At 28.3% G+C, this 57671-nt stretch carries 54 protein-coding genes and 3 pseudogenes (1 of these 57 running past the window's edge); 6 read left to right on the top strand and 51 right to left on the bottom strand.

Annotation, left to right across the window (positions count from 1 at the left end):
- A protein-coding gene (locus tag KQI30_RS08985; protein WP_253287450.1) for a hypothetical protein crosses the window boundary here: on the bottom strand, positions 1 to 38 show its start. It extends 160 nt beyond the left edge of the window; 38 of the gene's 198 nt are visible here — the first part of the coding sequence; it begins with the start codon at positions 36 to 38; the stop codon falls past the left edge of the window.
- A gap of 668 nt (positions 39 to 706) precedes the next feature.
- Here KQI30_RS08985 and KQI30_RS17675 point away from each other — a divergent pair.
- Positions 707 to 962: pseudogene (locus tag KQI30_RS17675) on the top strand (transposase); the annotation flags it as partial.
- A gap of 307 nt (positions 963 to 1269) precedes the next feature.
- Here the strand turns inward: KQI30_RS17675 and KQI30_RS08980 are convergent.
- The 10 genes from KQI30_RS08980 to KQI30_RS08935 all read right to left on the bottom strand — a co-directional run bounded on the left by KQI30_RS08980 (position 1270) and on the right by KQI30_RS08935 (position 16274).
- Positions 1270 to 2085, bottom strand: coding sequence for an acetyl-CoA carboxylase carboxyltransferase subunit alpha (locus KQI30_RS08980; RefSeq protein WP_437177727.1), 816 nt, complete (start codon positions 2083 to 2085; stop codon positions 1270 to 1272).
- Complete coding sequence (accD, locus tag KQI30_RS08975; RefSeq protein ID WP_437177729.1) at positions 2069 to 2896, bottom strand: acetyl-CoA carboxylase, carboxyltransferase subunit beta; 828 nt, start codon at positions 2894 to 2896, stop codon at positions 2069 to 2071. Before accD ends, KQI30_RS08980 begins: the two co-directional genes overlap by 17 nt.
- Positions 2874 to 4247, bottom strand: coding sequence for an acetyl-CoA carboxylase biotin carboxylase subunit (accC, locus tag KQI30_RS08970; RefSeq protein ID WP_216462964.1), 1374 nt, complete (start codon positions 4245 to 4247; stop codon positions 2874 to 2876). The genes accD and accC overlap by 23 nt, the downstream gene beginning before the upstream one ends.
- Before the next feature lie 12 nt (positions 4248 to 4259).
- Positions 4260 to 4697: an acetyl-CoA carboxylase biotin carboxyl carrier protein gene (locus KQI30_RS08965; RefSeq protein WP_216462963.1), complete on the bottom strand. Its 438-nt coding sequence runs from the start codon at positions 4695 to 4697 to the stop codon at positions 4260 to 4262.
- A gap of 31 nt (positions 4698 to 4728) precedes the next feature.
- Positions 4729 to 5235: a hypothetical protein gene (locus KQI30_RS08960; protein WP_216462962.1), complete on the bottom strand. Its 507-nt coding sequence runs from the start codon at positions 5233 to 5235 to the stop codon at positions 4729 to 4731.
- 2 nt (positions 5236 to 5237) lie between these two features.
- Positions 5238 to 5972 carry a 4'-phosphopantetheinyl transferase family protein gene (locus KQI30_RS08955; RefSeq protein ID WP_216462961.1) on the bottom strand — a complete coding sequence of 245 codons (735 nt, stop codon included), beginning with the start codon at positions 5970 to 5972 and terminating at the stop codon, positions 5238 to 5240.
- Positions 5947 to 10584: an SDR family NAD(P)-dependent oxidoreductase gene (locus KQI30_RS08950; RefSeq protein ID WP_216462960.1), complete on the bottom strand. Its 4638-nt coding sequence runs from the start codon at positions 10582 to 10584 to the stop codon at positions 5947 to 5949. The genes KQI30_RS08955 and KQI30_RS08950 overlap by 26 nt, the downstream gene beginning before the upstream one ends.
- Before the next feature lie 10 nt (positions 10585 to 10594).
- Positions 10595 to 11806 (bottom strand): aminotransferase class I/II-fold pyridoxal phosphate-dependent enzyme, encoded by a 1212-nt coding sequence (locus KQI30_RS08945; RefSeq protein ID WP_216462959.1) that lies wholly within the window; start codon positions 11804 to 11806, stop codon positions 10595 to 10597.
- A gap of 13 nt (positions 11807 to 11819) precedes the next feature.
- On the bottom strand, positions 11820 to 14573 hold the full coding sequence (locus KQI30_RS08940; protein ID WP_216462958.1) for a beta-ketoacyl synthase N-terminal-like domain-containing protein: 2754 nt from the start codon (positions 14571 to 14573) through the stop codon (positions 11820 to 11822).
- A 939-nt stretch (positions 14574 to 15512) separates the two neighbouring features.
- Positions 15513 to 16274 (bottom strand): EFR1 family ferrodoxin, encoded by a 762-nt coding sequence (locus tag KQI30_RS08935; protein WP_216462957.1) that lies wholly within the window; start codon positions 16272 to 16274, stop codon positions 15513 to 15515.
- Positions 16275 to 16642: 368 nt separating this feature from the next.
- Here KQI30_RS08935 and KQI30_RS08930 point away from each other — a divergent pair, with 368 nt between their 5' ends.
- The gene (locus KQI30_RS08930; protein ID WP_253287449.1) at positions 16643 to 17374 is read left to right on the top strand and encodes an ABC transporter ATP-binding protein; all 732 of its coding nucleotides are present in this window, start codon (positions 16643 to 16645) and stop codon (positions 17372 to 17374) included.
- A 2-nt stretch (positions 17375 to 17376) separates the two neighbouring features.
- Positions 17377 to 19665, top strand: a complete 2289-nt coding sequence (locus KQI30_RS08925; RefSeq protein WP_216462956.1) for an FtsX-like permease family protein — start codon at positions 17377 to 17379, stop codon at positions 19663 to 19665.
- A gap of 257 nt (positions 19666 to 19922) precedes the next feature.
- Here the strand turns inward: KQI30_RS08925 and KQI30_RS08920 are convergent, their stop codons facing one another.
- The 38 genes and pseudogenes from KQI30_RS08920 to KQI30_RS08735 form a co-directional block, all read right to left on the bottom strand.
- Entirely contained in the window at positions 19923 to 21239 is a 1317-nt protein-coding gene (locus KQI30_RS08920) for a sensor histidine kinase (protein WP_216462955.1), read from the bottom strand.
- Positions 21232 to 21612 (bottom strand): winged helix-turn-helix domain-containing protein, encoded by a 381-nt coding sequence (locus KQI30_RS08915; protein ID WP_216462954.1) that lies wholly within the window; start codon positions 21610 to 21612, stop codon positions 21232 to 21234. Before KQI30_RS08915 ends, KQI30_RS08920 begins: the two co-directional genes overlap by 8 nt.
- Positions 21613 to 21668: 56 nt before the next feature.
- On the bottom strand, positions 21669 to 24020 hold the full coding sequence (locus KQI30_RS08910) for an ABC transporter ATP-binding protein/permease (protein WP_216462953.1): 2352 nt from the start codon (positions 24018 to 24020) through the stop codon (positions 21669 to 21671).
- 194 nt (positions 24021 to 24214) lie between these two features.
- Entirely contained in the window at positions 24215 to 24820 is a 606-nt protein-coding gene (gene fic, locus KQI30_RS08905; protein ID WP_216462952.1) for a protein adenylyltransferase Fic, read from the bottom strand.
- A gap of 186 nt (positions 24821 to 25006) precedes the next feature.
- Positions 25007 to 25822 carry an SDR family NAD(P)-dependent oxidoreductase gene (locus tag KQI30_RS08900; RefSeq protein ID WP_216462951.1) on the bottom strand — a complete coding sequence of 272 codons (816 nt, stop codon included), beginning with the start codon at positions 25820 to 25822 and terminating at the stop codon, positions 25007 to 25009.
- A 104-nt stretch (positions 25823 to 25926) separates the two neighbouring features.
- Positions 25927 to 26565 (bottom strand): CatB-related O-acetyltransferase, encoded by a 639-nt coding sequence (locus tag KQI30_RS08895; RefSeq protein ID WP_216462950.1) that lies wholly within the window; start codon positions 26563 to 26565, stop codon positions 25927 to 25929.
- Positions 26566 to 26769: 204 nt separating this feature from the next.
- Positions 26770 to 28113, bottom strand: a complete 1344-nt coding sequence (locus KQI30_RS08890) for an MATE family efflux transporter (protein WP_216462949.1) — start codon at positions 28111 to 28113, stop codon at positions 26770 to 26772.
- 9 nt (positions 28114 to 28122) lie between these two features.
- Complete coding sequence (locus KQI30_RS08885; protein WP_216462948.1) at positions 28123 to 28908, bottom strand: ABC transporter ATP-binding protein; 786 nt, start codon at positions 28906 to 28908, stop codon at positions 28123 to 28125.
- Between the two features lie 14 nt (positions 28909 to 28922).
- Positions 28923 to 29936, bottom strand: a complete 1014-nt coding sequence (locus KQI30_RS08880) for a FecCD family ABC transporter permease (RefSeq protein ID WP_216462947.1) — start codon at positions 29934 to 29936, stop codon at positions 28923 to 28925.
- Positions 29937 to 30950, bottom strand: a complete 1014-nt coding sequence (locus KQI30_RS08875; protein WP_216462946.1) for a FecCD family ABC transporter permease — start codon at positions 30948 to 30950, stop codon at positions 29937 to 29939.
- Between the two features lie 87 nt (positions 30951 to 31037).
- Entirely contained in the window at positions 31038 to 31982 is a 945-nt protein-coding gene (locus tag KQI30_RS08870; protein WP_216462945.1) for an iron-hydroxamate ABC transporter substrate-binding protein, read from the bottom strand.
- A gap of 239 nt (positions 31983 to 32221) precedes the next feature.
- A complete protein-coding gene (locus tag KQI30_RS08865) occupies positions 32222 to 32464 on the bottom strand; it encodes a hypothetical protein (protein ID WP_216462944.1) in 243 nt (80 codons plus the stop codon).
- Between the two features lie 222 nt (positions 32465 to 32686).
- A complete protein-coding gene (locus KQI30_RS08860) occupies positions 32687 to 33604 on the bottom strand; it encodes an exonuclease domain-containing protein (RefSeq protein ID WP_216462943.1) in 918 nt (305 codons plus the stop codon).
- Between the two features lie 209 nt (positions 33605 to 33813).
- The gene (locus KQI30_RS08855) at positions 33814 to 34395 is read right to left on the bottom strand and encodes a DUF1062 domain-containing protein (protein WP_216462942.1); all 582 of its coding nucleotides are present in this window, start codon (positions 34393 to 34395) and stop codon (positions 33814 to 33816) included.
- 260 nt (positions 34396 to 34655) lie between these two features.
- Positions 34656 to 35729: an FUSC family protein gene (locus KQI30_RS08850; protein WP_216462941.1), complete on the bottom strand. Its 1074-nt coding sequence runs from the start codon at positions 35727 to 35729 to the stop codon at positions 34656 to 34658.
- 27 nt (positions 35730 to 35756) lie between these two features.
- The gene (locus tag KQI30_RS08845) at positions 35757 to 36206 is read right to left on the bottom strand and encodes a MarR family winged helix-turn-helix transcriptional regulator (RefSeq protein WP_216462940.1); all 450 of its coding nucleotides are present in this window, start codon (positions 36204 to 36206) and stop codon (positions 35757 to 35759) included.
- Positions 36207 to 36385: 179 nt separating this feature from the next.
- Complete coding sequence (locus KQI30_RS08840) at positions 36386 to 36673, bottom strand: CD3324 family protein (RefSeq protein WP_044040213.1); 288 nt, start codon at positions 36671 to 36673, stop codon at positions 36386 to 36388.
- A gap of 186 nt (positions 36674 to 36859) precedes the next feature.
- Positions 36860 to 37747: a sensor histidine kinase gene (locus KQI30_RS08835; protein WP_216462939.1), complete on the bottom strand. Its 888-nt coding sequence runs from the start codon at positions 37745 to 37747 to the stop codon at positions 36860 to 36862.
- A 23-nt stretch (positions 37748 to 37770) separates the two neighbouring features.
- A complete protein-coding gene (locus tag KQI30_RS08830) occupies positions 37771 to 38568 on the bottom strand; it encodes a hypothetical protein (RefSeq protein WP_216462938.1) in 798 nt (265 codons plus the stop codon).
- Positions 38561 to 39484, bottom strand: a complete 924-nt coding sequence (locus tag KQI30_RS08825) for an ABC transporter ATP-binding protein (RefSeq protein ID WP_216462937.1) — start codon at positions 39482 to 39484, stop codon at positions 38561 to 38563. Before KQI30_RS08825 ends, KQI30_RS08830 begins: the two co-directional genes overlap by 8 nt.
- 102 nt (positions 39485 to 39586) lie before the next feature.
- On the bottom strand, positions 39587 to 40264 hold the full coding sequence (locus KQI30_RS08820) for a response regulator transcription factor (protein ID WP_216462936.1): 678 nt from the start codon (positions 40262 to 40264) through the stop codon (positions 39587 to 39589).
- A 164-nt stretch (positions 40265 to 40428) separates the two neighbouring features.
- A complete protein-coding gene (locus KQI30_RS08815) occupies positions 40429 to 41904 on the bottom strand; it encodes a protein adenylyltransferase SelO (RefSeq protein ID WP_216462935.1) in 1476 nt (491 codons plus the stop codon).
- Between the two features lie 81 nt (positions 41905 to 41985).
- Positions 41986 to 42318: a GNAT family N-acetyltransferase gene (locus KQI30_RS08810; RefSeq protein ID WP_437177728.1), complete on the bottom strand. Its 333-nt coding sequence runs from the start codon at positions 42316 to 42318 to the stop codon at positions 41986 to 41988.
- Positions 42319 to 42597: 279 nt separating this feature from the next.
- A complete protein-coding gene (locus tag KQI30_RS08805; protein WP_216462934.1) occupies positions 42598 to 43923 on the bottom strand; it encodes a S41 family peptidase in 1326 nt (441 codons plus the stop codon).
- A gap of 130 nt (positions 43924 to 44053) precedes the next feature.
- Positions 44054 to 44239: pseudogene (locus KQI30_RS08800) on the bottom strand (DUF5680 domain-containing protein); the annotation flags it as partial.
- A 124-nt stretch (positions 44240 to 44363) separates the two neighbouring features.
- On the bottom strand, positions 44364 to 45305 hold the full coding sequence (locus KQI30_RS08795; protein WP_216462933.1) for a sugar kinase: 942 nt from the start codon (positions 45303 to 45305) through the stop codon (positions 44364 to 44366).
- Positions 45298 to 46323 carry an SPFH domain-containing protein gene (locus tag KQI30_RS08790; RefSeq protein WP_216462932.1) on the bottom strand — a complete coding sequence of 342 codons (1026 nt, stop codon included), beginning with the start codon at positions 46321 to 46323 and terminating at the stop codon, positions 45298 to 45300. Before KQI30_RS08790 ends, KQI30_RS08795 begins: the two co-directional genes overlap by 8 nt.
- Positions 46324 to 46557: 234 nt before the next feature.
- Positions 46558 to 46785: a histidine phosphatase family protein gene (locus KQI30_RS17545; protein ID WP_367397840.1), complete on the bottom strand. Its 228-nt coding sequence runs from the start codon at positions 46783 to 46785 to the stop codon at positions 46558 to 46560.
- A gap of 38 nt (positions 46786 to 46823) precedes the next feature.
- Positions 46824 to 47504, bottom strand: coding sequence for a PAQR family membrane homeostasis protein TrhA (trhA, locus tag KQI30_RS08780; protein WP_216462930.1), 681 nt, complete (start codon positions 47502 to 47504; stop codon positions 46824 to 46826).
- 56 nt (positions 47505 to 47560) lie between these two features.
- Positions 47561 to 48055, bottom strand: a complete 495-nt coding sequence (locus tag KQI30_RS08775) for an NUDIX hydrolase (RefSeq protein WP_216462929.1) — start codon at positions 48053 to 48055, stop codon at positions 47561 to 47563.
- 54 nt (positions 48056 to 48109) lie between these two features.
- Positions 48110 to 48370 (bottom strand): TfoX/Sxy family protein, encoded by a 261-nt coding sequence (locus tag KQI30_RS08770; RefSeq protein ID WP_216462928.1) that lies wholly within the window; start codon positions 48368 to 48370, stop codon positions 48110 to 48112.
- Between the two features lie 454 nt (positions 48371 to 48824).
- The gene (locus tag KQI30_RS08765) at positions 48825 to 49610 is read right to left on the bottom strand and encodes a Fic family protein (protein ID WP_216462927.1); all 786 of its coding nucleotides are present in this window, start codon (positions 49608 to 49610) and stop codon (positions 48825 to 48827) included.
- A gap of 463 nt (positions 49611 to 50073) precedes the next feature.
- Positions 50074 to 50262 (bottom strand): hypothetical protein, encoded by a 189-nt coding sequence (locus tag KQI30_RS08760; RefSeq protein ID WP_216462926.1) that lies wholly within the window; start codon positions 50260 to 50262, stop codon positions 50074 to 50076.
- 52 nt (positions 50263 to 50314) lie between these two features.
- The gene (locus KQI30_RS08755) at positions 50315 to 50818 is read right to left on the bottom strand and encodes an HAD domain-containing protein (RefSeq protein WP_216462925.1); all 504 of its coding nucleotides are present in this window, start codon (positions 50816 to 50818) and stop codon (positions 50315 to 50317) included.
- Between the two features lie 157 nt (positions 50819 to 50975).
- The gene (locus tag KQI30_RS08750; protein WP_216462924.1) at positions 50976 to 51812 is read right to left on the bottom strand and encodes a carbon-nitrogen hydrolase family protein; all 837 of its coding nucleotides are present in this window, start codon (positions 51810 to 51812) and stop codon (positions 50976 to 50978) included.
- 204 nt (positions 51813 to 52016) lie between these two features.
- On the bottom strand, positions 52017 to 52328 hold the full coding sequence (locus tag KQI30_RS08745) for a GNAT family N-acetyltransferase (protein ID WP_216462923.1): 312 nt from the start codon (positions 52326 to 52328) through the stop codon (positions 52017 to 52019).
- 138 nt (positions 52329 to 52466) lie between these two features.
- Positions 52467 to 52832 carry a hypothetical protein gene (locus tag KQI30_RS08740; protein ID WP_216462922.1) on the bottom strand — a complete coding sequence of 122 codons (366 nt, stop codon included), beginning with the start codon at positions 52830 to 52832 and terminating at the stop codon, positions 52467 to 52469.
- Between the two features lie 180 nt (positions 52833 to 53012).
- A complete protein-coding gene (locus tag KQI30_RS08735; RefSeq protein ID WP_253287447.1) occupies positions 53013 to 53201 on the bottom strand; it encodes a helix-turn-helix domain-containing protein in 189 nt (62 codons plus the stop codon).
- A 46-nt stretch (positions 53202 to 53247) separates the two neighbouring features.
- On the opposite strand from KQI30_RS08735, the pseudogene KQI30_RS08730 reads away from it, so the two are divergent.
- Positions 53248 to 53865 (top strand): annotated as a pseudogene (locus KQI30_RS08730) (DMT family transporter); the annotation flags it as partial.
- Between the two features lie 80 nt (positions 53866 to 53945).
- On the opposite strand, the gene KQI30_RS08725 reads toward KQI30_RS08730, so the two are convergent.
- Positions 53946 to 54476, bottom strand: coding sequence for a hypothetical protein (locus tag KQI30_RS08725; protein ID WP_216462919.1), 531 nt, complete (start codon positions 54474 to 54476; stop codon positions 53946 to 53948).
- 284 nt (positions 54477 to 54760) lie between these two features.
- Between KQI30_RS08725 and KQI30_RS08720 the strand changes: the two genes are divergently transcribed.
- Entirely contained in the window at positions 54761 to 55615 is an 855-nt protein-coding gene (locus tag KQI30_RS08720) for a hypothetical protein (protein ID WP_216462918.1), read from the top strand.
- Between the two features lie 572 nt (positions 55616 to 56187).
- On the opposite strand, the gene KQI30_RS08715 is transcribed toward KQI30_RS08720, so the two are convergent.
- A complete protein-coding gene (locus tag KQI30_RS08715; protein WP_216462917.1) occupies positions 56188 to 56763 on the bottom strand; it encodes a hypothetical protein in 576 nt (191 codons plus the stop codon).
- Positions 56764 to 57143: 380 nt separating this feature from the next.
- On the opposite strand from KQI30_RS08715, the gene KQI30_RS08710 reads away from it, so the two are divergent.
- Complete coding sequence (locus KQI30_RS08710) at positions 57144 to 57560, top strand: hypothetical protein (protein ID WP_216462916.1); 417 nt, start codon at positions 57144 to 57146, stop codon at positions 57558 to 57560.
- Positions 57561 to 57671 lie beyond the last annotated feature (111 nt).

The following is a 57671-nucleotide window of genomic DNA, read 5'->3' as shown; positions in this document are numbered from 1 at the left end:
TCATGTAGTGATCTTTCTCTTTCCCAATATATTTTCATTGCTTCTTCATCACTATTTAAATATTCAATTTTTTACTCGGCTTTTTTATTGCTGAATCCAAACTAATCAACTCGACTAATGTAGTTCCAGATATATCTTTCTCAAAAAATGTACTTATACCATATCTATAAGCATATACTCTTTTTTAATATCTTCCCATAAATGAAATGAGTATTGATAACTTTCTGTTCCTAAAAATTCAAAGTCTAAGATATTAAAATATCCTCATCTCCTTTTTTACCAAGTACTTTTTTGAATATGAAATCATTTAATGGTCTAACTCTTCTCATCTATATTTTATCTCTATGCTTTTCTCTTTAGTTAAATTATTCTCCTATCTCACTTCTATTATTATAAATGATAAGATAAGACTAGTTCTTTCCAAACATAATTCTTTTTATTTGCTTGATTTTATTTATATCTCCTTCTGCTAATCCATTATTATAGTCATATTTTATTATATTTTTTACAACAACTAAGTCTCTTTATATTCCTCCTACAAAGCTATTTATTTCTTTTACTTCTAAACTTAAAGCTTTTTCTATCTAAATATCTAAGTATCGAAATATTTTCTTTTTTTATTTTTTTAAATATCACGAAATTCATGAACTAAATTAAGAATATTTTTTGCAGTTCTTCTATCTAAGGATATTTTATTAAATCTTGTAGGATTGTATATCCGCAAGAATATAATACATTAAAATATGTAGCTGATAAAGATATAAAGGCTGCTGCAGCAGATTTAAAAACTATTTATCATTCACCTTCAGAAGAAGCTGCTCATACTCGAATGTTAGAGGTTGCTTAAAAATAGAAACCACATTATCCTAATGCGATGAAAAGTTGGTCTACAAATTTGGACGTAATAAGTCCTATATTTAAATTTATTTGAAGCTACAAAGAAGTGAAATTTACCATTATAAAGTTGGGGTAAGGTTTATGGAGAGCTATCAATAATGTACGAAGGCAAATTACCGGAATAAACCTATGGGTTTTACAATTAAAAAAAATTACACCCGTTTAAGGGTGTTCTTGACATGCATATTTTTATTTATTATATTGTAATCAAGGTATAAGCACCAAATCATGGTACTTATACATCTAAAATAATTATCATAGAAAGCTATTTACAGAGTTTTCTTAACACACTCAAAAATTATGCTACTATTTTCCACATCTACTTACCAAGGCAGTTCAATATATATTAAATTACTTTCCACTCAATAATTTTTACCATATATTTCCAATCTCTCTGAACTTTTTATATCTTTCCTCAAGAATTTCATCTATATTATGCTTCATTAATTCCATTAATTCTTTTAAAATAGCATTTTTTATAATCATAGCAGCTTCATCTTTATTAGTATGAGCTCCTCCATAAGGTTCACTAATAACTTCATCTATTACTTGTAATTCCTTTAAATCTGCTGCTGTTAATCTCATTTTATCTGCTGCTTCTTCAGCTCTTTTAGGATCTTTCCACAGTATACTTGCAAATCCTTCTGGAGATAAAATTGAATATATTGCATTTTCAAGCATTAAAACTTTATCTGCAACACCTAATCCTAAAGCTCCACCACTTCCACCTTCTCCAACAAAAACTGAAACTATGGGAACTCTCATTCTACTCATTTCTAATAAGTTATTTGCAATTGCCATACCTTCACCATTTTCTTCAGCTTCTACACCGCAATATGCCCCTGGAGTATCTACAAGACAAATGATAGGCATTCTATGACTTTCTGCAAATTTCATAACTCTTAATGCTTTTTTATATCCTTCTGGCTTTGCCATTCCAAAATTTCTCATTATATTTTCCTTAAGATTTTCACCTTTACTTATACCTATTATAACTACAGATATTCCTTCAATTTTACACATACCTGTAATAACAGCTTTATCATCCTCTAAATTTCTATCACCATTCAAACTTACAAATTTATCACATATAGCTTTTATATAATAGTTGGAGCTTGGTCTGTTAGCATTACGTGCTATTTTAACAATTTCCCAAGCTTTATTTATCTCTTTAACAACCTGATTCATAATGCATTCCCTCATTTATATCTAAAATATTAAATAAAAATTCTTTAAGTTCTTTTCTATTAACAATGTGATCTATCTGTCCTCTTTCCAATAAAAACTCTGCTGTCTGAAGATTCTTTGGAAGCTCTTCTTTTATAGTATTTTCTATAACCTTTTTTCCTGCAAAACCTATTAATGCTCCTGGTTCACTTATTATTATGTCACCCTGCATTGCAAAACTTGCTGTAACACCACCTGTAGTTGGATCTGTTAACACACTTATATATAAACCTCCCTTTTCTTTGTAACGTCCTATTGCTGCTGATATTTTTGCCATCTGCATTAAAGACAATATTCCTTCCTGCATTCTTGCTCCTCCAGAAGCAGTAAATAAGATTAGCGGTAATTTATTATACGATGCATATTCTACTAATCTTGTAATTCTTTCTCCTACAGCTGTCCCCATACTTCCCATTATAAAATTACTATCCATAACTCCTAATGCTACACTTATTCCATTAATACTTCCTACACCAACTGTTACAACTTCATCACTTGAAGATTTTATTTTAGCTACTCTAATTTTTTCATCGTAACCAACAAAATTTAGGACGTTTTTTGTTTTTATTTCTTTAAACATTTCCTTAAAAGTATCTTTATCTATTATTTCTCTTATTCTTTCCTTAGCTGATATTCTCATGTGATAATTACACTTTTCACATATATAAAAATTATTTTTTAAACTTTCAGTATATAATATGCTTGAACATTCCTTACACTTTGTCCACATACCTTTCTTAATTTGAACTCTATTTAATGAATCCATCTTTATTCACCAACTCATCTTCTAAATAATCTGTACAATAACTTCCTTCTAAAAAAGCCTCTTTACTAAAAATCCACTTATGAAAATCAATATTTGTTTTTATTCCTTCTATTTTAATTTCATCCAAAGCTCTTTTTGTTCTCTCTATAGTTTCTTCTCTGCTATTTCCATGAACTATTAACTTCAAAATCATCGAATCATAGTACATAGGAATCGTGTAACCATTATAAACATTTGTATCAATTCTTATACCAATTCCACCAGGAAAAATTATATTATCAATTTTACCAGGGCATGGTCTAAAATCGTTGAAAGCATCTTCAGCATTAATTCTACATTCTATTGAATGTCCACTTAGTATAACATTCTCCTGCTTAATCTCTAACTTTTCACCATCAGCTATTTTAATCTGCTCCTTAAGAATGTCTATGTTACTTATATCTTCTGATATTGAATGCTCAACTTGAATTCTGGTATTCATCTCTAAGAAATAATAGTTATAATCTTTATCTAAAAGAAATTCTATAGTTCCTACACTTCTATATCCTATCTTTTTAATAGCTTCAACAACAGTATTGCCAATCTTATTTCTCAATTCCTCTGTAATAACTGTAGAAGGTGATTCTTCTAATATCTTTTGATTATTTCTTTGCATGGAACAATCTCTTTCTGGCAGATAAATTACATCTCCGTAATTGTCTGCTATAATTTGAAATTCTATATGTTTCGCTTTTTCTACAAACTTTTCAATATAAACTTCCTCACTTTGGAAACATTTCTTAGCCTCGAGTTTGCATATATAATATTGTTTTTTTAATTCTTCATCACTACTCACTACTCTTATACCTTTACCACCACCGCCTAAAGCAGCTTTTATAATTACTGGATATCCTATTTTATTAGCTACTGATAATGCTCTTTCTACATTTAATACTCCACCATCAGATCCTGGTATTACCGGTACTCCTGCATTTTTCATTATTTCTTTAGCCCTAATTTTATCTCCCATTGCTCCAACCATATAACTAGAAGGTCCAATATATATTATATTACAATCTTCACATATTTTAGCAAACTCTGCATTTTCAGATAAAAAGCCATAACCTGGATGAACAGCTTGTACATCCATAATCTCACAAGCACTTATAATATTCGGTATGTTAAGATAACTATCTTTAGCATAAGCTTCTCCTATACATATAGATTCATCAGCTAATTTTATATGAAGAGAATCCTTATCAGCTTCTGAATATACAGCTACAGTTTTTATCCCCAGCTCCTTGCATGCCCTTATAATCCTAACAGCAATCTCCCCTCTATTTGCTATTAAAACTTTTTTTATATTTTTAGTTTTCATAGAATATTTCACCTACTTTATTTTTATTTTTACAAGAGGCTGACCATATCCTACATTAGCTTTATCTTCACAGCACACTTCAACTACTTCTCCATCAACCTCACTAGACACTTCACTCATAATCTTCATGGCCTCAATTATTCCAATGGTATCACCTTTTTTGATATCATCACCTTCTTTTACAAAAACTTCTTCATCTTGATTAGATGATCTATAGAAAACTCCAACCATAGGTGCTTTGATAACTTTTATATTATCATTTTCCTCTATATCTTTAAAAAGATCTTCCTTATTGTTATCATCTGAATACTGAATCTTATTGCATGATGAATTACTTTCATATTCTGGTTTTTCTAACTCTAAATATACATCATCAATTTTAACTTTTATTTTAGAAAAAGGAGTTTCTCCTATAATACTTAACAATTCGTTTAAATCGTCTATACTCATAACATCACGCCTTTCATTTTTTTTATTGCTATTATGCATTTTCATTAAATATACTTAAAACAATTCCTATTAAAACAAATATATTTGAATATATAACTGCTTTAATTGGTACATGTATAAATGCAAATATCCAGATATCTATAAAAAACACTGAACACCATATTTTTGTCTGAAATATAGTTTTACTTATGTCTCCCTCTTCAAAATCTTTTTTAATATAATAACTCATAAATGGTCTTTTTCTTAAAATACTAATAATACTCATAATAAATAGCCATCCATATCCTAAATATCCATCCCCAACTATAAACATATCTGTCTTAACTATATAATTTGCGAGAATTGTAATAATAAAATATGCTATACTAAAAAGATCCATAAAGCTATAATTCTGATTACTTCTTTCCATACCAATTAGTATTAGCTCTAAAACTAATGCAATTACTCCTCCATAAGGTAATAAGTTAGCACTAATTATCCAATAAACTACCCAAGGTATATAAGAAATAGTCAGATATATCATATTTTTAGTCTTCATTATTACACCTTCCATAACCTACATATGGAAATATAATTATCATTTTTTACTGAATAACTTAATTCCATATTCCTTCCGTATATTAATTTTTCAATAATATCTTCTTTTTTGAATACTATAAGTAACTTCCTCTCTTCTTCTTTATCCATTAATATTTTTATAAAATTCATACCAAAGCTTAATCCAAAATCTAGAGCTTTTCCTATTGCCTCTTTTATTGTCCATAATAATACCCATATATTTTCATATTCAGTCTCATATGTTTTCCAAAACTCTATTTCTTCTTTACTAAAAGCATATCTAATAAATGATTTATCTAATTTCAAACTACATTTTTCTATATCTACCCCAACTTTATCTTTATGGCTAAATACTGCAACAGCATACATATTATTGTGTGCTATAGATATATCATTATTTATCCTTACATTATTTATAAACAATTTTGGTTTTTCTCTATCTTTAATTTTTATTAATTCAATATCTTTTAATTGCCCTTTATAGCCTGTATGTTCAATAACTAAGCTTTTAGCTGCTAATCTTCCTAAATACATTTCTTCTTGTCTTTTCTTACTCCTAAATAACCTATCGTAATAAATTTTTTCCTTAGCAGATAGATGTGTTGCCATTTTCTCCTTAACACTTACTTTAGAAGCTTGAAGGAGTAATAACGAAACTCCCTCAAACTTCATCTTTTCACTGATAGAAATTTTATTTAAGAATGTTGTGATTACCATTTTCTTTACTTATCCTAGTTAAGATCATTTCTTCTATATCGAATATAATTTCTCCATTCCTTGATATTGCTTGTGCTGAATAAACTAAATCTGGGTCATTAACTTCTATCAACTTACAGTATACATATATTTCTTCATTCTTTATAAAGTCTCTGTACTTAACGGCCTTGGTTATTTTTCTAGGAACTATTGTATATCCATTCTTTTGATAATCATTTAAAAGCATAAACCTTCCTATATTATCAATAGTAACTGGTGAAATTATAGATTCTACAAAATCCACATATGAAAAATATTGCTCATCTTCTGGAACTTGTATTACTCCAACCATTTCTTCATCATTTAACATTCCAGCATAAGTTATGCATCTAAAAGTTTTTCCAAATACTATATAATCTGCAGCCTTTTCATAATATAAATCAATATCCATCTCTTTACTCTTATCTATTAATTCTGGTAAATCTAAATTAGTCTTAATTATATTTTTCTTTGCTTTTTCATATGTGATTCTTCCATGAGAATGAACTCTGTCTTTTTGCAACACAATTCCATTATTATTAATAAAGTCAGATAAAATCTTAACCTCCATAATCTTTCTATCTTCATTCTTTTCTATAAATTCACCTTGTAATTTTAATACTAATTTATTTGTATCAAAATATTTTATAAACTTATCAAAGTTATAATTAGATATTTCAGTTGTATAGTATACTTTCTCATTTTTATCTATCCTTTGCAATAACTTTCCTAATTCACAAACTGCCTCAATGTGCATAACTCCAGCAAATACGCTGTTTCCTTCAACTAAGTGGTCTCTTAAATGTATATCACTTTCTTTGCTTAATTTCTTTGTAGCTACAATACTCTTTCCTACTTTATATTCATTAACTACATCTAACATTGGAAACATTGTTCTATCTGTAACTTCTCCATTTTCTCCAATATATCTAGAAATCTTTTTTAAATCTTCATCTAACAAATCTAATTGACCTAATGGCATATTAGCTTTACCTATTTGACCAAAGAATAAGATTTCAGGATAATTTAATCCGAAAGCTAATTCATTTAAGAATCGTGTAACTCCTTCTTTTACATTTATATATTCTAAGCCCCTTACTTTCTTTTGTACCTTTTTAACTTGAGGATCTGATGCCATACCTACTTCATCCCAAGCTGTCCATCCTAGAACTCCACATTTTATTCTTGGATTATCTTTATTAATCATAGATGAAAGTTTAACAATTATATCTGCGCCTGCTGAATAATCAACTTGTCCATCCATACCAAATCTTCCTGAAATAGATCCCATACTTATGAAGAATCTTAATTTATCGCTTTTAAACTTGTTATACATATTATAGAATCCATCAGCTTTTACTCTTAATACCTTTAACGCGAATTCTTCATTTTTATGAGTTACTTTACCAAAGGAAGGAAGACCAGCTCCATTTATTATACCTGTAACATCTCCAAAGTTTTTCTTTATATATTCAGCAAGCCTATTAGTATCTTCATCACTGCAAATATCGCATTTAACGTAATTAATATCATAATCTGTTTTATTTAGCTTTTGAATATTTGTATATAACTTTTTAGCATCTAAAAGCTTGTTATACTTTTCAATAGCCTCAAAAGGTGTCTTTACTTTTTTTTCGTTCACCAACTTTCTTATGAATTTAGGTTTATAATCTTCCATTTCTTCATCATTAAAATTTAACCATTCTTCATCACCCTTTGGTAAATCTGTTCTTCCAGTTATAATTATTTTTGGATTATATAAAGTAGCTAAGCCCTTTACACATTCAAAAATAATTCCTCTTCCTCCACCAGAAACTAATACAATATCCTTCTTATCTAATTCAAATTGTTTTATACATTCTCTTCCTTCTATTTCTTTCGGAATTACGCATATAGTCTTTCTTATATTATTACAGTATCCTATTTCAATTAATTCTTCTCTAACCTTGTAATCTTTATATAAAGTTTCTGCAACCTTTTCTGTGTGTTGAACATCTGTAAAGTCACAGATTTTACAGATAAGCGGTCTAAGTTCTTTTTCTAATCCCTTTATGTATCCATCTACTACAGCTCCTATAGGATTATTTAGAAATTCTCTTTCAACTCCAAAGATACCTCCAATATTTGTTGCAGCATAATATGCACTTTCTTTTGGATTTTCTTCAAAGTATTCATAAGCATATTTTGACGTATAGAACATTACATTATACACTTGTCTAACTTCTTTATCATATATATCATAACTTGTCTCGTAGAAGTTAAACGATTTTCTTATTCCATTAAGATTTATAACAACATCTACTCTTCCTAACTTTCCTATAGCTACATTTATACTTTCCTTTAAAACTTTTACGTCATCAAAGTTTGTAGCTACAGATTTCACACCGTCATATTTTTCATTTCCTAAGATACAGACTTGAGCATCATCCTTTTTTAATAAGTTAACTAATTTTCTAGTTATAGTCTGATCTAATCTATCTTCAACTAATAATACTTTCTTGCCTTGAAATTTAAATTCTTCTGCATTAACGGGATATTCCTTTTCAACTGAAATACCTATGTATCTCGTAGATATCGCCTCACTATCTAATTCAAATATTTTATCCAGCTCTTTAACTTCATTTCTCTGTTCTACAACATTTTCTGTTCCCATTACCTTACATGTATAATCCACTATTTTATCTATAGTATTAAATTCTTTTACATTTGCATTTTCATCTATTTCATAATTAAAGTGTTCTCTTACTACTGCAAATATTTCTCCTTGTTTTACTGAATCTATTCCTAAGTCCGCCTCCAAATCTAAGTTTGACTCAAGCATTTCTTCTGGATAGCCCGTTTTCTCTGCTACTATAGCTTTTATTTCTTTTTCTACAGCTGCCTTATCTATTTCTACAAATTTTTCTGCTGCAACTTCTAGAGCTACAGTCCCCATTGCTTTGCATGTGTAATCTACTATCTTATCTATAGTATTAAATTCTTTTACATTTGCATTTTCATCTATTTCATAATTAAAGTGTTCTCTTACTACTGCAAATATTTCTCCTTGTTTTACTGAATCTATTCCTAAGTCCGCCTCCAAATCTAAGTTTGACTCAAGCATTTCTTCTGGATAACCTGTTTTCTCTGCTACTATAGCTTTTATTTCTTTTTCTACAGCTGGCTTATCTGTACTACTAACATCTACTGCCTTTACAAGTTCCTTTTTACTTACTTTTTTAATAACTGTATCATCTTTTTCAACTTTTCTACTTATAACTATACCATTACCAGATACTAAATCTATAATTTCTTTTAAAGAACTCTCCTTATCAATAGCACTCTTATCTAAATTGAATTTCTTAACTATTTTCTTCACTATATTATTAAAAACTTCTTCATTTAATGCTAAATCCATATACAATGGCTTATCTGTAACATTTATAAGATTTAAAGGATACGCAGTTTGAGACACTATAATCTTCTTAATATCACTTTCAATTTTACCTTTAAAAACATCATTATTAACTAATGTTATATTATTTACATCCATATATGCCTTTAATCTCTTTATACATAAATTATCATTTTTTGCTTTTAAATTACTTTCAATTGAATAAAACTTATTACCTTTTAGTATCTTTTTAACTAATCTTGTAAGTATGTTCTTGCATCCAACTTCTACATATATATTTACATTCAATTCCTCATACATGTTTTTTATTATGTCGTGGAAACTAAAAGGAGTAACTAATTGACTTGCTAAAGTTCTAGCGAAGTCTTCTTTTGTAAAATCCTCTTCTGTGTATAATCTTTTCTTGATTGTAGAATAGATTTTTGTCTTAGGTACTCTATAATTGATGTTCTTAATTTTTTCATAATAATACTCAACTGCATCAGTTAATATATTACTATGGAATGCATGTGAGACCTTTAAAACATTATGAACCACATTATCTTTCTTACATATTTCTTCTATTTCCTTTATGTCTTCATTACTTCCTGATAATACAACTTGGTCTTGAGAATTATCTAAGGCTAAAATACATTTTCCCTTTGACTTCTCTAATAAGCTTTTTATAACTTCATCATCTTTTCCAGCTGAAATGCTTATCATTTTACCTCTCTTTTCTTCTGGCATTCTTTCTAGAGATTCTGCTCTGTAATATACAATTCTTAATCCTTCTGAGAAAGATATAACATCTCCAGCAACTAAAGTCGAAATTTCTCCCAAGCTATGTCCACACAAATAATCTGGCTTCATGCCTAAGCTTTCAAGAAGCTTATATACTGCATAATTCGCTGTATATATAGATGTCTGCATTATCTTAGCTCTCTTTAAATTTTTTTCTACCGATGCCTCTTCTTCCTCGTTATTAAATATGATATTTGTTGTTAACTTTTCTCCACATAATTCCGTTAATACTTTATCAGCTTCATTAAAAATATTCTTAACTATCTCTTCCTTTTCAATTAAGTCTTTCATCATATTAGGATACTGTGAACCATGCCCCGGAAATAAGAATGCACTATTTCCTTTTTTAAAATTTTCACCTATAAAAACATCTTGTTTTGATAGTAATTCAATTATTTCTTTTTTTTCAATACTTTGCATAACAATCCCCCTAAATTACTCCAAATCTTCTTCCTACTTCTCCCATGATATCTAATGCTCTATCTATTTCTTCTGAACTTAAAGAAGCAGTAATAGTTGTTCTTAATCTACTCTTGTTCATTGGAACTGAAGGGAAAATAGCTGTTGCTATATATACTCCTCGATTTAATAATTCCTTTGTCATATGCATATTTGTATTATCATCACCTATATAAATTGGAATTATAGGTGAAATACTATTCATAGTGTTAAATCCTAATTCCTTTAAGCCCTTTCTGAATCTAATAGTATTATCCCAAAGTTTCTCTCTTCTCCAAGTTTCCTTTTCCATTATTTCAAAAGACTTCAATACTCCTGCTACTACTGCTGGTGGTAGGCTTGCGTTAAAAATATATTGATGTGCTTGATGTTTTAAATAATCTATAGTATCTTTGTCAGAAGCTATACAGCCTCCAACCCCTGCTAAAGACTTACTAAAAGTAGCCATCTTTATAGCAACTTTATCTTCTAATTTAAAATGTTCAGATGTTCCTCTTCCTGTTTCTCCAAAGAAACCTATTGAGTGAGCTTCATCAACCATAACTGCTGCATCATATTTTTCTGCAAGCTCTACTATTTCATCTAAGCAAGCTATGTCTCCATCCATTGAATACACACCATCTACAACAATTAGTTTTCTTTGGAATTCTTGAGACTTTTGTAATATATATTCAAGCTTTTCCATGTTATTATGACTAAAAATTTTTACCTTCGCATTAGACATAGCAATTCCATCTACTATACTCATATGATTTAATTGATCTGTAATTATTACAGAATCAGAATCATTGCATAGGGTAGATAAAGCTGATACATTAGCAAGATACCCTGCACTAACGATCATTGCTGATTCAGTTCTAAAATACTCAGCTATTTTTTCTTCTAATTGTTTATGCAATACAGTAGTTCCATTATGTAATCTTGCTCCACAAGTTCCTGTTCCATATTTATCAACAGCCTTTTTAATAGCCTTTATAATTTCTGGATGAGTTGATAGGCCCAAATAATTATTTGAAGTTAACATAATAACATCTTTTCCATCATATTTTGATGTTCCAGCTTGTGGTCCATCAAAAGCAGGTTCAAATACATATAAATCTTGAGCTTTTCCTTGTCTAATTCTTGGTAAAACCTTATCATATTCATTCTTAAACCCGTTAGGCATTTTTGCAGTTTTTAACATATTATTCTTCCTTTCACTTAACTAATAAGTTTTTAATATTTCTAATTTTATTTTCTAATTGATCTTCACTGTCATATACAATTTCAATTCTATAAGCACATTTCTTAAAGCCTGGATCTATAGAAACTTCCTTAAATTCTAATTTACTTATTAAGCTTTCAATAGAATCTGCACCTACTTTAAAGCAGTTATCATTTTCTGCTTTATCAGCAGCTTCCCTTATAACTTCAGCATCTGAAGCTTGTACATCTATTTGATAGCTCGTATTATTTATAGATTTAGAATTTATTTGTATATACTCTTTATTGTTTGAATTTATTTCAACACATGCTTTTAATAACTGAAATGCTCCCTGACCACCATAGTAGAACATATTATTTCCATCTTCATTCAAAGAATTTTCTGATATTTTATATATATTATCTCTCTCAGCACTTTTCTTTGGATTAAATTCAATTCCAGTAATTCTTCCATAAACACGCTCATTTTCTTTTACATCTTCAGTTCTCTTTATCAAAAATACTGCTGCACCTTCTGCTGGAATACTATTTGAATCTATATTTAAATTCTTAAGTATTTCAATAAATTCGGGGCTCATATTTCCATTAACTCCCCCAACTAGCACTGTATCATTTTCTTTAAGCTGTAAACTCATAATTCCTTGCTCTAATGCTTGTTCAAAAGATACGTTACCAGAATCATATACAGCATTTGAGCTTGTTAAATCAAAGAAGTTTGATATTCTACCTGCAATTATGTTATCCATGTAACCTGGTAAAACATCTTCAGCTACCTTCGGAATGCATTCTCTAACTTTGCTAGTTATATAATTTAATATTGACTCTCTAGTAACCTTATCAAGATTCTTAAATTCATCTAAGTTATTTAAGATATCTAAATATTCTCTATGCCTTATTCTTAAATCAGTATTTATTGAAGTTTCTAGCCCCAGCATATTTCCTATATACACTCCAGTCTTATCTCCAATAATCTTTTCAAGTCCGTAACTTGAAATAGCCTCTTGGCTTGCTACTAATGCTAATAACTGAGCTCTATCAATTTCTTTTAAAATTACTGGTGGTATTTTAAATTTAATACATGGGAATTTAAAGTCTTCAATAAATGAAGCTTTTAGGTCCTTATTTGCATTGTAAATATCATCTACTTCTTGTGGATATCTATCTAGTGGATATCTATTTAAATATTTAAATTTATTCTTAGTATTTTTGCTCCATTCTTCATAATTAGTTGCATTATTATCTATACATCCTACTCCAACTATAGATACATCAATTTCCTTATTTTCTAGAGTTTCATTATATGAATCTAATAATTTTTTATGATATTCTGGAATATATTCTTCCACTAAAACATTTGCATTTATTCCACCAAATCCAAAGGCATTAACTAATGCTACCTTAGGTGTATTTTCTTCCTTTTCCCAAGGTTTTAATTCTTTATTTACACAAAACTCAACACCACCCATCTCAAACTCATCAGCAAATCTTTCAAAGTAATTTGTAGGAGGTAATACTTTTCTATTAAAACTTTCTATAACCTTAATAATATTTGCCATTCCTGCTGCTGAGAAACAGTGTCCAACTTGAGATTTTATTGATCCAATTATAATCTTTTTATCTCTTCTTTCACTTTCATCAAATAGCATTTTTAAACTATTTAACTCAACAATATCTCCAACTCTTGTTCCTGTTGCATGGGTTTCAACATAATCTACATATAGAGGATCAACGCCTGCATTTTCTAGAGATTTTTTCATTGCTTTATATTGTCCCTCTGAACTTGGAGCATAGATAGATTTTCCTTTTCCATCACTCGCTACGCCTGTACCTCTTAATACACCAAAGATTGTGTTATTATCTTTAATTGCATCAGATAAAGTTTTAATAATTATTGTTCCTGCACCTTCTCCTGGAACTAATCCACTTCCTTTAACATCTAGCGGAAAAGAACCCTTTTCTGATAATCCTCCAATCTTAGCAAAAGCAACATTTCCTGTAACGATCATGTTTCCTAATACACCTGAAACTATACATATCTTTGCTTTCTTTTGGTGAATAATCTTAACAGCATTGTCTACAGCAAGCAAACTACCAGAGCAGGCACCATCTACTATAAATCTTCTCCCTTTAATATTTAAAATTTCAGCAACACCATTACATAAATTGCTATGAAATCTCTTATTTTTAATTTCTGTTGTTCCATTATTAAATTTCTCTATAGTCTCTTCTTCTAAAGATTTTTTAATACTTTCCTTTTGTTCTTTTGTTAAAGCAGCAAATTCACTGCTTTCTTCCAAATATTTTTCTATCTGTTTTTCCCTATTAATTAGACATTCATTTGATACAGAATAGTCTCCAAGCATGTTTCCTACAACCATTGATACATCATCTGAATCTAATTCACCAATAGATATATTCCCTTTATTAACAGCTTGTATTACTGTATCCAACAGCATTAATTGAGACTTATTCAAACCTTCAATAATATCTTTTTTAGCTTGAAATTCTTTTTTGTTTTTGGGAAATTTATAATCTTTTATATATGCACCTAACTTACAATATGTTTTATCTTCTGAATACTTATCTTCATCATAATATAAATCTTTTTTCCAATAAGATTCTGGCATTTCTTGTACGCCTGGTTTTCCAGACACAATATTCTCCCAAAACTTCTCAGTATCATAGCTATCTGGCGGAAATACACATCCATATCCAACTATGGCTATTGGTTCAAATTTGCATTTCATCAACATTCATCTCCTTTTTTATTTTGATTAATTTAACATTTTTAAAAATGTTAATATCTACAGTTAATGTCAATATATGTAGATATTTTTACTATTTGCAATGATTTAACTTTCTTTATATTACAAATACACGTATATATTACCTCTTTTGGTATCTATGTCAATATTTTTATTATCTGCCTTATTATTAGTTTTTTTGATTAAAACACTAATAATATCAGCTTAAATATGAAATTTTATAAATGATAAGATAATAATGTTCAGATTAGATAATATTTTTATATATAATACAAGATAATTTTCAATAGAGCATTAATGGTGATGAAAATGATATATGAAAAAACTATTAATAAAATAAGAAAAGCTAAAAAATCAAAAATAGCTACCTATTATGAAATCATATCAAACCTGTTTTCAGCAAAAACGAATCAAATTTTCTATTATAGAACTCATCTTTATAGATATTTTGTAAGAAAAAAAGGGGGGAAATTTCTCAAAAACGATTATAATATAAGTCTAGAACTGAAGCTAAGTAACACTAACCATTTTTGATTAAATGAAGTTTACATTTTTAATAGTTATTGTTCAAAGACCAAGTTCAGTCCTTCGTCTTTGAACTCTCTTTACGGAGACCTTAAAGCCTCGTTTCTCAAGTATATGATGAATCCTATAATCACCATAATCCTATTATTTTATCTAATTTAAAGAGTATTTTTTATTTATAAAAAACATAATCTCTGTGTTGAAGAAAAAATTAATTATATACAATACTATCTTGATGGTAATGATAGTATTAGCAATATTGTTTAGCAATAAAATTACTTTTTTTACACATAAAAAAATACTCCCTCTCATGCTAGACATTTTTATTATTTTATATGACTAGCATAAGGGGGAGCATATCACTAATAAAACAGCCCCATCTTTTAATAAACTATTTTAACACTTATCATAACTATATTGCTGAACTACTTCATTACCTATAAGTGTAATAGCTCTTTGTGGACACTGTGAAATACATCTATAACACATTGTACATTTATTTTTAGATTCAACACTTTTATTATTCATTATCAAATTACTTGTAGGACATAAAGTAGTACATTTACCACAACTCATACATTTATCTGTATTAATCTTAATCTTATTTGAATAATTTTTAGTCCTAGAATAAAACCATAAACGCTGCCCAAATAATCCTGCAATGTGGCTGAAGGCTGAAAGTCCCTCTTGAGTGGGATGGCCATTAATATATGCCTTAACACTTTCTTTAATTTTAATATCTGCCTTATAAATAATATCTCTGTTTTCTTCCTTGCTTTTTTTTAAAGTATTAACATCACATACATTATCGGGCATCCTTACTTGAAGACCACCTATAACCTTTGCTCCTACTTTTTTAAAAAGTCTAGCAGTACAACCAGTACCATCTCCACTAAAAAGTCCCATTGTAGATATTATAAAAATATTTTTTCCCTTTAAAATATCTTTATTTTTTCTAATAAAATCTCTTACGAATATTGGAGCATTGCTAAATTGAGTAGGATATCCAAAAACAATTGTATCTTTTTCATTACGAATATAGTTTTTTGTATCTTTAGATTCAAGTGGAAGTGAAGTCGATTCATTATTAATTAATTTAACAAACGTGCTTACACAATGCTTTGTATTGCCAGTACCACTAAAATAAACCCCAATCATTTTTATTCCTCCATTTGCATTTTTTAATATAATGTAGCATATTTTTCTTGAAATTTCAAGTAAGTTCTACTATAATAAAGATTTTATAAAAATGAATTTTAACTAAATTATCATAAAATTAAAAATCAGTTAAAATTTATAATTATTTTTTTATTGACATATATTGTAATAAATATATATAATATGTATATATGTTTATTTTTATATATTACGGTGTAATCTATATGTTTTTAATTGTTGAATGTTTTTCCAACATATATTAGAATTCAATTCTAATATTTGTTAGTTTGTGTATATAACATTTACATATTGAACAAAATGATTAAAAAATAAACATTAAAACAAATGTCTTTAGGAAAGGAATAAAAATGAAAAGACAAAATATAAAACTTAACAAAAATATTATTATACAGGCTAAAAACATCTCAAAATTGTATGGTGAAGGTGAAGTTCGTACACAAATACTTAACAAAATTTCTGTAGAGTTTCAAAAAGGACAGATTCATACAATCTTTGGTCCATCAGGAAGTGGAAAGAGTACTTTACTTTATATCCTCGGTGGATTAGATGATGCAAACGAAGGAAAAATAATATATGGAAACAAAGATATTCTTAAATTATCTAATAAGGAATTATGTAAATTTCGAAAAAAATATATGGGCTATATTTTTCAAATGTATAACCTAATTCCAAATCTTACTGTTAGAGAAAATATTGAAGTTTGTGAATCTTTATCTACTAATCCTCTTAATATTGATGAATTAATTAATGTATTAGGATTAGAAAAACAAAAGGATAAATTCCCAGCTCAGCTATCTGGAGGGCAACAGCAAAGATGTGCTATTGGCAGGGCTCTTGTAAAAAATCCTGTAGTTCTTTTATGTGATGAACCTACTGGTGCTTTAGACTATAAAACAAGCCGTGATATACTAATACTCTTAGAAACAATCAATCAAAAATATGGAACTACAATGATTATAGTTACTCATAACAATGCCATAAAAGACATGTCACATCACAGTATAACTATAAAGGATGGATGTATTATTAATGAAGAAAATAATTTACTTCCTAAAAAAGCAGCTGATTTGGAGTGGTAATTATGAATGTATTAAATAAACGAATCTTTCGCGGATTTAAGCAAAACTTTGCTAAATATATTGTTTCTTTTGCAATCTTTATGATCGGTACAATGATGTTCGTTTCTATTGCCGATTCAACAGATTCTATTAATCTTGCAATTAATAATTTAATTGAAGATAGTAACTGTGAAGACGGTAACTTTTTAGTATACAGCCCATTAAACCATCATCAGATAAATGAACTGAATGACTATGGAGTAACCATTGAAAATAATTTTTATATTAATATTAAAGACTCTAATACTGGTACAACCTATAGAATTTATAAAAATAGAGAAAATATCAATCTTCTACAGCTAAATGATGGTGAATATCCTAACAATTATACTGATATTGTAATTGAACAACATTATGCCAAGCTTCATAACCTAAATTTATCCCAAAGCCTTAAAATTGATAATAATAAATTTAATATATCTGGTCATGGTTATGTAATAGACTATGATTCATTATATGAAGTTGGTGATGGACCATATCCTGATTATAATAATTTCTGTCTTTGCTTTGTTAATAAAGAAATGTTTGATGCCTTAACAAAATCTTATACTGTTCAATATAATTATTCTTACGTATTAAACAAAGGTAAAAACACTTTTACTAATGATGACCTTAATGACTTTTTAAAAAATCAATTAGTAAATACAAGTATTGTTGATAACTCAAAAATTACTGAAAATACATGTAATCTTATAAACTTTATGGAACGTAATGATAATCAGAGAATTATTAGTTTTTCCCATGATGTAACAATAAATAAAAGCTGTACTATGCCAATGGGAATTATATTTTTTATTATGTTATCTTTTCTTATTGCGACTCTTGCTGCTTCAGAAATCAGAAAAGAATATACCATTATCGGAACTTTATCAGCTTTAGGCTACAATAATATACAGTTAACTTTAAACTTTATAAAACTTCCTGTTTTTGTAGTTTCTATTGCATGTATATCGGGAACAATACTCGGTTTTACCTTTGCCCCATATTTTATGCAGGGTTATATTAATGGTGGATGCATGACAGATGTTAAACCAGTTATTATGCCTTATTTGATTTTATACGGTACTGTTCTTCCAATTCTTATATCAATAATTGTTAATGCATTAGTAGTTAATAGAACTTTAAATAAACCCACAGTGTCTTTATTAAGAGGTACTGCTTCTATTGATACTTCAAAAATAAACTTAAATTTATCTAGATTTAAATTTAGAGTAAAGTATCAAATACGTCAGTTTACAAGAGAATTATCTATGCACTTAACTCTTTTAATATCATTAATTGCTACAATTTTTATGGTGGTATTCGGTGTTTCTCTTTATAGTACCTTATCATCATTTAAGATTGATTGTGACAATACAATGCATTATGAATATAAATATCTTTATCGTTTTCCAACAGTTACATCACCTGAAGGTGGTGAAGAAGCTTATGAACGTTCATTCCAGACTCAATTTGGAGAGGATAAACTAAACTTTACTATTCGTATGATTGGAATTCAGCCTGATAGTGCTTACTTTAACTGTGATACTGAAAAATGTGATGAAAATGAAATGATAGTTTCTGCATCAATAAGAGATAAGTTTCACTGGAATAAAGGGGATACAGTTACCTTAAGAGATAATCTTAATGGTAAAGTTCACAATTATAAAGTTATTGATGTAATGGATCTTCAATATGGAATGTATGTCTTTACTGATATTAATACTATGAAAAAGCAGTATTCTGTAGAAGATGACTACTGGAATGTTATTTATTCTAACACTAAGTTAGATATTGATGAAAATAACCTTGCTGAAACTTTAACTAAAGTTGATAGTCTTCGTGGTGCCTCTGCAAGAATAGATTCTTTAATGGCTGTAATAATATCATTAATGGGCATGGGAATTCTTATTTTCATAGGCATGCTATATATGATAATTAATCTTATGGTTGAAAAATATGAAAAATCTATATGCATACTAAAGATTTTAGGTTACTCCCATAGAGATGTATGTCAGATGTATCTTATTACTTCATTATTTGTAGTAATTATTAGTATGCTAATATCTATTCCTATTAGTTTTAAAGTAGTTACCTTAATTTATCCAACTATAATAGCTACTGTTCTTAATGGTATGCAAGTAAAAATGACTTTTGGTGCATTAATTGCTACTATTGCATTAATACTTGTTTCATGGATATTTGTTATATTAATTATATCTCGTAAATTATCAAAAATATCTGCCCTTGATGTATTACGATTTAGAGAGTAGTAAAAGTAATAAACGAGGCTATGACACTATCTTTACTCTCTTTAGTAGGATTATTGATTTCATTTTTACTTTTACTAATATATGAATTTTATATAATGTAAAATTCATATATTAGTAAAAGTTCCTCAACTTCATTTAAAATTACGATTGAGGAACTTTCTCTTCTAAACATTATATCATGTATTCACTTATCCAATTTAAGTCAAAACCTCATTTATTTGTGGTACACCTCTCCATATCATAAGTAAAATATAATTCTATTCATAAGGCAAACTTATTAATATCTCAGTATATCTTCCAAGCTCGCTATCTATATGTATTTCTCCTTTTGACAAGTCAATTATTCTTTTACAAATAGATAATCCTAATCCGTACCCTTCACCTTTTCTAGAACTATCTCCTTGATAGAACTTATGGAATGCCCTCTTTTTAGTTTCTTCATCCATTCCTAAGCCATAATCTTTTATTTTCACAAAAGCATACTCCGAGTTTCTATAGCAACAAATATCTATATTACTATTTTCTTTTGAAAACTTTATAGCATTATTTATTAGGTTTATCCACACCTGCATTAAATACTCTTCTTTTCCGTAATATGATATACTTGGTAGATTTAAATTGAATGATATATTTTTATTAGTCCATTGTTTTTCAAGCAATATAATGGTTTTTCTAATTTGTTCATCTAGAAAGAACTTTTTATTATCTTTGAAGTTATCTATATTGTCAAGTTTTGAAAGTGTTAGTATATTAGAAGATAATTCTGATAATCTGCTAGCTTCATCAGATATAATATCCAAATATTCTGTCCTTTCTTCTTCTGATAATTTTGTATTTTTAAGTATTGTCGCAAACCCAGCTATAGCTGCTATTGGCGTCTTAAATTCATGAGATACATTATTGATAAAATCCGTTTGCATATATTCTATATTCTTTAATTCTTTAGCCATAGAATTAAATTTTTCTACAAGCATACCTATCTCATCATTACTTTTAATATCAATATTTATATCAAAATTACCTGCAGATATTTCATTTGTAGCATCTGCTAACTTTTCAATTGGCTTTGTCATCTTTCTTATTACAAAACTTATTATAATTGAACAGATTAATATATTAATAAATAGTATCAATTTATTTAGTCTAGCAGCGAAAAATTCCAAATCTGAAAAATGCTTTAATTCTATTGTAATATAAGTATCCTGTATCTTTCCTACTGCCTTTGCACGAGATTTTTTACTTAATAAACATATAAATTTATTATTTCCATTCAACTTCTCTTCCTGAAATTTCGTCAGATTTAATTCATCTATATTTTCATTTACCGTTAAAATATAGCCCATTTTTTCATAAGTATCTATTAAGCTATCTAATTTCTCTTCATAATTTTCCGCATTTTTTAATTCAGAAACAATTACTTCATATCTATTAGTTAATACTTCTTCTATCTTGTTATCTATATAAGGTAACAAGATTAAAAATGATATTATATTTCCTACTATAATAGATATAATTAAAGCTAATATAAATTTGAATTTTATTGTATTTTTTAATTTTCTAGAACACTTAGTCATCTTTTCTTACCGCCTTATAACCAAGCCCTCTTACTGTTACTATTTCAAATTCATTGTAATTTGAAAACTTTTCTCTTAATCTTCTTATATGAACATTTACCGTTTGCTCATCACTTTTAACATCCATTCCCCATATATCATCCATCAATTGCATCCTAGTAAATATTTTGTTAGGATAACTAAGAAGCTTGTATAACAAATAAAATTCCTTCTGTGGAAGTTCTATTTTTTCTTCTCCTTTTGTAACCATAAGCTTATCATAGTCAAGCACAACATCACCTATAGTTAATTTATGTTCATTATTTATATTTGCCCTTCTAAGTAATGCTTTCACTCTCATTAATAGTTCTTCTAAATCTATAGGCTTTACCATATAGTCATCACTGCCTAGTTTAAATCCTAATATTTTATCTTCTTTAGATTCTTTTGCTATTCACTTCTAAGTGCTTCCACTGGATTTTTTCTAGCTGCCATTTTTGATGGTATCCATCCACCTATCATTGTAAGTGTAAGACTTATTAATAATAGTGCTACTGCATGTATTGGATTTAACTTTGCTATTGACTCTAAGTCTGTCATTTTGTATAAAATATTATTTATCGGTATTGTAAGTAACCATGCAATTGATATACCTAATATTCCTGAGCTAGCTCCTATTATAAATGTTTCGGCGTTAAATACTCTAGTAATATCTTTTTTTCTAGCTCCTAGTGCTCTTAATATACCTATTTCTTTAGTTCTCTCTAGTACTGATATATAAGTTATAATACCAACCATTATTAAAGATACAACTAGTGATGTAGCGGCAAATGCAACTAAAACTATAGTTATTCCATCCATAATACCACCAGTCATATCTGATATTGTCTTTGATAAATCAGTATATACTATTTTATCTTCTGATGACTTATCTTCATTATAATCATCTAAATATGATATAACTTGATCTTTTTCTTCAAAACTAGTTGGATATAACATAATTGCGTATGGAGTTGCATCCCCTCCAAAATGTGCTACTAAATTATTTTTAGTTTCTTCATCGACAGATTCTCTTGTTATTACATTATAGTCTGCATCTTTTTGAGCTTTTACTATATCAGATTCTTTAGCCTTTTCTATAACTAATTCAGTTAAATCATCACTATATGCTATTCCTTCATTAATCATAGACATACCTACATCATCTTTAATACGTACTATACCACTTAAAGTTAATGTAACTGTATCATTTGAATTATACATTTTTTCATAATCACTTGAAGGCATATATGTATTAAATTGTGTTTTTTCATAGTAATCATTGTTTGATATTAACTTAAATTCCATACCTACTAAATCTTTAAATTTAATACTATCTATATCTGTTGTATCTATTCCAAGATTTTTCATAACATTTACATCTACTCTATTGTCAGCATCTACCACAAGCACTAAATCAGTTTCTGATTTAGGATATTCTCCTTCTAATAAGTCATAATTTTTTTCTATAAAAGATGCACTATCACCTTTTGTAGAACTTGGATAAGAAGCTAACCCTGATGACATTTGGCTATGTTGTGATGAATTACTATTGCTTTTATCATCAGCACTAAATGTTATCGGCTTTATCTCGTCACCAACTTTTCTTAAAAGATTCATAGATGCTATTCTTGTGTAACCTATGCTATCAACGATTTCAGGGTCAATATTTTTGATATATTCTATATAATCATCTGATATGTTATTTGTATGTGTTATCATATCCTCACTTGAATCATATAGATAAACTTCATCTGAATCAACCTTTTCAGATGATCCACTAAGTTTTTTCTTCATTTCTTCTCTTCTAGATTCAATAGCCTCCTTACTTATTTCTTGAGCTTGTCTAGAAATAGTAATTGGATATTCTGATAGTGTATCTTCCTGCGTTTCTGCTATCTTTTTATCAAATCCATTTGATAAACTAAGTATAACAGCAATTCCTATAATACCAATGCTTGATGCAAGGGCTGTTAAAAAAGTTCTTCCTTTTTTAGTTTTAATATTCATTGCAGATAATTTTAAAGCTGTGAAAAAACTCATACTAGTTTTCTTTAATGAATATTCCTCTTTTTTTGTTTCACTTTTTAGTGGATTTGAATCTGATACTATATTTCCATCCCTAAACTCTACAATTCTATCTGCATAATCTTTTGCTAATTCTGGATTATGCGTAACCATTATAACTAACTTCTCTTTTGATATTTCTTTTATCAATTCCATTATTTGTACACTAGTTTTTGTATCTAGTGCACCAGTAGGTTCATCTGCAAGAATTATCTCTGGATCATTTGCCAAAGCTCTTGCTATTGCAACTCTTTGCATCTGACCACCTGATAGTTGATTAGGCTTTTTATGTATATGATTTTTTAAACCTACTCTTTCAAGAGCTTCAAGGGCCTTTTGTCTTTTTATTTTAGATGATATTCCACTTAAAGTCATCCCCATTTCAACATTTGATACTATATCTAAATGTCCTATTAAATTATAGCTTTGGAATATAAATCCTACACTATTATTTCTGTATGAATCCCATTCGGAATCTGAAAATTTCTTTGTTGATTTTCCATTAATTATTAAATCACCAGAATCATATTTGTCCAATCCACCAATAACATTTAAGCATGTTGTTTTTCCTGATCCACTTGGTCCTAATATAGCTACAAATTCATTTTCTCTAAAATTTAAAGATACTCCATCTAATGCTACTTGTGTAAAATCACCTGTAGTGTAGCTCTTTTTAACATTTTTTAACGTAAGCATGCATATACCTCCTCTAACATTTATAAATATACACATGCTACATTAACTGAACATTAACTTTTATTCTAATTTTAATTTTTTCTCATCTTTATCTTAGTCACTTGTAAAGGTGTCCAATCATCATCAATTTCTTTGTTATATTTCTTATAAACAAAAAAGATAGGTTTTCACCTATCCTACTAATATATTTACTATTATAAGTCTTCTGTTTTATAAACAGTATATCCTTCATAATAATAACTTGTATCAATACCTTTCATATAAATTTCCCTATCATTAACTTTATCAGTTAATGCTTGCTTTAAGATATGCTTTATCTCTATATCTTTTATAGGACTACGTTCCATTGCAAGTAAGTAATCATTCTTATCAACTTCACTCCAATTAACTACTTTACCTAACTCTTTTTTTAATATTAAATCAAGCCAAATTCGAATACTTCTACCATTTCCTTCTCTAAAAGGATGCGCAATGTTCATTTCAACATACTTTTCAATTATTTCATCAAAACTTGATTGTGGCATTGTCTCAATATGTTCCAAGGATGCCTTTAGATACATAACAGGCGCAAATCTAAAATTTCCCTTTGCAATATTTACATCACGTACCTCTCCTGCAAATTCATATATATCTTCAAATAAATATTTATGAATTTGTGCTAATGTATTGTACCTTCCAGCTTCTAAACTATCTAAATAACCGCTTTCAAATAATTCAACAGCTTTCTTTTTGCTTATCTTTTCTTCTACCCTAGCAAGTTCAACTGAATCTGTAATTTGCAATTTATTATTAAAGGCCATACTACCTCCTATTTCATAAATCTCCATAGTATTATATTATAAACTACTTACTTCCTATTTCATCATAACATTATTAGAACCTGTTCTATAACCAACCTAATAAGTAGTGCATTACATATATTATATCAGAAGTACATTAGAATTACTCTCATATTTATATTAGTTGCCTATAAAAAATTTTGTATACTAATATGCTGTAAACCCTCCATCTACTGGCATTACTATTCCTGTCACATTACTAGCTTCATTTGATGCCAAAAATAAACAAACATCTGCTACTTCTTGTGCTAATGCTACTCTATTTTGAGGTGATGTAGTTTTTCCTGATACTATTCCCCCTTGTAACTTTATCCCTGCCTTTTCAGCAGCTTCCTTTTTCCTCTTTAAATAATCTAATGCTTCATGATACATAGGTGTATCTGTAACACCTGGATTTATTGCATTAACTCTTATACCATTCTTTGCATAATCCAAAGCCATATTTCTTGTTAAGCCATTTAAAGCATGTTTAGCCGTAACATAAGCAGAATGTCCTGGAAATCCTACTAATCCTGCCACTGAAGAAGTATTAACAATAGCTCCTCCTTTATTTCCTTCTAGCATTAAGTTAATTCCAAAATGACTCATATGAAACGCTGTCATAACTATACAATCAAAAACATTTCTAAATTCTTTTTCTGTAATCTTATGTACCGGTGCTGGATTCCCCATAATTCCTGCATTATTTATTAATATATCTAAGCCTCCAAACTTATCCTTTGCTACTTCTGTAACTCTCCTACAATTTTCTGCTTTAGAAAGATCTAGCACTAGAAATTCTACATCATCTGTTATTGCCTTTATTTCATCTAGTGTACTTTTACTCATCTCTACCTTTCTATCTGCTAATACTAACTTTGCACCTTCCTTTGCTGCCCGTAGAGCTATTGCTTTTCCGATTCCTCCTGCAGCACCTGTTACTATCATAACTGAATCTTTGAATCTATCTTTTATAATATTCATTTTAATCACCCTCCAATAAAATGTATTCAATAAAATACTGTTTAATACATATATAAAAGGCATATCAACTTGACATGCCTTTTTCACAAAAACTATTTCTAATCTTAAATCATATTTTTTAAGCCTTCTATATTACCAGATTGAATATATTTAATACTTGATGATATTTTATCAACATCCCAATCCCACCATTTAATTTCGCATAAAAATTTAATATCTTCATCTGAAAATCGTCTTCTAATTGGTTTTGCTGGAATACCACCAACTATTGTATATGGTGGAACATCTTTAGTGACCACAGCTCTTGTACCAATAATTGCTCCATCTCCAATTGTAACTCCTGATAAAATAACTGCTTCATATCCTATCCACACATCATTTCCAATAACAATATCACCTTTATTATCCCACGCTTCTGTTACTTCCATTCCCTGATTCCATTGATCATAAAACAATGGAAAAGTATATGTGGATAAGGACCCTAATCGATGGTTTGCACTATTAAAAAGAAATTTTGTACCACAAGCAATTGAACAAAACTTTCCAATAATCAGTTTATCTTTATTAATAGGATAGTGATATAAAACATTATTCTTTTGAAAATCTCTCGGATCATTAACAAAATCATTATATATTGTAAAATCACCAACTTGTATATTGGGATTTTTTACTACGTTTTTTAAGTATACAATTTCTGTATCACCTGTTCTTGGATAAATCTTTTTACTATCTGGAATAGCCATAATAATCTCCTCCTCTTTTTATATTATTTTTCTACTATTCCAGTTAATACAATACAAAGCCTCATATATTTCCCCTCTTTCCTTATAAATTTTCTTAAATGTCGACCCTTTGCTAAGATAATATTTATACTTATTATATAACATATTTAACAATAATAGCCACCGAAAAGAGGAGAGCTTTTTGGTGGCTATTATTATATTATTCTATTCACATTTATACTTTCTAAATTCTCTAAATAGCAAAATACCAATTATAGTAGCTGACCCTGCATCTGCTACCGGCTGAGATATCCATACTCCATTTAGTCCTAAAAACTTAGGGATTATTAAAATAGCAGGTACCAACAAAATAACTTGTCTTAAAATTCCCAAAACCATAGAAATTTTAGCACTACCTATACACTGAAAATATACCGCTCCTAAAATTGATATACCTATAATAGGTAAAGTAATAGAGTATAATGATATGCCTTCAGAAGCTAGCTTTATAAGTTTGTCATCTGCTGTGAATAATTGGATAAGCTCTAACTTAAACACTCCAATAATAAATAACCCAATAGTTAATATTAGAGTTCCAGCTACTATGGCATAAACTAAAGTCTTCCTAGTACGATGGTATTGCTTTGCCCCATGATTATAGGCAATTATTGTTTGCATACCTTGACTTAATCCAAACACTGGCATCAAGAACATTAGCGAAATTGACGTTACAGTCGTCATTGCTCCAATTGCAATATCGCCGCCATAAACTTTTAGAACCCTATTAGTTATTAAGTGAATAAATCCTGCTGCCAATTCCATCAAAAATGGTGTTAATGCAATTAGTAAAATTGCTCTTACTATTTTACTATCAACTCTTATATTCTTTATCCTAAGTTTTAAATTAGATTTACCTATTGTAAAGTAATAGGTACCCCAAATGAAAACTACCAATTGACATATGATTGTACCTAACGCAGCTCCTTTTATCCCCATATTAAAAATAAAAATGAATATAGGGTCCAATATAAGATTTAGTATACAAGTTGTTATCATCATTGTAGCTGCTAACTTTGGTCTACCTTCTGCTCTAATGGCACTATTAAGAGCAAATCCAGGTAAGTTGAACCATGCACCAAAAATTATTATACTAATATAATCCCTTGCATAACTTATTGTATTACTACTTGCTCCAAAGATATAAAGGATATTATCAAGAAATATAAATGATATTACCATCAATGCAATAGCAACAATAAATTCTAATGCAAATGTACTTCCTAATATTTTTTCTGCTTCATCTTTATTACCTTCACCTAGCTTTATAGCTATATTGGTACTTCCTCCAATAGCTATAGCTACACAAAATGCCCCCAATATCGTAAATAGTGGCATTGTTACCCCTAGACCTGATATAGCTAATGCTCCAACACCTTTCATTGACCCAATAAATGCCCTATCAACTGTATTATATAAAGCTGTAACCATCATAGCTAATATTGCTGGTATTGAATATTTTAACAATAACTTACTTATCTTTTCTTCTTTCAGTTCCTTTTGGTTATCCATTTTAGTCTCCTAATCTACCATGTCATATGTTATACATACAGGTCTATTGTTTCTAGGATCCTTAGCTATTTCAGCATCAATATTGAATAATTCTCTAAGATTGTCCTTTGTCATAACTTCATCTGCACTACCTTCACATATCACTTTCCCTTGTTTTACTCCAATCATATGATCTGCAAATCTTGCTGCATTATTAAGTTCATGTATAACCATAACAATTGTTGTCCCTTGTTCTCTATTTAATTTCTCCAATAATTTCAATATTTCTAATTGATGAGCTAAATCTAAGTAAGTTGTAGGTTCATCTAGGATTAGTATCTCAGTTTGTTGTGCTAATGCCATAGCTATCCATGCCCTTTGTCTTTGCCCTCCAGATAAATCCTCTATAGCTCTTTCTCTAAACTCTTCTATTCCTGTAGCTTTTAGCGCCCATGTTATTATATCTTTATCTTCCTTCTTTAAAGAACCAAATCCCTTTTTATGAGGAAATCTTCCATAGGCAATTAACTCTTCTACTGTAAGTCCACTAGGTGCAATAGGACTTTGTGGTAATACTGCCATTACTTTTGCTATATCTCGTGGCTTTTGTCCTTTTATATTTTTATCATTTATATAAATATCTCCGCTTTTAGGTTGTATAATTCTTGCGATAGTTTTTAGTATTGTTGATTTCCCGCATCCATTTGAACCTATAATAGTAGTTATTTTTCCCTTTGGTATTTCTAAATTTAAATCTTTTACAATATCTAAACTTCCATAAGAAATATTTAAATTTTTTGTGCGTATACAGTTCATCTTCTTCTCCTCTTCTATTCTGTAGTTAACATAAGATAAATAAAATATGGCACACCTATTATAGCTACAACAATCCCCACTGGTAACTCCATTGGTGCAATAATATTTCGTGCTATAGTATCTCCTACTAATAATATTAAAGTTCCCACAAGGGCTGCTGTTGGAATTAGCCCTTTATGTTTTGGTCCAACTAATTTTCTTGCTATATGAGGAGATACTAATCCTAAGAAAGCTATACTACCTGCTACAGAAGTAGCAACCCCAGCTAAGATTACTGAAAAAATTATAAGCTTTCTTCTTTCCTTTTCTACCTCTATTCCCAGTCCCGTAGCTACTTCATCACCTAAAATCAATGCATCTAAATATCTAGACTTATATATTGTAAGTAACGTAAATATTACTATAAAAGGCAATATTGCCATCACATATTTCCAACTTGAACCCCATATACTTCCTGATGTCCATGCCATTACTCTATTGAACTCCTGCGTTGTAAATCTCAATTGAAATATTGTGAGCAATGATGTAAATGCTACATTTATTCCTATACCTACAAGAAGTAATCTTGATGAATTAATACCGTTTTTCCATGCTAAAATGTAAATTAAGAAAGCACCAAACATAGCTCCTAATAAAGCAACAATAGGCATAGTAAAAACAGTTATATTACTTACACCGTCATATACATTACCATTCATAAGATAAATATATATAACAACAAATAATGCCGACCCTGAGTTAATCCCAAGTATACCAGAGTCCGCCAAATCATTTTTTGTGACACCTTGAAGAATCGTTCCTGATATTGCAAGCGCCGTTCCAACTAATATCGCTATGACTATTCTCGGTAATCTCAACTTAAATATTGCTATTTCATGACTTCTAGAACCTTGACCTATTAAAGTTTTTATAACATCCAAAGGCTCTATTGCTAAAGAGCCCATATTTAAACTAGTTAATATTGTAAGAATAATAAGTATTACAAGAATGCTTATTATTAGTGTTAGTTTCTTATTTCTCTTTATCATCTACTTTTTATCCTTTCTTACAAGGTATATAAATACAGGTACACCTAGCAATGCTGTTAATGAACCAATCGGTGTCTCATATGGAGGATTTATAACTCTCGCCAAAATATCACTATACACAAGTAATACTGACCCATAAATCATAGAAGTAGGTATTATATATTTATAATCAGACCCAACTATAGCTTTTGCTATTTGTGGCACTATTAGTCCAACAAACACTATATTCCCAGCTACAGAAACAGATGCTCCTGTAAGTAGTATTACAATAATAATACTTATAAACCTAACAGCATTTGTTTTTTGACCAAGCCCAATAGCCACTTCTTCTCCTAGACTCAAAATAGTTATCTTTGGTGCCATAAAAATTGCTGCAATAAAAGCTGCTCCACCAATAATGGCTAACATCTTTACACCTTCCCATTTTGCCGAAACTAATCCTCCTGAAATCCAAAATGTTAATTGCTGTGATAAATTAAAATACATTGCTATTGCCATTGCCAAAGATATTAATAACGTACCTATTGCCGTTCCTGCCAAAGCAAGTTTTATTGGATTTACCTTTCTTCCTCTTCTCGAGCTAATAAAATATACAGATAGCCCACTTATACTAGCACCTAAAAAGGAAAATAGCATTAATCCAAAAGATCCAATTATTATATTAGGATATATTCTTTGAAGTACAAAAGTAATTGCTATCATTAAAGTAGCACCTTGTGTTATCCCCATAACTGATGGTTCTGCTATTGGATTTCTCGTAACCCCTTGCATTATAGCACCAGCAACTGCTAGGAATCCTCCTACTAATGCTGCCGCTAAAGCCCTTGGTATTCTAACATCTCTTACTATTTTTGTGTTTATATCATTGCTATTAGAAAATAAACTACTTACAATAGTTGAAAAATCTATATTTTTAGCTCCTAATGTAACAGAAAGAATTATACCCGCTACAAGAAGCACTATGCCTATAATTATAAAAATATATGACAAAGTTTTCTTATTATATCTTTTCATATTTACTCCTTAAATAATTTATCTATAAATTTAAATAATAGGTGACAAAAGGATTACTCCTCTCACCACCTACTATATATAATAATCTTACTTTACAACTTCATCTTTGATTGATTGTAATAATAATTCTCTTCCTATTGGATTATATGCTTGGCTAAAGTATGGACTTGCATTTAAAATAGTAACATCTCCATCTTTAACAGCTCTCATTTCATTCCAAACTGTATTTTTTTCTAAATCAGCTTTATCAGATTCTGTAGCTATCACTATAATGTGATCTGCATCTATTTCTGTTAAACCTTCAACAGTCACAGTAGGTAATGTTATTCCATCTTGCTTTGGCATATTACTTGGTTGTGGTAATCCCATATCATCTTTTAGAATTGTTCCTATCCCACCATCTGTAAACACCATAAATTGTCCTGCTGATGCTAATACTGTTAAGTATGTTTTATCCTCACCATTAGCTTCCTTTATTTCATTGCCTAACTTTTTAGCTTTATCATAATAATTATCTAACCATTGATTAGCTTCATCTTCTTGTCCGAATAACTTTGCTACATCCCTAAATTTAGCTTCCCAGTCATTTGATCGATCTTCAAGCATAACAACTGGTGCTATCTCTTTTAACTGATCATATATCTTCTCTTGTCTTGGAGCCATTATTATTAAATCTGGATCTAATGATAATATGGCTTCAATATCCATAGTATCCATCATAGAATGTCCAACTACTTTTGCATTACCTAATGTATTTTTCATATATGATGGAACTACATCTGTTTGATATGAATCTACATTAGCAGTACCTACTGGAGTATGCCCTAACAGTACTAATTCTTCACTACTTCCTGAAATATCAACTATTCTCTTAGGATCTGTAGGAATTTTAACTTCACCTTTTACTGATTGAACAATTCTTGTCTTACTGTTATTACTTTCATTGCTACCACTATTACTAGAACAACCACTAAAAATACCAAGAGTAAGCACCGTTACACCTAGTATTGCTAGCATCTTAAACTTTTTCATATCTATTCCTCCAACTTTTGCTGCAACTTTCCTTTTAGTAAATGATAATTATTATCATTCGTTTGTGTTATCATTATATCATATAGCTTTACATAGTCAATATGGTTTTATTATTTTTTTAGCTAAATTTTATGCATTTTTAGTTTGTGTAAATAAAAAAGACAAACTATTCCATATTAACTTAGTAATATAAATAGCTTGCCCTCTTATATCGAAATCAGAATGATAATTCTAAAATTCTATTCTGATAATCCTAATCTTTTAATAGATAATAAACATCTATAAATATCATTGAAAGCTTCATACTCCTGCTTCAAGGTACTATTTAATATTTTTTGAGTATCTAAGGTTCCATATAGTACACCTTCTGTAATTTCTATTTTTATATCTTCTACCTTGTTACTTGAGAATATCATTAATTCTTCAATCCTGTCACTGCTAAGACTTGCTAATAATTGATCTAAAATTTCTTTTTTACTCATATATTTATTCCCTTCATACTATTGATAATTATAAACTAAAAAGTTCCCACAATAGTATTATATCATATTTTTACATAATTTTATTATTTTTTACAAATAATTATCAACTTTTTAATATTTGATATATTTCGCATAACCTACATTAAATATGAGTCCATTTTTCTTTCTACTTATAATAAAATTAAAGCGGTGATTTTCTACATTAAAATCACCGCTTTATGATTAAAAATTCAAAAATTCTATCTCATCAATTATCTTAATTTTTTGTCCTTTTTCTTTAAGATCAACAGCTCGTCTAAGTTTAGTACTCATTTCATTTCTTCTCAAACTCTCTGCATCTTTTATATTCGTGACAAGAATAGTAGTCTTTTTCGTTACAGAAGTTCCTACTGTCCCACCCAATTTTCTTACTAAAACCATTGCATCTGCTCGACCCATACTTGATAGCTTACCAGTAAAGACAACTACTTCATTTTCAAAAGTATTAGCTTTAAAACTATCTTTAATACTTTTACTGCTTCTAACTTCCTCTCTTGAAGAAGTTCTATACACTCTTCCTTTTGAAGAAGATGGCGTATATCCAGAGCTATTAACTGTACCTATAGTAACCCCTAACAATTTCGATATTTCATTAATATCTTTTGTTTTAAGTTCATCACTAATACTTAGTAATATATTACTACAAGCCATTGCATCATCAAGAGCATCATGGTGCTTAAATTGATAGCCTAAAAAGTTATTAACTGTATTCAATTTAGCATCATCAAGTTCTTTATAAAAATTTCTTGAAAGTTTCATTGTACAAATATAGTTAAACTCTGGAGACTCTATTCCATATAACTCTAAAGTATTTCTAAGTACCGAAATATCAAAAGAAGCATTGTGAGCTACTATTAAACTATTATTAAAATAATGTTTTATCATATCCCAAACTTCATCAAATTCTAATTCATTTTCAACCATAGCAGGTCTTATCCCATGTATTCCAATATTTATTGGCATGAATCTCATTTCTTTTGGTCTTATTAAATGGTGTACTTTCTCAACAATATTTCCATTTCGTACGACAATTATACCAATAGAACAAGGACTGTTTCTTTTTTCATTTGCTGTTTCAAAATCTATTGCAATAAAATTCATCTATATTCTCCTATATTCCTTTAATGTTTAATTCATACTTAGTACTATCAAAGTTTTTTCAGAAATATTATATCATTATTCTTTTTAATATTATATCTATTGACGTTACTTTCTTCCGCTTTTCTCTGTAACTTAATTTTCATAAATATACGTGACGTAAACAAAAAAATAGAAGCTATTGTAACAGCTCCTACTCTATTATTTATTTTCTATAAATTCTTCACATACAACTCGATAGAATTCACTATTTTAACCTTCATTAACTTATTATTAATGTTGCTAGTTATATACCCTTTATCTATCATAGCTTTAACTCTACTTCTAGATAAATTCAAGTTGTCACTAATAAACTTGTCCATTCTTATCTCTAATGGAAACTTAGTAGTAATAGTTATTATTGAATCTTCATTAATAGAACTTTCTTCTATGGTATATTTATTGACTTTATATGAAATATTCTCTAATATTACTTCAGCTTTATTTTTACTATATACCCCCATATCAAAACTATACATTTTAACTAGATCTTTATCATTAGAAAGAAACCCTTTATATTCTTCCTTATCTATTTCTCTAGGATTTACTCTTTCATAAATAGTCATATTCCATGTAGACTTACATTTCTCACATTGGTATATAAGCCATACATCAATATTATTCTTATTTGCATTTACTCTAAACTTTTCTGTATTTATAAATGAAGTTTTACCTTTACATTTAGGACAATTTCTTTTTACTACTGGCAAATTATCCGGTACCAGTTCCCATCTATATCTATTAAAACAGCTCATTTTGCATCTCCATATTATTTATTTTTTATGGATTTAGCAAAGGCCATCTCATTATAATATTTGTTTAATGCAATAACCTTCGCTATGCATTAATAGTGATTTCTTCCATAATCTTAAACCTCCTTTCCTTATCTAAGATTTATTTTATCATTACACTGTTACAATATATACCTCATATTCTTTTTATAAACAAAAATAAGGTATATAAAATAAAAAAGCTGTAGTAAAACTAACTTTACTACAGTAATTTTCAAATATAATTATAAAGTGTCATTTGGATCAATAACTAAGAATTTCTCAAATATGTTTTTAATTAATCCATATCCATTTGTAATAAACCAAATATAAAGAGCCCCCAAAATATTAGCAATAATACGTAATAATATTGCATTATTCAAACCAAATATAGTTACTGCAGCAGATAGCGCTCCAAATGTATTAAACACCACTTGCCATCTATATGTTGCTGAAAATCCAACCATAATACCACCTAACATTCCAATGACAGCAACAGACTCCTTTGGAATAGCAAAGTAAATAACAGTAAATACTACACATCCTAATATTGAATAAATTGGTCTCTCTATCATTCTACCTATAACTTTATCTTTTTGTGGTTGCATAATGGACATACAAGCAAAACCTATCCACATCGTTCTTTCTAAATGAAGTAATTCACCAATTAAAATGCCTGTGGAAATTATTATACTAATTTTTATTTGCCATCTTGTTCTAGGATCTCTTATATCTATATCTTTTAAAATATCTAAAAACCTATTTTCAAATTTCTTTTTTCTCTGTTTAAAATAGAATATAGAAGCTACAATTAGACCTCCTAAAATTAATGCAAAAATACGATTTATATAGACCTCTTTACTATTAACTTTATATCCATATAGTAATAAATATGATAATACTATAGTAGATTGATTTGATAATTGAGTATTATGACAAGATATAATAATCAAAATCAGAATTGAAATAAAGTTAATCATTAACGCCAAATACGGATTGCTTATAGATGCTAAATATGGACAGATAGCATAAATCGCATATATTCCCAAAATAGCAAAAACAGTTTCTTTTACATCAAAATCTAAATTAGAAAATCTAAATGTTAATAATAATATAACAGATACCACACCAACTATACTATTATCTTCTCCAAAAATTGCCGAAAAGATAGATACAAAACTAATGCAAAATATCAAACATAAAACAGATTTTAATACAAGTGCAGCGATGTATTTTCTCTTTTCTTTCTTATCTATACTTTCTTTTATCCTCGGCTTTAAAGTTGCCGGACCTAATTGCATCATTTGATAAAATGACATATCTTTCCCACCTTCCAATATGAAGTTTTACTCTTTTGTTTCTTTATCTTTATGATAATATGTATTAGCTTTTTCAATATATTTCATAAGATTTTCAAAATCTTTATCTCCCAGATTTCTATATAATTGATATATAGGACTTAAATAATACTTATATATATCTTCAATTTTTTCCTTTCCTGCATCAGTTATAGAAACGTAATATCTTCTCTTATCAATCTCATCTTTTTCTTTTACTAAATAGCCACTTTTATTTAATTTCTCAATTACTCTACTAATAATAGCTTTATCTAGACCCATATAATCACTTAATTCCATTGGCGTCATTTTCCTTTTACTTATTGCAAGTTGAGATAGTAAGTCAAGGTGTTGAGCAGGTATTTCATATTCTTTTTTATTACGAAGAATTAGATTTCTGCTAAAAAATCTTATTTCTTGCATATTCTTTATCATATTAACCCAATTAGGATCTTTCAATTTATCACCTCATAAAATTAATTTAGTTGACTTTATCAACTAAATTAATTTTATTATATTTACAAATTTCAGTCAATTATTTTCATGAAAATAATTGTTAACAATTTAAGTACACTAATTTCGTAATAAAAAAATAGGGATCATTTCTATTTTTGATCCCTATCTCTTTAATTGTTGTATTAATTCCTTTCTAATACAGCTCTTTTTTCTTGTAACACTATTCTTTCTATGCTTTTCATTGATAAGAAATATTTTTCAGCTATTGCTTTTATTTTCATCCCTGCTAAATAATCTTTATAAATATTTTTATTTCTTATCTTTAACGTTTCCTTTGTAGAGGTATTACTTCCCCATGATAATTTATTCTCATCCTTTTTAGGTATATAAATACACTGTCCATCAATATATTTTTGAATCAATTCTATTACCTCTATTGGTAAAATATCTTCTGCTTTTTTATAGCTCATCTTGCCCTCCCAAATAAATTAATACTTTAGGAATAGCAAAGGCTATAACTATTTACTTATTAGTGTTTGCTATAGCCTCTACTATGCAAACAAAAAATCTCTACCCATAAAATACTTCCCTCCTTATATATTTATAAATATATCACTTTTTAATTTTCCTGTATATGATACAAATTAATTTTCATTTTAAATCATTTTTAGTTTAACTTTAATCTCCAACATATTTTCTACCAAGTTTGCTTCTACTTTGCCTCCCATCTCCTCTGTAAGAATTTCAACAATTGACAACCCTAAACCTGTTGATGTGTTTCTTGCCTTATCCCCTGTGTAAAACCTTTTAAAAATCTTACTAACATCAATATTACATGAATCTTTTACTGGATTTTTAAAAGAAATAACTGCATAATCTAAAGCTAATAACTGTACCTTCAGATTACCTATGGAATGCTTGAGACAATTATCAATTAAATTTTGTATTATTCGTCTTAAAAATTCTTCATTAGCTTTTACAAAAATTGTTGATGACTTTTCAAATTCTATTGCTATGCTTTTATCTTCAAAAGCAGGTATAGAATTCACTAAACATTCCGTTACTATATTATTAAGATTTATTCGCTCCAAAGTCACCTCTTCTTGGTAACTTAAATAATAAGCATACGCAAAAAAGTTATTTACTAATTTCCCTAATTCCTCAGTATGTTTTATTGCTATATCAAGCTTCTCTATCTCTTCTTCATTTAATAATCCTTTTTTAACTGATTGCTGATAACCTTTAATTGCTGTAAGCGGTGTTCTTAAATCATGAGATAGATTAGTAATCATTTCTTTAAATTCATTTTCATCTTTAATCACTTTAAGGCGGAGGTTTTCCTCCGCCTTCAAAGCTTTGTTAATACTACAAACTAAATTATTTAAACGTCTATTAAACAAAATTATACTTATAGGATGACGTGTATTTTCCTCTAGTCTCTTAACTAGTTTCCTATTTATATTTATTATTTCTTTTTCTAAAAATAGTATATAGCTAAAAAATAAAACTACTAATACTATCAACATAACAACAAATATTTTCATCTTACCGCATCCTTTTTATAATTTTACTTTATTTCAGACTTTCTAAATATTTTATATGTTATATAAATCATTATTATTGTAAAAATTATATTTACTACCATTGCTTTTAAAATCATAGTAAACTCCGTCTCCATAGATATCAATAAATACTCTCTACTATAAGGTGTTAATAAAATAATCTTAGAAACTCCTGAAATATCCCCTAATAATCCAATAAATATATCAACTAAAGTTGAGAGACCAAAACCTACTGACATTACTATCATTGGTTTTCTTGATTTAAACGCTATCGGTATGCATAAACTTATACGCCCTATATATACAATTATTAGTGTAATTGATATTAATAATATCCTACCTACATTAAATGCTGAAAAATCTAATGATTTATTTTCTACTATTATATTCATAAATCCAGAAGACCCAGCTAATTTCGAAAACTCTAAATCGCTACTACAACCAATAAAAGTTACAACAATATATGGCAATAACAACAAAGCTATACATATAGAGAATACAATAGCTTTACTATAAACTATTGATTTTCTCCCATTACCACCAATTATTTCATCGTGAATAGTTTTTGTTTCAAAATCATTACATACTAGTATTCCTGTCATTATTGACCCAATAAGAGACATAATTACAACTTCACTTAATCCAGATGCACTTCCACTAATGGATAGATTTAATTTACCTATAGCAACATTATGCGAAATTATAGCCATGGATATAGAACAAATAACTGTAAAGCCAAAGCATAGTTTTATACCTTTAGATCTCTTTAATTTATAGAATTCAGCAAAGATTAAATTAAGCATCCTTACCACCTCCTATTACAGAAAGAAAGTAATTTTCAAGAGTATCTCCTTCGATAGCGAAGTGTATTGGTATTACTCCATTTTCATATATAGTTTTTGATATTCTTTCCTTTTCATCTAATCTTTCATATATCTTTATGGATTTGTCCTCCATTACTTTATAATTGTTTATCTCCAATTTTCTTTCCAGTACCTCTACTAATCTTTCTGGATTACTACAGTCTATTTTTATATGATGTTTGCAACAATCCTCTAATTCTGATAATGTAAGAACTTTTTTTACTTCACCTTTATTAATGATAATATAGTTTGTACATGTTTGATATAATTCTGCCAAATTATGACTTGATATAAGAATAGTCATATTCCTTTCTTTACACATCTTTTTTAGTAAATTACGAATTTCTACTACACCGACAGGATCAAGACCATTTATCGGTTCATCTAGTATTAATAATTCAGGACTCCCAAGAAGAGCTATAGCTATACCTAATCTTTGCCTCATACCCAATGAAAAATCCTTTGCTTTCTTTTTCCTAGTATCATTAAGACCTACTATTTCTAATAATTCATCCTCAATCTCTTTATTTGGAATCCCTCTTATAATTCTATGAAGTGTTAAGTTTTCTTTAGCTGTCATGTTACCATTGAGGCTAGGATATTCAATGAGACAACCTATTCTTTTAAGTGCTTCTTGTGTTTCCTTTTCTGATTTGCTTCCAAATAACTCTATAGTTCCTTCACTAGAAAAGCTAAGACCAGCAATTAATCTCATCAATGTAGTTTTTCCAGCACCATTTTGTCCAATTAATCCATATACTTTCCCTTGCTCCAAACTTATAGAAACATTATTAAGTGCTGTATATCTTCCAAAAGTTTTTGTTACATTTTGGGTTTGTAAAATATACTTTTTCATTAAACCTTTACCCCTTTCACTAACTCTATCTATGATTCAGTATAATTACAAAAGGTTTAGAAAAAGTTAAGATACTTATTGTAATTGTAAAGAAAGAGAGAATTATTTACATAATCGATAACCTAATCCCCATACTGTTTCAATATATTCTTCACTATCATTAGCCTTTTTTAACTTATTACGAAGATTACTAATATGAGTTTTCACTGCATTATCATCACCTAAATATTCTCCTTTCCAAATACTTTCATACAAATTACACTTTGAAAATACTTTATCTTTATTCTTCATAAAAATTTCAAGAATCTTATACTCTTTTGCTGTTAATATCAACTCACAACCATTTACAATAACTACTTTACTATTACAATTTAACTGTATATCTTTATATTTAATTACGCTATTTTCACTATTACTGAAATTATATCTACGTATCTGCGCCTCAACACGAGCTAAAACCTCTCCTAAATCAAAAGGCTTTGTAATATAGTCATCAGCTCCTAATTTTAGAAAATCAATTTTTGTTCCAACCAAGTCTTTGGCCGATATTATAATTACCGGAACCTCACATAAATTTCGTATTTCTTTCAAAATTTCATCTCCTCTTTTATATGGAAGCATAATATCTAGTAAAATCACATCAAAATTGTTGGATCTAATTATATTTATTGCTGATAGCCCATCAAAAACTGATTCTACTTCATACCCATCACCCTTTAATGTGTTTGCCAAAAGTAAATTTACATCTCTACTATCCTCTACAACTAAAACTCTTTTCATATTATCCACCTTAATTTTTAAAATTTATCGCTTGCAATAGTTTTGCAATTCATAAATGCCCTCTTTTGTGTTTATATGAATATTATTAAATAAATTACTTTAAATGTAAATAATAAAAAACCAGCGAATTTACAATACTTCGCTGGTTTTTTATACTATATATTCTATGTTCCACAATAAGTTTTATACTCACAGCCATTTGACTTTGGCAACATCGAATAATACTCATTTATATTTGAATAATCGTAAGGTCTAGTAATAGCATCTAATAATGATTTCATTACAGTGAAGTCATTATTTTCTGTGGCAGCTTCCAAAGCTTCTTCAACTCTATGATTACGAGGTATTACTATAGGATTATTTTCCTCCATAAGTTTCTTTGAAGCTTCTTCACCTTCCTCTTGTCTTGATAACCTTTCTTTCCATAAATTATACCACTCTTTAAACTCTTCTGCTTTAAATATTTCCATTCCATCTACTTTACCTAACGTTAAACTACGAAATGTATTAGTATAATCGGCTTTAGATTTATACATTATTGCTAATAGATCATCAATTAAATCCTTATCTTTTTCTTCTTCATTAAAAATACCAAGCTTCTTTCTCATTCCTTGGTACCAATATTTCTTATATAAGTTACCAAAATTTGAAATGGATTCTTCTGCTAATTTAATAGCTTCCTTTTCATCTTCATCCAACAATGGTAATAATGATTCTGCAAATCTTGCTAAGTTCCACATTGCAATATTAGGTTGATTACCATAAGCATATCTACCATAGGTATCAATAGAACTAAACACTGTTTCCGGATCATAAATATCCATAAAAGCGCAAGGTCCATAATCTATAGTCTCACCACTAATCGTCATATTATCAGTATTCATAACACCATGTATAAATCCTACAAGTTGCCACTTTGATATAAGACTAGCTTGTTTATCTACTACTTCATTAAGAAGATAGATATAAGGATTACCTTCATAATTTTCTTTTTTATAATGCCTATTTAAAGTATAATCTGCTAAAGCTCTAAGTTCTTCAGTATTTCCCCAATTTGCTGCGTATTGAAAAGTCCCTACACGAATATGACTCCTTGCTATTCTAGTTAGTATTGCACCATCTAATATTTTTTCTCTAATTACCTTTTCTCCCGTAGTAACTACCGCTAAACTTCTTGTAGTAGGTATACCTAAAGCATTCATTCCTTCACTTATAATATATTCCCTAAGCATTGGTCCTAATGCTGCTTTTCCATCTCCACCACGGGAATACTTTGTTATTCCAGAACCTTTTAATTGTATATCATATCTATTTCCATTTTTACTTATATATTCACCAAGTAGTACTGCTCTGCCATCTCCTAGCATAGTAAAATGACCAAATTGGTGGCCAGCATAACTTTGTGCAATAGGTGTTGATTTTTCTAAAATCTTATTACCTGATAGAAAATCTATTCCTTCTTTGCTTTTTAAAAAATCTTTATTTAATCCTAGCTCATCAGCTAAAGAATCATTAAATATTACTAACTTAGGAGAAGGACTGTCACTTGGATTTTGCCTAGAGTATAATTTTTCTGGAAGATTTGAATATGTATTTTCTAATTCAACACACTTTGTTATAATAACATCTTTATCTTTCATGATATCTCCTTTTATCTTTTGTAATTAATTTATTACTATTTAGTCTATACCTTGAAAGATTAAATATTCTAAACTATTACTTTATATTTTGCATAACCATACCATATTATCTATACCAGGTCCCCAATAATCCTTAACAATTTTATAAGGATTTCCAAATTTCCTACACCATCTTTTTTGTGCATCTTTATAACCGCTATCTAAACAAAATTCTTTAATTCCTCTTTTCTCTAAATAACTTATCATTTCTTCAATTAAAGTAGAACCTATACCATTGCCCTGGTATTTAGGTGATATAAATAAGCTACCCAATTCACCTACATTAGAAAATTTATCATTAGTACATTGTCTTATTGCTTCACTGCAAGGTCCAAAAGAAATAGTACCTACGACTTCATCATTAACCTTTGCTATTAGAACTATTATTCCTGTTTTATCTTTATTTAAAACAGATTAAAGAACTTTCTTTTTACTTTCTATCTCATCTTCTACCACTTCCATACATAAATCATCTTCTGATAAAGCAAATGCATAAGGAACAGTAACCTTAAAAACTTCTTATGCCCCATAAAAATCTTCTTCAGTTAATTCTACTATTTTAATATTCTTCATTTTGTTCTCCTTATAATATTGTACATGACGTATTTTTATTTCATTTTAATCTTAATATTCTTTGTTACTTAAATGACGATTTTATTTAAGATTTTTTATAATCTGTAATGTTTTTTCTACTGGATCGTCATCAAACCTTACTTCTATATCAGGCTCTAATACTAACTCATTCTCTTTACTAGTATCAGGTCTAATAAATTTCTTATGCGAAACCTGACATTCTATATTAGAATTTGGCAATTGAAAATTTATGACGTCTCCATAATTTGAAGATCTATTACTACTAGCAGAGCCAACTATTGTCCCTAAACCTCCATCTCTTACCAATGTAACTAACATTTCTGCAGAACTAAAAGTAGCACCATTATTAATTACATACAAATTTATGTTTTCATTTTTCTTATAATGATTATTACTTGTATAATTTATACTTCCTCTACTTCTTAAATAGCCACGCCTCTTTTGCGCTAGCGGTGAAAATCTTGTTGTTCCTCCAAAATAACCATATTCCATATCCATAGCCTCTAATAAATTATCACAAACCATAGAATTACCACCAGCATTATCTCTTACATCAATTATTACATTTGATACACCTTCTTTTATTGCATTCTTTAAATCTTTCACTACAATATCTGAAGAATTATCTACAATACATGCTCCTAATTTAATGTAAAATGTATCATCATCAATTTTCCTATCACTTATCTCATAACTTCCACTACCATCATTTCTAGTATATTTTGTAAAAACATCACTATATCCTTCTTTATCTTTTATTGTTACCTCTACTTGATTTTCATCTTGAACTCCTAAACTTTTTAAAATGGATTTACTTTTTAAATTTATAGCTATATTCATATTCTCAGCTATATAATTTTCTGCTGGAAATATCTCTTTAATTCCTTCAACCAAATCATCAACATTTATATCATTTATTTCTACTACTTCTTTATCGGTTAACTTTCTATTCTCATCTAATAATACAAGTTTTCCTTCTAAATACACCCACTTTATATCTAAAATACTGTTCTCATTCCACCAAAGTCTAGTATGTCCATCTTCTATTGATGAAAGATATTTGCTTACTTCAATTTGAAACCTTTCTGTCGTCATTTCACTATTACATATCTTCATTAAATTTTCCTTAGCAACTTTGTATTTACTACTTTCACCTTCTAAAAAGATTGGATGAGTTTTTTCAATATTACTAATTAAAATATTAACATCTTCTTTTATTTCGCCTCTTGTCAATTTTTTATCTAAATCAACTCTCCCTTTTGATTTATACTCCTCAATTTCACGTATTTGAATAGGTTTAGTATAATATAAATATATACAGCTTACAGCAAAAATAAATACTCCTATTAGCACCATGTATTTTATTACTTTACAAACTATTTTCATAAGTAATTTCCCCTTGTATTATTAATTATGTGGAATACATTAACAAAATGTTAAATTGGTAATCTTTTTATATTGTAGCATATAAATCAATTATTTTTCTTACTTTATAATAACTATATAGATTTATTTTCTATTTAATTAATCCCCCATGAAAATAACATTCATAAACTTTTATATCATCAAAATATATTTCTTCATGTCCTTGAAACCACCTAAATTCACCATTTATCATACAATGATATTTATACTGTCCATTCTGATGAATAATAGGTCCTCTATATGGATTTTCTTTCTCTACTAAACTCAAAGCTTCTTTTTAGAAAACTCACTTTTAATCACCTCGATTTTCAGTATACCAGTTATATAATTTTAGCTCTATCAATTAATTGTAACAAATTAGCAACTATAGGTTGCTTTTATCATTTGTATCTACATTTAACTTAAATAACTAGTAATCCTTTCTTATCTGCAATAGATATTGTTACTTCTGATCCGGAATTAAAATTTAAAAAATCATTTTCTACCCCATCACTAAATATCACACCATTTTCAGACATTAATGATTTTATCTTAAAAGAGTTTCCTTTTGAAATTTTACCAAATACCATGTTTGATTGCGTGGTTTTACTAGGATACGGTTCTCTTACAGTGTAATATAAAAATTCTGAGTTCCAGGTAAATTTATCATCTTTTTTTACCGATATTGATGTATTATTTACACACCCATTAACAATTTTAGATGCTCCTTCTAAAATGCTTTTAAACCATCCTGTAGATCCAAGTCCAGTGGAAACTATAATTCCACTGGAAGATTGTCTTTCACATTGTGATTTATATTCTAAAATATATCTTGCTGATACATGTGTTTTTTGACCTATAAATAAATCATTCACTGCTAGCAAACTTTGTCCATCATTTAAATCAGCCCTTGCTAAGGTAATTTCTTTAAACTTTCGTTGTTCTCTTAACAAATCCATTATTATTTTAGATAGGTCATTAATACTAAATGGTACTAATACCCCTTCGTATTCTCTTACATCTGGATTTATCCCTATTAAAGGTTGCTTATCTAAATACTTTAGTGTATTTGCTACTAGTCCATCTTGTCCAATAACAACAATAATGTCATCTTTTCCAAAAATGAAATTTGAAACATACTCTATATCTAATACCTGAACTAATCCAATATTCTCTAATATACTTATAGCTTCTAAGATTACTTTCTTATATTGTTTATCTTCATTTACATAGTAATCAAAATCACTTTCTGAATGCTCAATTACAAACTTTGCTTGTTCAAAAGTATTATACTGTATTATTAAACTTTCTAATCTTGTTTTCCGTGTAACAACTATAATTCTCCTATCTGTAATTCTATCCACGATTTTCACATCCTTTTAATAGTCCTTGAAGCAAATCTGGAGTAATATTCAATTGCCCAATTTTACTTGCATTATCTGCTAATTCTTGAAATGCCATAGCTATTAATTTATCTGAACTCATCCCCATATTAGATAATGCTTGTAACACTGTAGGATTAACATCTTCTAAAACTTTCATCATTGCTGATAATTCATATGCCTTTGCATCAGCTCGTGCTTTAGAATTTTCTACAGAAATCTCAATAAGTTCCTTTTTCTTTTCTTCTAATTTTATTTCATAATCAAGCTCTTCTGATTTAATTTTATTTTCCTTTTGCATTATTAATCTCTTACCTTCTAATTGAGTTTCTTTAATCTGCTTTTTCTTTCCCTCCATAGCTACTTCAGTATTTAATTCATTTTCCTTTATTGTACGTTCTTGATTAATTGATGCATTTCTTCTCTCGTAAATTGCATCATCTGCTTTATTTAATATTTTCTCTCTTGCTTCCGCTTCTAATGCCCTAGACATCTCTTTAGTTGGATTAATTGCCAATATTGATAATCTCATTATTTCGATTCCTAGATTCTCAATCTCTTTGCTATTTTGAAGATCTTCGCTAATTTCCTTAGCTAATTTGTCACTATACTTTATTGCAGTTCTAATATCCATATTTTCTATATACTTTTTAGCTAATACCTTTGTAATATTAATCAACCTTTGTGATATCTTCTTATTATCTTCACTTACATACTTTCTAGATTTTAAGTCGAAAGTATAATCTAGAATCCCAGCTATTTTCTTATAATCACATATTTTATAAGTTATTTCGCCTTGAATAGTAACTGTTTGATAATCACTAGTAGTTTCTTGAAACATAAAAGGTATGTCAGAACTTGCTATAGGCACTACTACAACTGAAGTATTAGGAACGAAATACATAAATGAAAGCCCTACACCTTCTTGGACTATTTTTCCATTACGATATCTTATTACATACTCGCTAGGTAAAAATTTAATGAACTTAAAATTTAACATTTTCTCCACTCCCTTTTCTATCAACGAATACTTAATATCCATTTGATATTATCTACTTGATATTATCTATAGTACTCCCTTTTTCTTACATTGTAAAGTACTTTAATCAAAAAATTTAAAAAAGCATCAATCTATAAAGATTAATGCTCTTAAAGTTCATAATTTATATTATTTATTAGATTTTTTAATAGGTATCCATATTTCACTTAAATTTTTCTCCATCTTTTGTATTTTCTATTTTTCAAGGATATATAAACATCCATTTCCCATTCTAATCGGTATATCACCCTTAAAACCCAAAGATTTTAATTCTTCAACCAAAGTCAATAAAAAAAATCCATGAGATACAATTAATATATCCCTATCCTTGTTAATGTCTATTTTACTTATAAAATTCTTCGCTCTCATTATTGTATTACTTTTTGTTTCCATCTGAGAATGATGATCTAGTTTCCATGCAATTCTTGAAGCTATACTCCATAGAAAATATCAATCTCTTCCTAATAAACAAATAAATAAATGCCGAACCAATGCAATATAGCACCTTCTAGAACAAAAAAGTGCCATATAAAATGATTATATTTTTTATCTTTTACAAAAGGTATCATACCAACAGTATATATAACTCCACCAATGAAAATCATCCATAACAATGGCAAATTATTTTTATAAAAATCTGGCATAAGTATAAGACCGCTCCATCCAATAATGAAATATAATGAGAAATGTAACCACTTAAATCTTCCTGGTCCAAACACCCCTAACATAGTGATTCCAACAACAATTAGTGCCCAGTCAATACAAAAAAGTACTATTCCTAAAGTGTTTCCCCAATATACTAAATATAATGGAGCAAAAGTTCCTCCTATTAAAAAATATATTGAAGAGTAATCAAATCTTCTCAACAATCGTTTTACTGTAGAACCACTCTTAAATGCGTGGTATAAACAACTCATTAACATTAGGAAAAATAAACTAATTCCATAAAAACATGATGCCATAACCTTCATTCCAGTATCAGATTTTAATAAAAGTAATATAAATCCTACTAAAGCTAATGCTGCTCCAACTCCATGAGTTACTGCATTTCCAACTTCCTCTAAAATAGTTAGATGTGGTGGCTCATTTAATTCTCTAATATACTGTTTTCTTTCTTCTTTATTATATAGTTTACTTTTCATACCTCACTACCCTTTATCTTTTCGCATCTACCTTGTTCCACTTTCTCTATAGCATCTCATATTAAATAATTATCAATAAAATTGCTCAGTCTATTTCTTAAACCAGGTACAAATAAATCGGTTTTATAGAAATCAAGAAATTCCTTCTTCGATACCCATCTATAAGCAATCGTTTCACCCTCCTGTAAAACAATACTGCTTTTATCTATATCAACTTTGCACATAAATCCAGTATAAATTGTGTTATCTGTTATACTATAATATATTTTCCTCATCTCAGTACAATTAATTCCTGTCTCTTCCTTTAATTCACGAATTGCCCCTTCTAAAAATGACTCTCCTTTCAAAAGACTACCACCAGCTCCACTTTCAAAAAGTCCTGGAGAATTAGGCTTATTTAAATCTCTCTGCATAAGTAATATACTACCATCAATGTGTGAAACAAATACCTCTGCTACTCCATGATATAATCCTTTTGGTATTTCCTCTCCACGAATTAAATCAATTCCTGCTAATGATCCATCTTCGTTATATGCATCCCATATTTCCATAACTCACGCTCCTTTAAATATAAATGTTCTAACCATATATGAAATTTCATTTATCTAATACTTCTTATGTAAATTATAAAATTCTTTTAGTTCTGCCTTTCGATCATCACTTAGTTGACTTTTTTTAATACCATTCAAAGCTCCTTCTAATGCTAGTAATCTATGTATACACGCTGATTCATCAATTTCCTGTATCTTAAGCCATGCCTTTTCATCCCCTAAATCTTTTAACTCCTCATATGTATTTATACCAACTTGATTCAATTGTCGTTCTACTTCTTTACCTATATTAGGTAACTTTGATAACTGACCCATTATATATCCCCCTCTACGAATTCTTATATATCTCTTAATTTTCTAAATAGTATTTGTATATTACACCTATATTATACAATATTTTCTATATAATTTGTATGTCTCTTATTAACTACCGCACCAATTCGTACCTAATCTCTACTACCTCTTTGCATGAACCCTATACTTGTAAACCCCCTGCAATTTACAATAAACATATTTATTAACTTCAAGAACTCTTTGTCCAAAGTTTTTTTATTAAAACAAAAAAAGAATGGCAACAGCGACCATTCTTTATACAAATAAAAAGGAAAATGATTTGAAAAAACTAACTATTATTAACTACAATTATAATATATCAATCTTTCGTGACAACTATATGACTAATATAAGGATTTTATGTGAATATTAAAAGTTATATAGTGTACATTAAAATTAGTTCTTATAATTGCACTATATTAATTCCAAATTTTCTCTACTCTATATCTCCCAAAAACATATCCTCTAATTCGCACATAAACTTCATATATGTCAACATAAACTTAAGCCATGCATCGTATCTTCCAACTCTTAAAGATGATTCTATAGCATCATAATAGAAACCTTTGTCTTGATTTCTAATAATTATTCTAGGATATCCCTTGGCAGTTAAAAGACCGTTCATTATAAGTCTTGATAATCTTCCATTACCATCCATAAACGGGTGTATCCTAACAAAATCTAGCTTAAACTTTAAAATATCTATTAATTCTCTATCACTATCATTAAACCTATCAATAGCTTCATTAAATTGTTCTATAACTTTATCTGGACTCGGAGGCACTATGGAACTGTTGGAAATATATACTTGTTCGTTTCTGATTTTACCTTCCCAATTACTATTTTCTAATGTATTAAATGTAATATCCTTATGAATGTCCAAAATAAATTTCATACTTAAGTCATCTTTGATAGAAAAATTATCCCTTATTGCTCTATTTAATTGTATAACTTCTGTCTGAGACCTTAAATCAGCATCTTGAGCTATTCCCTCAAGAATCGCCTTAGTCTGACCTTTCGTTAGTGTATTTCCCTCTATCTTATTAGATGTATATACTTCTAAATATGCTACTCTATCATTAAACGGTCTAAATTTATAACCTTCAATAATTTTTATTATCTCATTCTGTGAAAGGCTACAATTTTTTTCATTATAGCTTTTAAATTTAACTTTTTTGAAATTGGTAAAAAATTGAATGTCCTTTGCTTTGAAATCATCCATTCTGGTACTCGCCTCCTAACTATTTATCTTATGAAAAATTGTTCTTATATCCCAATCTATACATAAACTACATATTTTATATTACTAAAATAATTACTATACATCTTATATTTTAATTATTATCTCTATTCATTTCATTATAACATCAAGAAGTCAACTTATTAATTATATTTTTTTATTTTCCCTTCATTTCTTTTTTGCTATTTCATTCATAAAATAACTAATATAACAATCGCATCTCCTTTATCTTGTGAATTCTAAAATGTACGTGACGTATAAATTAATTTATACTAATAATCTATTCTATAATTTTAAATTATTAACAAAAGTATTATAAGGTGAACTACCATCAAGTATATTACCATATGTATCAATCCAATATGGTATGTAACCACTACGATTAGCAACCATCTGAGAACCAAGATTAGTTACTGACGCAGAGTAAAAAGGAACAATACCTTGTTTAATAATGTATAGATTCAGATGTATTTATAATTACACATTTATTAAATGTCATAATTTTAATAAATGGTAATTTACTTAAACTATTTATAGTAAAGATAGTATTATCCTGATCTAATACTGATAAATGACAAAAAAACTGTTCTGCCAAATATTCCTTAATTGTACTATCTATAAATGATTTTTCCATAAGACATATCCCCTAAAGTAATTAATTCCTCCATCAAAATGTACTATTAACCCTAGATGTCATAATAGTTAAGCATTTTTATAGCCTCTTCCACATTTTCTTTTGTTAACCCTCTAACTCCATCTGTCTTTATCTGAAACATTTCAATTTCCTTATTACTTAAATCTAAATCATCAAGAATTACGTATTTTTCAATATTATCATGTTGATCTAACCATAATAGAATTTCTTGTGCCTTTACTAGACTAAATTTTTTAGATTTTCCAATTTCAACAGTTGTCAAATCTGGTGTTTTATCATATATATTTAAATCATAATTCTTAAATACTTCTACAAGATATTCTGCTTCTTTTCTTAATGGCATTATATTGCCATCAAACCAAAATCTCCAACCAGAATGTAAAACAATCTTAGCTTTTGTTTCATTAATAATTTTAGATAAAAGTCTAACCTTTTCCGAATCAATAAATTTACCTTTGCTAATTTCCATTTCGTTGTCTTTATTCCAAAGTTCAGAGTTCATTACACCATCAATATCTAGAAATATTATTTTCATTTATGTTCCCCATTTCTTTGATCATAAAATAAGTAATTAGTGGTATTTTCTTTAGTTATAACATTCAATTTCATACTACATAATAATTTCAAAATCAAAATATTTTTCCTGAAAATACACTTGATTTCTTGCCAAATTACTATTATTTTATCCATAATTAATCTCGTATAAACGGTGCCTTTATTTCTGGGTTAAGCAATTCTGAATAGGCCTTTACCTTCCTAAAAGTATTACCCATCATTTCAGAACTTCTATATTTACGTAGTCTTTCTAAATCAAATTCTGCATAATATATTTTTGATGTTAACTCATCACCTATGAATATTGTATTATCAACGCAATTTCCATCTTCATCCCAACATATTGGAGAAAATGCGCAGGAACATCCAGCATTTTCTCCTGGTGGATTTGCCATTATTACACCAGCCATATTTTCATATGCTCTTGTTGATAATGCTTGAATACGAGGTCTCATTGCACCACAATCATTTGGTACTAATATTAACTCAGCACCTTTCATCATTAATACCCGTGCACTTTCAGGATATTCTCTGTCATAACATATCATAATTCCAATCTTAACCCCATGAAAATCACCTACTTTAAATTCATCTCCACTTTCAAGACAACTTTCATCTGCAAAGTCGCAGGTATGTACTTTATCATATTTCATTATTATTTCCCCAGATTTATCAATTAAAAACGCACTGTTACGTGGTTTTTTTGCTCCTTTGGTAAGTGCTGTAGCTACTACTCCTATCTTTAATTCAACAGCTTTTATGCAGATACTTTTTATAAAATCACAACCTTCTAATATCGCTTCTTCATTTGTAATAGGAAGTTCATATCCTGTTATAAAACATTCTGGAAAAAGAACCACATCAGCTCCAGAATATTTTGCTTCCTTCATTATATTAATAATCATCTCTACGTTCTTAGCCATGTCACGACCATTTGATTTTCGTTGTACAACGGCTATTTTAAATTTATTCATATCACCATACCCTTATATATTATTATTCTAATCTATAATTTTACTGCTTGTTCTCTAGATTCGTAAACATCATTCCAAGGTTCCTTAGAAAATGTTGCTATATATAAATCTACACATTTATCAATGAATTCCTTTTTTATAAAAATGATGATTTCTTAATTTATCTGCTGGTGTTATCAAATACCAGCATTTAACATATTGGTATTAGTTTTCTATATATCGTATAGCTTTCTGACCTATACCTCGATTTTCGTATTCCGGAATTATACAAAGACATCCTAAATAATTTTTTTCTCTATTTTCTTTCACTATACTTATCTTACCAACTATTTCATCATCACATAAAAATGCAAATACATCTCTTTTCGGCTCAACCATTGTTGTACAAATTTTCTCAATAGTTTGTCCATACCCTGGACGTTCTCCATATTTCACATAATCAGATAAAAATGCTTTATCTGAAACTTCTTTCAACTTCCTTGCATCATCTTTATTAGCTTTTCTTATTGTAATCATAATATAAATACTCCCTCACATAATGTTACAATTCTAAATAATAAGATACTATTAAATAAATGGTTCTTATATTGTTATATAATTTAGTATCAATATCGTCATATACCTTTAAACTGTTTTTATTTGCATTATATTTTATTATTTAACAACAACAAGATCCCCATCAGAAAAACCTGTAGTAATATGATCTACATTCAAAAGTGGTAATTCTTCTAGTTCTTCAACTAATTCTTTTAGAATAATAACTATTTCATTAAGTACAGTTTCCCAGTCATATTTATCATCTATATTAAGATCAGGACAATCTCTTTCATCTGGTATAAAATCTTCCTCACAAGCCCAATCATCATCTTCTTCATCATAACTTTCTGAACCTATTAACTCTATACCATAAGGCTCGTATAGTCCAAAATTTAGCGCTGTAATATCCTCAGGCAAAATATTCTCATCATTTACTCTCATAATCCAATCTTTAATTATTTTTTTAACATTATCTCTTTCCATATCATATACCCTTTCTACATAAAATCCCTTAATTGTTATACTTAAATCTTATCATTTCCTTTTATTGCTATCAATATGTTTACTTTTAATAACTATATAATCAAAAAAGCTACATTCTGCAAATAATTATCTAACTTGAAATAAAGTCAAATTTATTGCTAAAAATGTAGCATAAAAGTTTTATTTTTTATGATTCATTCTATATTGAGATGGACTACAGTTCATATGCTCTTTAAACACCTTGCCATAATAACTTATTCCATTAAACCCCACCTTAAAGGCTATATTTGATATTGATTCATCGCTATTGCTAAGATAATTATTTGATTGCAAAACTCTGTACTCCTTTAAATAATTAAAAGGAGTCATTTTTAGAACTCTTTTAAAACTTCTGCAACATTCACTTTTACTAATGTTTGCTGCCATTAACCATGGTAATGCTGCAACTGCTACTATTCTTCAATATTTATCTCCAGTTATTATAACTTGCTACTTAGTTGTTCATAATAAAAAGCTACCTAATGTTAAACAGTTAATTGCAATACTTTTAGCTCTTACAGGAACTTTCTTTATAATAACAAGTGGCGATATTCAAAGCTTATCACTCTCAAAGCTAGGATTGTTCTGGGGAATATCTTCTGCAATTTGTGCTGCAATATACACCTTACAACCAGTTGCTCTTCTTAAAGAGTACGGTTCTATAACTATCGTTGGATGGGGAATGCTTATTGGTGGAATAACTTTTAGTTTTATACATTCTCCATTTAATTTTGTAGGTGAATTATGTATTTCTTCTATACTGGGAATAGTATTTGTAGTTGTTTTTGGTACACTTATTGCATTCTATTGTTATTTAGAAAGCTTAAAATATCTTCTACCAACAGAATCAAGTATATTAAGTTGTGTTGAACCATTATCTGCTACCTTTTTATCTATATTCTGGTTAAAAGTTCCCTTTGGTTTTTCTGAATTTTTGGGTACACTTTGTATTATATTAACAGTGGTAATCCTATCTTTTTCATCGGAATCATAACATTCTTTGTAAAACAGGACATGCTGAGAACAATATATTTTCTTAGCTATGTCCTAAATAATCTCAAAATATGTTCTTTATCAATGTTCTTCAACGTATTTTAAAAATTCTGGTGTTTTTGACCAATATTTCACTCCCCAGTTTTCAAAATTCCACTCTTCCATATAATTATTACACTCATAATCTATATAAAACATTTTCTCTTGATTTACTACAAAATTAGTTGGAAAATAATCAATATTAGTATCAGCTGCATACAATAATTTGCACATATTCTTCATCTGATCCATATAAGATTTTTTCATTTTGTCAGTTAATATCAATTCATAAATCGTTTCACCATCTATATACTCCTTCAAAATTCTTTCATTTTCCATATCGACATCTAGCATTTTAGGCATCCTTATTCCTATTTTTTTAAGTTTCTCATAATCAGTCAATTCTGCTTCGAGCTTATTTCCAAAATTATAATATTCACAAGGTTCATGATGTATTTGTTTCAATACAAAAAAGTTTTTTTCATCATGAACTAAGTAAGAATATCCACCTTTTCCCTTACCCAATAATCTATCAACTGTATATTCTCTATTATTTACCTTAAACTTTTCCATTATATATCATCTCCTAATACCATCTGTTGAACTCTTCCTTAAATTATTCATATACGTTTTCACTATTTATATGAAGATTTTACCATTAATAATTGCTATAAACAACACACTTGCTATATTTATCTAAATATATGTAATTATTGGTTGACTTTCTGTAAAATAATATTGTATATTTAATAAAGAATTAAATAAGAACTTAACTAGAAACGACACATGTAGTGCTTTGCACGTAAATCTGATTACGGTACAAGTACTACATGTTTTTCTTTTTACGGAGGAACTTTATGATTACATTTAAAAAAAATAAAGAAATAGATTTATCAATGAAAAACCTTTTACTATCAATGTTTGAGGTCAATGAATATCTTTCATCTATTCTTGATTATAATGAGAAATTCCTTAGCACAGAAAATGAAAAGAAATTGATGCATATATTAAAAAAATATAATATTCCATATGACAATTTGAAATATGACTCTAAAATTCTTACTGATAATCCCTACTATAAAAATATTAAACTTGAGAATGTTCATTTTGGTAATGTTAGATATGATAAAACAACTATTAAAAAAAGAACTTTGATGAGTATGAACTTTCATCATCCCCTAGGGAAATACCTGTTCCACTATCATCCTATAGGTTATTTTGAAACAGATGTTGATTTACCAGCATTAAAAGAAGATGATAAAGTTTGGATGTCTCCTGCTGTTAGTGAAATAGAGAGTATGAGAGATGGCATTGATAAAGGTCATGGAAAATGTCTTACTATGGGTCTTGGAATAGGAGTTCTCCCTTACCTTTGGCTCCTTAAAGATGAGGTTGAAAGTGTAACTATAGTTGAGTTTAATAAAGATATCATTAATTTATTTGATACTTATATAAGACCACAGTTTAAAATTGATAAGAAACTTAAAATTATTCATGGTGATGCTTTTGACTACTACAGAGAAGACTTTCTAAGCCAATTTGACTATATATACGTTGACTTTTGGGAATCTACTGAAGATGGCTTAGATTTTTATACAAAACTTATGGAAAAGAAAGTTGATATATCTAATATTGATTACTGGATAGAAGATTCTATATTGTATGATGTAAAATACATTGTAGCTCTATACCTATTTGCAGTGTATGAATGATATTATTAAGATTGAAGATGAATTATTAAACATTATACATAGTAAAGAAATTCTTAAAAAGATATTATCTATTTAATATATTTATAAGATTATCAAAGATAACCTCAAGCAAATATGCTGAGGTTATTTTTTTAACATAAGTAATGTACTTATATCATCTATTCATTCTCAAATGATCTTCTTTAAAAAATAAATTCCTTTTCTGACGAAAGATTAGGTTGTGCTGATCCATTATTATATTGATCTTTCTGCATTAATTCTAATGGCGAATTTATAAAATAATGCATATATCTTTCGTTTATCGAATTATCTAGAATACTTCTTATGATAACAAGTGATGAAGCAATTGTACCTATATTAATATTAGTATTCTTTATTATGAAAATAAATTACCAGCAAAAAGCATATCAACGAGCAATATGATGCGATAAATTATGATTTTGATTATATGTTTGGGATTACTAATGTAAGAAACTTAGAGGAGTATATTAAAAATTTCTAATATTGTTAGTTGATAAACTAGTTGCCTAATGATTAATATTAGGCAACTTTCGCTTATGAAATAGATATTATTAATGTATTAAAAATTGAGACAAAAATATAAATAATATTATTGTACAAAATAGAAATAATATCGATAATAATATCATTAATACTGTTTTAATTTTTCTATTTATATATTTAAATTTAGTTAAAATGTATACTAATATAATATTTATAGTAGGTAAAAAAAGAAAAAAGAACTGCGGTGTAAACGGTGTTTCATTACACCATTTAATTGTAGAATAAATAACCAAAAGAATTATTAGAGTAAAAGATATATCTTCAGATATAGATTTCTTTGTTTCTTTTATATAATATCTTATGATAAAATATACAACCATATTAAAAAAAGCTAATAATAATAAGTAATTACTTGTATCATCTATTTTTTGTGAATCTTTAAAATATAACTCTAAAATGTTAATTGATGTTATCCAAGAACAGTTTATCATTCCGATTTTCTTTATTATTTCTTTAAAAAAAGTTTCTGTATATTCTTTCTTAAGGTATTCTCGTAGCGATTTTATAATCAATGAGCTTGATGCTAATGCAGCATAAATAGATATAGATATTATCCCAAATGATGCTAAAAGAAATGCAAACATATTACCATTACCTCCATTTCATAATATATAATTCTGTTAAGAATATTTCCTGTATATTTATATATATGTTGCTTTTGATGCAACTTTAAATAATGCCCAATCATACACCTTGATAGTAATATCATGATTATCATATTTTTTTATAACTATTTCAAGTGCATCTGTTAGATTTTTTACATATAAAGAGTAAAAGGAAATTTAATAGCTTCTTTCATTTCATCACCTTTCTATATACTACAATTTTAAAAAAACTATAATTTAGATTATGATATTAAAATAGAATCTTACGTGACGTAACTTTTACTTTCTCGCTTCCCATTATCCTTTTTCCTTTTATTGTATAATATTATTATATTACATAAATTATAAGGAGGATTTTTATGTATATAGCTGCTATGATTCTTGATAAATATCTATATATTGAAATAGAAATTCTACGTTTTTCTAATGTTATAGAAACATTTGATAGTAGCACTGGAGAATTAGTAATTTCTCCATTAGTAACAATTACAAAAGAATCAACTTTGGAAAGTGTTCTCAGCACAATTGATGATAAATACATATATACTACATATATATTTGATGATGATATACGTAGTAGTTTTGAATTAAAACCATTAAGTACATCCTTAGGAAATCTTCATATGAAATTTAAATTTGAAGATAAAAAAATTAAAAGTATAGATATATGGAAGTACCTAGAGGAAGATGATTTACATTGGAAGTCTTGGAACAAAGATAGAATTGACACCGAAGTTAATTCATTAATAAATTGGTTATTCAAAAACTTAAGATAGTGTAAAATTTATTTACACTTCTTTCTTTAAAAATCTTTATATATCAAGGTTTTAGAAGTTTTTTTGCATAAAAAAACAACGACCCCCTGATTTCTATGTTAAAATTGAATC

The organism is Clostridium bornimense, assembly GCF_018917145.1.
Lineage (GTDB): Bacteria > Bacillota > Clostridia > Clostridiales > Clostridiaceae > Clostridium_AN > Clostridium_AN bornimense_A.
This window is presented reverse-complemented; position numbering and strand designations above follow the sequence as displayed.

Coding starts and splice junctions, on each gene's coding strand:
- KQI30_RS08980 (WP_437177727.1), bottom strand. CDS start 2,085: ATGAATCAGGTTGTTAAAGAGATAAATAAAGCTTGGGAAATTGTTAAA.
- accC (WP_216462964.1), bottom strand. CDS start 4,247: ATGAAAACTAAAAATATAAAAAAAGTTTTAATAGCAAATAGAGGGGAG.
- KQI30_RS08965 (WP_216462963.1), bottom strand. CDS start 4,697: ATGAGTATAGACGATTTAAACGAATTGTTAAGTATTATAGGAGAAACT.
- KQI30_RS08960 (WP_216462962.1), bottom strand. CDS start 5,235: ATGAAGACTAAAAATATGATATATCTGACTATTTCTTATATACCTTGG.
- KQI30_RS08955 (WP_216462961.1), bottom strand. CDS start 5,972: ATGGTAATCACAACATTCTTAAATAAAATTTCTATCAGTGAAAAGATG.
- KQI30_RS08950 (WP_216462960.1), bottom strand. CDS start 10,584: ATGCAAAGTATTGAAAAAAAAGAAATAATTGAATTACTATCAAAACAA.
- KQI30_RS08945 (WP_216462959.1), bottom strand. CDS start 11,806: ATGTTAAAAACTGCAAAAATGCCTAACGGGTTTAAGAATGAATATGAT.
- KQI30_RS08940 (WP_216462958.1), bottom strand. CDS start 14,573: ATGAAATGCAAATTTGAACCAATAGCCATAGTTGGATATGGATGTGTA.
- KQI30_RS08935 (WP_216462957.1), bottom strand. CDS start 16,274: ATGATTGGGGTTTATTTTAGTGGTACTGGCAATACAAAGCATTGTGTA.
- KQI30_RS08930 (WP_253287449.1), top strand. CDS start 16,643: ATGAAAAGACAAAATATAAAACTTAACAAAAATATTATTATACAGGCT.
- KQI30_RS08925 (WP_216462956.1), top strand. CDS start 17,377: ATGAATGTATTAAATAAACGAATCTTTCGCGGATTTAAGCAAAACTTT.
- KQI30_RS08920 (WP_216462955.1), bottom strand. CDS start 21,239: ATGACTAAGTGTTCTAGAAAATTAAAAAATACAATAAAATTCAAATTT.
- KQI30_RS08915 (WP_216462954.1), bottom strand. CDS start 21,612: ATGGTAAAGCCTATAGATTTAGAAGAACTATTAATGAGAGTGAAAGCA.
- KQI30_RS08910 (WP_216462953.1), bottom strand. CDS start 24,020: ATGCTTACGTTAAAAAATGTTAAAAAGAGCTACACTACAGGTGATTTT.
- fic (WP_216462952.1), bottom strand. CDS start 24,820: ATGGCCTTTAATAATAAATTGCAAATTACAGATTCAGTTGAACTTGCT.
- KQI30_RS08900 (WP_216462951.1), bottom strand. CDS start 25,822: ATGAATATTATAAAAGATAGATTCAAAGATTCAGTTATGATAGTAACA.
- KQI30_RS08895 (WP_216462950.1), bottom strand. CDS start 26,565: ATGGCTATTCCAGATAGTAAAAAGATTTATCCAAGAACAGGTGATACA.
- KQI30_RS08890 (WP_216462949.1), bottom strand. CDS start 28,113: ATGGATAACCAAAAGGAACTGAAAGAAGAAAAGATAAGTAAGTTATTG.
- KQI30_RS08885 (WP_216462948.1), bottom strand. CDS start 28,908: ATGAACTGTATACGCACAAAAAATTTAAATATTTCTTATGGAAGTTTA.
- KQI30_RS08880 (WP_216462947.1), bottom strand. CDS start 29,936: ATGATAAAGAGAAATAAGAAACTAACACTAATAATAAGCATTCTTGTA.
- KQI30_RS08875 (WP_216462946.1), bottom strand. CDS start 30,950: ATGAAAAGATATAATAAGAAAACTTTGTCATATATTTTTATAATTATA.
- KQI30_RS08870 (WP_216462945.1), bottom strand. CDS start 31,982: ATGAAAAAGTTTAAGATGCTAGCAATACTAGGTGTAACGGTGCTTACT.
- KQI30_RS08865 (WP_216462944.1), bottom strand. CDS start 32,464: ATGAGTAAAAAAGAAATTTTAGATCAATTATTAGCAAGTCTTAGCAGT.
- KQI30_RS08860 (WP_216462943.1), bottom strand. CDS start 33,604: ATGAATTTTATTGCAATAGATTTTGAAACAGCAAATGAAAAAAGAAAC.
- KQI30_RS08855 (WP_216462942.1), bottom strand. CDS start 34,395: ATGAGCTGTTTTAATAGATATAGATGGGAACTGGTACCGGATAATTTG.
- KQI30_RS08850 (WP_216462941.1), bottom strand. CDS start 35,729: ATGTCATTTTATCAAATGATGCAATTAGGTCCGGCAACTTTAAAGCCG.
- KQI30_RS08840 (WP_044040213.1), bottom strand. CDS start 36,673: ATGAGCTATAAAAAAGCAGAAGATATTTTACCAATAGAGGTAATAGAA.
- KQI30_RS08835 (WP_216462939.1), bottom strand. CDS start 37,747: ATGAAAATATTTGTTGTTATGTTGATAGTATTAGTAGTTTTATTTTTT.
- KQI30_RS08830 (WP_216462938.1), bottom strand. CDS start 38,568: ATGCTTAATTTAATCTTTGCTGAATTCTATAAATTAAAGAGATCTAAA.
- KQI30_RS08825 (WP_216462937.1), bottom strand. CDS start 39,484: ATGAAAAAGTATATTTTACAAACCCAAAATGTAACAAAAACTTTTGGA.
- KQI30_RS08820 (WP_216462936.1), bottom strand. CDS start 40,264: ATGAAAAGAGTTTTAGTTGTAGAGGATAGTAGAGATGTAAATTTACTT.
- KQI30_RS08815 (WP_216462935.1), bottom strand. CDS start 41,904: ATGAAAGATAAAGATGTTATTATAACAAAGTGTGTTGAATTAGAAAAT.
- KQI30_RS08805 (WP_216462934.1), bottom strand. CDS start 43,923: ATGAAAATAGTTTGTAAAGTAATAAAATACATGGTGCTAATAGGAGTA.
- KQI30_RS08790 (WP_216462932.1), bottom strand. CDS start 46,323: ATGTTAAATTTTAAGTTCATTAAATTTTTACCTAGCGAGTATGTAATA.
- trhA (WP_216462930.1), bottom strand. CDS start 47,504: ATGAAAAGTAAACTATATAATAAAGAAGAAAGAAAACAGTATATTAGA.
- KQI30_RS08775 (WP_216462929.1), bottom strand. CDS start 48,055: ATGGAAATATGGGATGCATATAACGAAGATGGATCATTAGCAGGAATT.
- KQI30_RS08770 (WP_216462928.1), bottom strand. CDS start 48,370: ATGGGTCAGTTATCAAAGTTACCTAATATAGGTAAAGAAGTAGAACGA.
- KQI30_RS08765 (WP_216462927.1), bottom strand. CDS start 49,610: ATGGATGATTTCAAAGCAAAGGACATTCAATTTTTTACCAATTTCAAA.
- KQI30_RS08760 (WP_216462926.1), bottom strand. CDS start 50,262: ATGGAAAAATCATTTATAGATAGTACAATTAAGGAATATTTGGCAGAA.
- KQI30_RS08755 (WP_216462925.1), bottom strand. CDS start 50,818: ATGAAAATAATATTTCTAGATATTGATGGTGTAATGAACTCTGAACTT.
- KQI30_RS08750 (WP_216462924.1), bottom strand. CDS start 51,812: ATGAATAAATTTAAAATAGCCGTTGTACAACGAAAATCAAATGGTCGT.
- KQI30_RS08745 (WP_216462923.1), bottom strand. CDS start 52,328: ATGATTACAATAAGAAAAGCTAATAAAGATGATGCAAGGAAGTTGAAA.
- KQI30_RS08740 (WP_216462922.1), bottom strand. CDS start 52,832: ATGGAAAGAGATAATGTTAAAAAAATAATTAAAGATTGGATTATGAGA.
- KQI30_RS08735 (WP_253287447.1), bottom strand. CDS start 53,201: ATGACTCCTTTTAATTATTTAAAGGAGTACAGAGTTTTGCAATCAAAT.
- KQI30_RS08725 (WP_216462919.1), bottom strand. CDS start 54,476: ATGGAAAAGTTTAAGGTAAATAATAGAGAATATACAGTTGATAGATTA.
- KQI30_RS08720 (WP_216462918.1), top strand. CDS start 54,761: ATGATTACATTTAAAAAAAATAAAGAAATAGATTTATCAATGAAAAAC.
- KQI30_RS08715 (WP_216462917.1), bottom strand. CDS start 56,763: ATGTTTGCATTTCTTTTAGCATCATTTGGGATAATATCTATATCTATT.
- KQI30_RS08710 (WP_216462916.1), top strand. CDS start 57,144: ATGTATATAGCTGCTATGATTCTTGATAAATATCTATATATTGAAATA.